The organism is Shewanella surugensis, from assembly GCF_023284005.1.
Taxonomy (GTDB): Bacteria; Pseudomonadota; Gammaproteobacteria; order Enterobacterales; family Shewanellaceae; genus Shewanella; species Shewanella surugensis.
Genome location: NZ_JAKIKS010000007.1, coordinates 1 through 57,671 on the forward strand (window position 1 = coordinate 1; position 57,671 = coordinate 57,671).

General features: G+C 42.1%; 40 protein-coding genes, 1 other RNA gene and 1 pseudogene (1 of these 42 running past the window's edge). 10 read left to right on the plus strand and 32 right to left on the minus strand.

The features are described 5' to 3' along the window. Positions 1–109: 109 nt before the first annotated feature. The 5 genes from L2764_RS03050 to L2764_RS28495 all read right to left on the minus strand — a co-directional run bounded on the left by L2764_RS03050 (position 110) and on the right by L2764_RS28495 (position 7,311). Positions 110–2,353, minus strand: coding sequence for an FUSC family protein (locus L2764_RS03050; protein ID WP_248938773.1), 2,244 nt, complete (start codon positions 2,351–2,353; stop codon positions 110–112). 204 nt (positions 2,354–2,557) lie between these two features. Then, on the minus strand, positions 2,558–4,528 hold the full coding sequence (locus L2764_RS03055) for a methyl-accepting chemotaxis protein (protein WP_248938774.1): 1,971 nt from the start codon (positions 4,526–4,528) through the stop codon (positions 2,558–2,560). A 373-nt stretch (positions 4,529–4,901) separates the two neighbouring features. Next, positions 4,902–5,048 (minus strand): hypothetical protein, encoded by a 147-nt coding sequence (locus tag L2764_RS03060; RefSeq protein ID WP_248938775.1) that lies wholly within the window; start codon positions 5,046–5,048, stop codon positions 4,902–4,904. Positions 5,049–5,696: 648 nt separating this feature from the next. Then, positions 5,697–6,041, minus strand: a complete 345-nt coding sequence (locus tag L2764_RS03065; protein WP_248938776.1) for a hypothetical protein — start codon at positions 6,039–6,041, stop codon at positions 5,697–5,699. Positions 6,042–6,210: 169 nt separating this feature from the next. Beyond that, complete coding sequence (locus tag L2764_RS28495; RefSeq protein WP_283106890.1) at positions 6,211–7,311, minus strand: methyl-accepting chemotaxis protein; 1,101 nt, start codon at positions 7,309–7,311, stop codon at positions 6,211–6,213. Positions 7,312–8,322: 1,011 nt separating this feature from the next. On the opposite strand from L2764_RS28495, the gene L2764_RS03080 reads away from it, so the two are divergent. From L2764_RS03080 to L2764_RS03105, 6 genes are all read left to right on the plus strand, one after another. Then, positions 8,323–9,204: a phage terminase small subunit-related protein gene (locus L2764_RS03080; RefSeq protein WP_248938777.1), complete on the plus strand. Its 882-nt coding sequence runs from the start codon at positions 8,323–8,325 to the stop codon at positions 9,202–9,204. Continuing rightward, positions 9,204–17,489, plus strand: coding sequence for a type I polyketide synthase (locus tag L2764_RS03085; RefSeq protein ID WP_248938778.1), 8,286 nt, complete (start codon positions 9,204–9,206; stop codon positions 17,487–17,489). The genes L2764_RS03080 and L2764_RS03085 overlap by 1 nt, the downstream gene beginning before the upstream one ends. Beyond that, positions 17,486–19,870 carry a PfaB family protein gene (locus L2764_RS03090; RefSeq protein ID WP_248938779.1) on the plus strand — a complete coding sequence of 795 codons (2,385 nt, stop codon included), beginning with the start codon at positions 17,486–17,488 and terminating at the stop codon, positions 19,868–19,870. Before L2764_RS03085 ends, L2764_RS03090 begins: the two co-directional genes overlap by 4 nt. Continuing rightward, on the plus strand, positions 19,857–25,832 hold the full coding sequence (locus tag L2764_RS03095) for a hotdog fold thioesterase (protein WP_283106891.1): 5,976 nt from the start codon (positions 19,857–19,859) through the stop codon (positions 25,830–25,832). Before L2764_RS03090 ends, L2764_RS03095 begins: the two co-directional genes overlap by 14 nt. A gap of 50 nt (positions 25,833–25,882) precedes the next feature. Then, entirely contained in the window at positions 25,883–27,550 is a 1,668-nt protein-coding gene (locus L2764_RS03100) for a PfaD family polyunsaturated fatty acid/polyketide biosynthesis protein (protein WP_248938781.1), read from the plus strand. Between the two features lie 589 nt (positions 27,551–28,139). Further along, on the plus strand, positions 28,140–28,487 hold the full coding sequence (locus tag L2764_RS03105; protein ID WP_248938782.1) for a hypothetical protein: 348 nt from the start codon (positions 28,140–28,142) through the stop codon (positions 28,485–28,487). Positions 28,488–28,491: 4 nt separating this feature from the next. On the opposite strand, the gene L2764_RS03110 is transcribed toward L2764_RS03105, so the two are convergent. From L2764_RS03110 to L2764_RS03135, 6 genes are all read right to left on the minus strand, one after another. Continuing rightward, positions 28,492–30,459: a CHASE3 domain-containing protein gene (locus L2764_RS03110; RefSeq protein WP_248938783.1), complete on the minus strand. Its 1,968-nt coding sequence runs from the start codon at positions 30,457–30,459 to the stop codon at positions 28,492–28,494. A gap of 363 nt (positions 30,460–30,822) precedes the next feature. Continuing rightward, complete coding sequence (locus L2764_RS03115; protein ID WP_248938784.1) at positions 30,823–31,503, minus strand: sulfotransferase; 681 nt, start codon at positions 31,501–31,503, stop codon at positions 30,823–30,825. 218 nt (positions 31,504–31,721) lie between these two features. Continuing rightward, complete coding sequence (locus L2764_RS03120; protein ID WP_248938785.1) at positions 31,722–32,207, minus strand: GyrI-like domain-containing protein; 486 nt, start codon at positions 32,205–32,207, stop codon at positions 31,722–31,724. A gap of 179 nt (positions 32,208–32,386) precedes the next feature. Further along, positions 32,387–32,662: a hypothetical protein gene (locus L2764_RS03125; RefSeq protein WP_248938786.1), complete on the minus strand. Its 276-nt coding sequence runs from the start codon at positions 32,660–32,662 to the stop codon at positions 32,387–32,389. A gap of 191 nt (positions 32,663–32,853) precedes the next feature. After that, the gene (locus L2764_RS03130; protein WP_376708370.1) at positions 32,854–33,114 is read right to left on the minus strand and encodes a hypothetical protein; all 261 of its coding nucleotides are present in this window, start codon (positions 33,112–33,114) and stop codon (positions 32,854–32,856) included. Beyond that, a complete protein-coding gene (locus L2764_RS03135; RefSeq protein ID WP_248938788.1) occupies positions 33,045–33,635 on the minus strand; it encodes a sporulation protein in 591 nt (196 codons plus the stop codon). The genes L2764_RS03130 and L2764_RS03135 overlap by 70 nt, the downstream gene beginning before the upstream one ends. A gap of 227 nt (positions 33,636–33,862) precedes the next feature. Here L2764_RS03135 and L2764_RS03140 point away from each other — a divergent pair, with 227 nt between their 5' ends. Next, positions 33,863–34,156, plus strand: coding sequence for a DUF2789 domain-containing protein (locus L2764_RS03140; protein WP_312018334.1), 294 nt, complete (start codon positions 33,863–33,865; stop codon positions 34,154–34,156). Here the strand turns inward: L2764_RS03140 and L2764_RS03145 are convergent. From L2764_RS03145 to L2764_RS03190, 10 genes and pseudogenes are all read right to left on the minus strand, one after another. Continuing rightward, a complete protein-coding gene (locus L2764_RS03145) occupies positions 34,132–34,626 on the minus strand; it encodes a penicillin acylase family protein (protein WP_248938789.1) in 495 nt (164 codons plus the stop codon). The two genes, L2764_RS03140 and L2764_RS03145, sit on opposite strands and share 25 nt — an antisense overlap. Positions 34,627–34,654: 28 nt before the next feature. Next, complete coding sequence (locus tag L2764_RS03150) at positions 34,655–34,813, minus strand: hypothetical protein (protein ID WP_248938790.1); 159 nt, start codon at positions 34,811–34,813, stop codon at positions 34,655–34,657. Next, positions 34,788–35,789: pseudogene (locus L2764_RS03155) on the minus strand (penicillin acylase family protein). The gene L2764_RS03150 and the pseudogene L2764_RS03155 overlap by 26 nt, the downstream one beginning before the upstream one ends. Positions 35,790–35,810: 21 nt before the next feature. Further along, complete coding sequence (locus L2764_RS03160; RefSeq protein WP_248938791.1) at positions 35,811–36,047, minus strand: hypothetical protein; 237 nt, start codon at positions 36,045–36,047, stop codon at positions 35,811–35,813. An 89-nt stretch (positions 36,048–36,136) separates the two neighbouring features. Beyond that, positions 36,137–37,483 (minus strand): M20 metallopeptidase family protein, encoded by a 1,347-nt coding sequence (locus L2764_RS03165; protein ID WP_248938792.1) that lies wholly within the window; start codon positions 37,481–37,483, stop codon positions 36,137–36,139. Between the two features lie 234 nt (positions 37,484–37,717). Beyond that, the gene (locus tag L2764_RS03170; RefSeq protein WP_248938793.1) at positions 37,718–39,631 is read right to left on the minus strand and encodes a GGDEF domain-containing protein; all 1,914 of its coding nucleotides are present in this window, start codon (positions 39,629–39,631) and stop codon (positions 37,718–37,720) included. 27 nt (positions 39,632–39,658) lie between these two features. Further along, positions 39,659–41,629, minus strand: a complete 1,971-nt coding sequence (locus tag L2764_RS03175) for a GGDEF domain-containing protein (protein ID WP_248938794.1) — start codon at positions 41,627–41,629, stop codon at positions 39,659–39,661. A gap of 106 nt (positions 41,630–41,735) precedes the next feature. Next, positions 41,736–43,607: a tetratricopeptide repeat-containing diguanylate cyclase gene (locus L2764_RS03180; RefSeq protein WP_248938795.1), complete on the minus strand. Its 1,872-nt coding sequence runs from the start codon at positions 43,605–43,607 to the stop codon at positions 41,736–41,738. Positions 43,608–43,671: 64 nt separating this feature from the next. Then, on the minus strand, positions 43,672–43,878 hold the full coding sequence (locus L2764_RS03185; RefSeq protein ID WP_248938796.1) for a hypothetical protein: 207 nt from the start codon (positions 43,876–43,878) through the stop codon (positions 43,672–43,674). 252 nt (positions 43,879–44,130) lie between these two features. Then, a complete protein-coding gene (locus L2764_RS03190) occupies positions 44,131–44,949 on the minus strand; it encodes an SAM-dependent methyltransferase (RefSeq protein ID WP_248938797.1) in 819 nt (272 codons plus the stop codon). Between the two features lie 1,155 nt (positions 44,950–46,104). On the opposite strand from L2764_RS03190, the gene L2764_RS03195 reads away from it, so the two are divergent. Next, a complete protein-coding gene (locus L2764_RS03195; RefSeq protein WP_248938798.1) occupies positions 46,105–46,593 on the plus strand; it encodes an outer membrane protein assembly factor BamE in 489 nt (162 codons plus the stop codon). Between the two features lie 179 nt (positions 46,594–46,772). Here L2764_RS03195 and L2764_RS03200 read toward each other — a convergent pair whose 3' ends face one another. Both L2764_RS03200 and L2764_RS03205 read right to left on the minus strand, forming a co-directional pair. Continuing rightward, positions 46,773–47,138, minus strand: a complete 366-nt coding sequence (locus tag L2764_RS03200; protein ID WP_248938799.1) for an RnfH family protein — start codon at positions 47,136–47,138, stop codon at positions 46,773–46,775. Next, positions 47,135–47,569 carry a type II toxin-antitoxin system RatA family toxin gene (locus L2764_RS03205; RefSeq protein WP_248938800.1) on the minus strand — a complete coding sequence of 145 codons (435 nt, stop codon included), beginning with the start codon at positions 47,567–47,569 and terminating at the stop codon, positions 47,135–47,137. The genes L2764_RS03200 and L2764_RS03205 overlap by 4 nt, the downstream gene beginning before the upstream one ends. A 198-nt stretch (positions 47,570–47,767) precedes the next feature. Between L2764_RS03205 and smpB the strand changes: the two genes are divergently transcribed. Both smpB and ssrA read left to right on the plus strand, forming a co-directional pair. Then, positions 47,768–48,253: an SsrA-binding protein SmpB gene (smpB, locus tag L2764_RS03210; protein ID WP_248938801.1), complete on the plus strand. Its 486-nt coding sequence runs from the start codon at positions 47,768–47,770 to the stop codon at positions 48,251–48,253. Positions 48,254–48,355: 102 nt separating this feature from the next. Beyond that, positions 48,356–48,714, plus strand: a transfer-messenger RNA (tmRNA) gene (gene ssrA / locus L2764_RS03215). A gap of 569 nt (positions 48,715–49,283) precedes the next feature. Here the strand turns inward: ssrA and L2764_RS03220 are convergent. The 9 genes in view from L2764_RS03220 to L2764_RS03260 are tightly spaced (at most 36 nt apart) and all read right to left on the minus strand, a layout consistent with a single transcriptional unit that may run on beyond the window. Next, a complete protein-coding gene (locus tag L2764_RS03220; protein ID WP_248938802.1) occupies positions 49,284–50,951 on the minus strand; it encodes a hypothetical protein in 1,668 nt (555 codons plus the stop codon). After that, complete coding sequence (locus L2764_RS03225) at positions 50,948–51,508, minus strand: baseplate complex protein (RefSeq protein WP_248938803.1); 561 nt, start codon at positions 51,506–51,508, stop codon at positions 50,948–50,950. The genes L2764_RS03220 and L2764_RS03225 overlap by 4 nt, the downstream gene beginning before the upstream one ends. Continuing rightward, positions 51,505–52,377 carry a hypothetical protein gene (locus L2764_RS03230; RefSeq protein ID WP_248938804.1) on the minus strand — a complete coding sequence of 291 codons (873 nt, stop codon included), beginning with the start codon at positions 52,375–52,377 and terminating at the stop codon, positions 51,505–51,507. The genes L2764_RS03225 and L2764_RS03230 overlap by 4 nt, the downstream gene beginning before the upstream one ends. Next, positions 52,377–52,541 (minus strand): hypothetical protein, encoded by a 165-nt coding sequence (locus tag L2764_RS03235; protein ID WP_248938805.1) that lies wholly within the window; start codon positions 52,539–52,541, stop codon positions 52,377–52,379. The genes L2764_RS03230 and L2764_RS03235 overlap by 1 nt, the downstream gene beginning before the upstream one ends. A 36-nt stretch (positions 52,542–52,577) precedes the next feature. Further along, positions 52,578–54,866 carry a phage tail-collar fiber domain-containing protein gene (locus L2764_RS03240; RefSeq protein WP_248938806.1) on the minus strand — a complete coding sequence of 763 codons (2,289 nt, stop codon included), beginning with the start codon at positions 54,864–54,866 and terminating at the stop codon, positions 52,578–52,580. Then, on the minus strand, positions 54,863–55,435 hold the full coding sequence (locus tag L2764_RS03245; RefSeq protein WP_248938807.1) for a phage tail protein: 573 nt from the start codon (positions 55,433–55,435) through the stop codon (positions 54,863–54,865). Before L2764_RS03245 ends, L2764_RS03240 begins: the two co-directional genes overlap by 4 nt. Next, complete coding sequence (locus tag L2764_RS03250) at positions 55,432–56,622, minus strand: baseplate J/gp47 family protein (RefSeq protein ID WP_248938808.1); 1,191 nt, start codon at positions 56,620–56,622, stop codon at positions 55,432–55,434. The genes L2764_RS03245 and L2764_RS03250 overlap by 4 nt, the downstream gene beginning before the upstream one ends. Further along, positions 56,622–56,960: a DUF2590 family protein gene (locus L2764_RS03255; protein WP_248938809.1), complete on the minus strand. Its 339-nt coding sequence runs from the start codon at positions 56,958–56,960 to the stop codon at positions 56,622–56,624. Before L2764_RS03255 ends, L2764_RS03250 begins: the two co-directional genes overlap by 1 nt. A 17-nt stretch (positions 56,961–56,977) precedes the next feature. Then, positions 56,978–57,671, minus strand: the 3' end of a protein-coding gene (locus L2764_RS03260; RefSeq protein ID WP_248938810.1) for a phage tail tape measure protein. It continues 1,457 nt past the right edge of the window; 694 of the gene's 2,151 nt are visible here — the last part of the coding sequence; the start codon falls outside the window, past its right edge; its stop codon occupies positions 56,978–56,980.

The window sequence follows — 57,671 nt, forward strand, 5'->3', positions numbered from 1 at the left end:
GGTGTATAACGATCGGCTAAAATAAAAAATATGACCATTAATAGAAACAATAATAACAATGCAGTTAACCAAGCATTGATAGAATAAAAAAGTAATCGAAACCGTTTCATCATTTGTCCTTTTTAAATTCAACATTCATACTCTTACTTTTATCGACAAGACCAGTAGATTGATCATAGCAAGCTGTTTTTAATATAAAATTGGAAATCGTTTGCAGTTCACTTATTACCCCCAGTAGTGCAAACTCAGCATAATAGGCCTTACTTTGTGAATATTCACCTTTAACATCAATCAGTGACGTAGATGACTCACCTTCTATTTTCGATAAAAAAGTACTTAACTTCAGTTGAAAGTCCAATATATTTTCTCTCACCCGCTTTTCAACATCAGATACCATTTCAGAGGCTTCCTCAATTAAGTTAAAAAGTACCTCTTCGTGCTCAACAAAAATTTGTACATAGCATATCTTTTCCTGAAGACTTTCAAGATTTTTAAAAACATCATAAACAGTGATAACTTGCAAAGATAATCGACTACAAGACAAGTTAACTTGATGCATGTATTCTTCAATCATTGCACTTTTATGAAAGGTATGACTGTAATCATTAATGATAATAAGGTTAGATCGCAGACTGAGACTCACTTGATAAAATTGCTTTTCTATTTCATCAACCCCTTCATAATTAAACTTTATCAGTGTTAATAAAAAACCTTTAGCTTCAATCAATATGTTAGCAGCAGAATCCCTAAATTGTTGACGCGGTTGTTGAGGCCAGATGAAGTGAGCCACTAAAAATGAGATTAAAAAGCCAATTAGCGCTCCAATCAATCTTTCGAAAGTTTCATCAGGAGGACTTAATGGCAAAGCTTGACTACCAAATGTCATCGTCATACCAATGCAAAACTGCACACCGCCGTAGGCTGTTTTAGCGGAACCCGCAGCCAAATAACTGCCAAATAAAAAACCTGCCGCCATCCACACTATGAGTAAAATTAAATGTTCTTGTGCACTGATAATGAATATACCTAAAATGCTGTAACTCATACCGGTAACGATCCCAAATATCCATAATGGTAATCTTAGGTGAATACCACCAAGATTAACTTGAGACAGCATAACAACGATACTAATCACGAGATAACTGCTTGCTGGTACATTCGGTAAAACAATGTGCATGAGAAGGGCTAGCGTTATTGCCAACATCATCTTAATCGCGCTTTTCAAACTATCAACGTGTAGCGTTTTAAAATCCATCTTAACATATTCTTTTATATCATTTTTACTCGTCATCAAATAGCGAGCATGATCACTTGCTTTATTGAGGCTATCCATTAATACCGTAATATTTTTATCCGCAGCATGTATATGCACATAAATACCACTCAATTTATATGGTATTTGTATTTCATTTTCTGCTCCACTTTCCACATTATCAAGAATAAATGCTTCCTGCGGTATTTTATTAAATAAAAAACATTGCATTAAAATATCTAAACGACGCACTAACGACATGATTTCAAATCCAACATGTCGGCGCGCATCAATATCTATCTCTTTATCATTGAGCCTGATTAATACTGTTTCTATTAATCGGATATTTACCATTAAATGTGATAAAGCATCGAGTTGAATGAGCAACACCTGAAAGTGAGGTGTTTCATTACTCAAATGATTCTTGCGTGTCTTAATTAATACTTCTATGTCATGAAGCGTATTCAAAGTGATAGCGACAGGAATACGCTCAATTTTTTCTTTTTGTATAAAGGCTTCTACATTTTGCTTTAACAAAAAAATATATTCTTCAATCAGTCCACTATACACTTTCAATACATCTAAGCTTCTTGGTAATGGCCAAACCAATTGAGTAATAAACCAGAGGATCACCAACCCTATCAGAAACTGTACCAACCATTGAGTAGCAAATCCTTCCGTCGTTTCAGAAGTTGAACTGGCAGTGAAGGCAATCGTTACAGTCACGATAATAGAAAAAATGGCTGTAATTTGATGTGGCCAGCGATTACGCATTGTTTCAGCGACCCAATACGCCTGAGCGAATGAAATAAGCAAAGAAAAAAAGAAAAACAAATAAGGTTGTTGTGACAAGAAATGAATACAAATACTCATTAATACAACGCTCAATAACACACCACAAACTAAAGAAGTCCCAGCCGTATAAGACTCATCTTTAGAATAGAACATAAGAAACAAGGCTGGATAAATAGCAAAGAGGGTCAGAGGAAGTTGGAAAAAAGTCGCAAATAAAATAATAAGCAAAAAAATTAATGTCGCCCTAAGGGCATTAAATAGCCTCATTTTTAACGTATAACGCTGTAGGCTACGAAATTGCTCCAATGTTCAATCCATGAAAACGATACCAATACATAAACAATAACATAAATTATTAATAATACATTTTAAGCTAGCATTATTCATGCACGAACCAATACGCTCACAGACAAGCCCCCCCCCTCAAAAGTCAGGGGAGAGTGGTTACCTGAAAATTCAATCTTAAAAATAGCAAATCACTTGATATACAATAAAATATACATTGAAGTGTTACTCTGTTCTGAAATTTGAGACCCGATCGATCAAGATCTCACCAAGCTTCGCCTGTTCTTTGGCGTTGATTTCGACCTCTTTTGATAATACTGACATCATAGAAGCCGCGTCACTAATAGAGACGATATTGCTACTGATATCTTCAGTCACTAAATGTTGTTCTTCTGCGGCACTGGCTATTTGTGTGGCCATATCACGAATTTTCTCTACCGAAATATCGATATTATCAAAAACGATACTGACTTGTTCAGATAATTCAAGCGCCTGATTTGATTTAGTTAAGTTGACATACATATTTTTTGACACTAACTTTGTTCGCTCTGTTAACATGCCAAGAATATGGTTAATTTCACCGGTGGAGTCTTGAGTGCGTTTTGCCAGATTCCTGACTTCATCGGCAACAACGGCAAAACCCCGCCCCTGTTCACCCGCACGGGCGGCTTCTATTGCAGCATTTAAAGCTAATAAATTGGTTTGCTCCGCTATCCCCTGAATCGTTAATAATATATTGTTAATATTTTCTGTCTCTTGCTCCAGTTCCTGAATAACCTGGTTAGATGCTTGAATACTCAGCCCTAACTCTTGTACGCTTTTTATACTGGTATTAATGACATCTTTACCATTTTTAGATGCCTTTAATCCTTCTTGAGACACATCTGCGGTATCGGCACAATTTTTTGCTACTTCATTGGCTGTCGCCGACATTTGGGATACAGCGGTCACCACTTGCTCAATCGCAATCAGTTGCTGATCAGATGAATCGGCAACCTGTATTGCGCTGTCACTAGCACGAGCAGAAACACTGTTAATTTTACCCGCGTTTCTTTTAATTTCTTGGATCATTCCCTGTGTGGTAGAAATAAACTGATTGAACCAGTTCGCCAACTCACTGGTTTCATCTTTACTCTTGATATTTAATCGAGTGGTCAGATCGCCTTCACCTTCTGCCAACGTTTTCAGCTCAGTTTTGACTTCATTGATCGGATCAACGATATGCCTAGCAAAAATAACACCTAAAAAGACAAATAACGCAATCAACAAATCGCTGACGATCACTGTTACCCAGATCAATTGACTCGCAGAGGAAAATATTTCATCACTTTGTTTAAAACCGATAATTTTCCAGCCTAATCCGGGTGAATTAACAATATTCGCCATATAACTGGTACCGTTAATATCCAATTCAACAGCGCCTGAATCAGTGGTCGCGATAGTGTTGAAATAAGGGGCATTAAGCGTACTCAAGGCTTTAAAATTATTATCGGGATTATTGGCATCGACCAGAATATTACCGTTGCCTTCGACGATCATCAAAAATCCCGTATCACCAAATTTAATTTTTTGTACCATTTCGGTCAATGCCTTCACCGAGACATCTATCGCAACCACGCCTTCAAATTCATTTTGCTCATTTTTAAATGCTTTTAACACTGAAACATAGACAGCATCATCCGGCTCCCAGTAATAGCCATCGATACGCTGAACTTGAAAATTACCTTTTTCCCCCAAACCAAACCAGGGTTCACTGCGGGGATCCCAGTTTTCATAGTCTGCTGTGCCGGGCCATTCCAGATACTGGCCATCTTTATTACCCATATAAACAAAGCCTAAGGTTGGGTTATTGTTACCTACCGCACTGAATAACTCAAAGAGCGCCCGTTCTCGGCCGCCATTAGCCATAGCCACTTCTGAAGGTTTACGGTTACCATTAAAATAAGTGCTAATATCCCCTTTATTGGTATCACGTAAGAGAGTGGTATCGGCCAAAAAAGACACATTGTAACTGAGTACATCAAAAAAATTACTAAATGACTGATCAACGATTGCAATATCAGCACTGCTGGTTTGAATGAAACTCGTTTTAGCCTGTTTGATTACATTCTGTGAAGTAATAAAAGCGACTATTAATACGGGTAATAGTGCAATGATTAAAAAAGCGGATATAAGTTTACTACGGATCGTTAGCATTCAGCTCTCCTGCAATAGCTACGTAAATGGCACACCAAACTTTAACACATCCTTATACAGTAACGCTCAATATTGCTAAAGTATTAAACAACTTAATCTTATGAAACGTAAAAAATAATGCCAAAATGATCAAGTGTATTTACTATATCGTCAAAATATTCCATAAACTGCAATTCTACCCACAATAAATAAAGCCCCAGCAAACTGGGGCTGATTAACAGCCGCTTTTTTCTCATCCTCATCAGCACGCTTGAGATCCCTCACACCAAGGCTCCCAAACCAGAGAAAAAGGAGTCCAAAAGCTAATTTTCTCCCTAAATAGCCAAAGTACCCAAAATACTCCCCTTGAGCGAACACATATACAAATTTACCCCTAGATCTCAGCAATAAGCGCCACACCGCTGATTATAACACCATAGGCTTCATAAAAATGTGGCCCATAAACCAACAGCATAATAACCCTAAAGGCTAAAATATAGCGTTTAGGTAAATAAAGTCTTGCAGGTGTGAGTTTTTTCATTGTTTGACTCTTCCTTGAATCCTTAACTTAACTAGGATAATCAGCGACGACTTGATCGACTCATCACTGATATTTTTGATTTATCCTTACCCTTGGGAGCTAAGATAAATCTGCTCAACATACGTTCAACCTCTTTGGCTTGCTGACGCTTGCATACAATCTTAACGCTTTCACCAGTTTGTATTGTAATACAAATGCACTTCCAAAATAATATTCGAGTGATTTTAACTGACTTAAAATCAGAATATTTTTTATGGTAGGATAATAGTATCACCCCAATATAAACGGCATCGCAACACAAACCAATTAAGTTATAAGAGCCAAATGAATAGATTATCCTTCCTTTAGCATTAAACACGAAACACCCCGCACATCGAAAAAAATACGCTACCTTGCTATTCGCCCTATTGCTTGTAAAAATAAATAATAGTATCCCAATATACAAAAAATCAATGATCAGTAATATTATCAAGAAAAGAATGACCATGATTACTCCTCAAACCATCATTCAAGTTGTTTCACTATATCGGCCAAAATAGTTGTTTTATAGACTGTAGACTTTGTTCTGGTTAGGCCAAATTCTGCTCCCAATAAATAAAGCCCCAGCGAACTGGGGCTGATTAACAGCGAGATGGTGACAAACGAAGCTTAGCCTTCTTTTTTGTTTTCTATCTTTTCTTTATTTGCATTATTACCATTATTTACAGCCGCTTTTTTCTCATCCTCATCAGCACGCTTGAGATCCCTCACACCAAGGCTCCCAAACCAGAGAAAAAGGAGTCCAAAAGCTAATTTTCTCCCTAAATAGCCAAAATACCCAAAGTACTCCCCTTGAGCGAACACATAAACAAATTTTCCCGTATCCGCCACACCACTGCTTATAACGCCATAGGCTTCATAAAAAAGTGGCCAATAAACCAACAGCATAATAACCCTAAAGGCTAAAATATAGCGTTTAGGTAAATAAAGTCTTGCAGGTGTAATTTTTTTCATTGTTTAACTCTTCCTTGAATCTGCATATTGATTGAGATGACTCCGTCAACCAACAATGTCCTCCTAATCTTACCCAGAAGTTGGAGTACAACACTCAATATAAGCAATAAAAAAAATGGCCAGCAAAACTGACCCATTTTATTAAAGCAATTTTTAGTGCCAGTCCAACCTACATCTCAATGTCCATCGCACCACCGAGTGCGGATAGATGGCTCAGTACATCGGCGCTGGCTTTTTCCATTAAGTCTAAATATTGTACTGCTTTGGCTTCATCACCTTGCGCTAAGGCATCAAGGGCGGAAATGCCATTTTGATGTACGGCAACATGAGGCTTCTCCAACGCTCTAAAATAAGGCAGCGAGGAATATTTATCCGCCCCTTCGCCTTGATAATACCATTGACCTAATCGGCACATCGTGTGGTCGGCAAAATCACTCATGGTTTTGTCTGACATGCCTAACATGACTTTATACACTTCAAGCTTCCAAACGATATGATCCATTTTTACCGTTTGGATAAAGCTTTTTGCCGTGGTATTGCTGATCACCGCATACATTTGTTGCGATACTGACACCACTTTTTGGGTGGTGTGTTGAATAGACTCAGAGTTTTCTCTGACGCTCAAACTATTGATGCCAACATGACCAATCCCTTCGACCACACTGTCCATACCTTGATTAATTTGGGTGATTAACGACGCAATTTCATTGGTTGCGTCGGCTGAGCGTTTCGCTAGCGCGCGAACTTCATCCGCCACTACAGCAAAACCTCTGCCTTGCTCACCCGCACGGGCCGCTTCAATCGCGGCATTCAGTGCCAGTAAATTGGTTTGCTCTGTGATCCCTTGAATTAAGGTAATAAAACCGTTAATCCCTTCCGTCACCGTTTTGAGATCCGCAATAGAACCAGACACTTTGTCGGTATCAGTGTTAATCACAGAAGTGGCATCGACAGTGGTATGTAACAACTCAATGATATTATCAAATAATGATATAGAGCCTTTAAAGTCGTCACGGTTAACCACCAAAGAATTAGCAGAATCCGCAATTTCCTCTCGAATGCCAATAATCATATCGGCGGAATTAAGCCAAAGTTCATTCAAACCTTGTTGATGGGTTAATGCTTGTTTACCTTCTGATATTTTTTGAACTAATGCCTCACGGTTATCCGCTTTACTCGCCAATTCTTGTTTTAATAGGGCAATTTCTTTGACTTTCTCTTTATTGATACGCTCAAGCTCAGCAATTTTTTTTGTACTTCTAAAAAACATTTCAATATTATCTCTGTAGGGTTAAAGCAACTCACTCATTCAAATCAAATTTTAACTGAATGTAATAGTGCTATAAGGTGAAAGCCATTTACACCACTCACGCTTTCCTTTTTTCGCTATTTACAACTAAAAACAGCTTAAAAATCAAATAGAAAATCACAGCCAGTGTGTTCATTACTCAATGTTTTTCATACCATATAATCCTTTAAATACACGAACGTCTATCCAGCAGTGAATGAATAAGATAAAAACCATCATTACAGTGCAATCGCTTTAAACCAGAAAATGAAGAATAGGCCCCAATATTAGCCAGCAAGTACGACCTAATGAGCTATAGACTTATAGGCGACCCAAAAAAACAAGAACTCGAACCAAAAAGTATCAAATGTAACAATTAAACCAGTAAAAATAATAATATTTAGCCGTTTTCACCTCTAGCTTATTATTATTCAAGATATTTTCCCAAAAAAATCAAATTGATCAAGATAAATATATCAATAATAAAACTAAAGCCACATCACTTCCCACTCAACTTTAGTCTTACTTCAACGACTCAAAAAATGTGCCTCAATAACCTCCAGTCTTAAATAACACAACGTCGCAAAGGTTAAAAAAATGCTGATATTGTCATTTTTTGCTACGTATTAATGATTATTCAACCTCTACTTCCCCGCCCACAGGGACAGAATAAAAGATTAAGTCCCAGATCATTGTATTGCTTCCTTTCCTATTGTACTCTCTGCAGCAGAAATTAAATGAATAATAAATGATTGATGTAACGGGGACTTAATGCCTTTTAAGCTCGTATGACTGAAAATAAACACATGCAGTCCCAAGAGATTGTTTACTGCATCAACTTTTATCTATCTCTATATAACAAGAAATGAAAATGGACTCTTTGAACATGACTCGCAATGAAAACATCGCTTTGCGCCAAAATCTAAGCCTATTTCGCTCCAGTCGATTGTCGTCAGCCTCCATTTCTTACACTTTCCAGACCCCGAAAACAATATGACTCAAGCACGCCCCCCCAAACACCCTAATGCCACAACAACACCTGAAATGAGAGCTTTCATTCAACACTCAACATTAAGTGTTAACGCGTTAGCAAAAGTACTGAATATCAGCGAGGCAACGGTGCGTAAGTGGCGTAAACGTGACTCAACTGATGACTGCTCTGCCACGCCTCATCACCTCAATACCACGTTAACACCACTGCAAGAGTATGTGGTGGTTGGGCTAAGATCGCAGTTAAAAATCCCTTTGGATAAATTATTAAAAGCCACTCAAACCTTTATTAATCCAAATGTTTCTCGATCAGGGCTGGCTCGCTGCCTTAAACGCCATGGCGTTTCCCAATTAAAAGAAGTCGCCTCGAACGAACTTCCTCAAGATCATTTTAGCCAGCTACCTATCCTGAGAGACAATCACTTAGTAGCTTATACGCTTAACTCTAAAACGTTGGCAGAAACATTAGCTTTACCCAGTGCCAGTGCTATTGATGTCGTCCAAATCGTCTCTATGACCATTCCTGCCCAGTTAGGCCATATTAAAAATACAACCTTAGCGTCACAAGCGTGTTTAGAGACTCAAATAGAGATAAATAGCAGTATTAATACTAACAAATCCAGTTGTGTCTTTGTCAGTGTCGATGTGCAAAGCGATTGGTTATATTTGGATATTTATCAAGGCTGTCATACTCAAGCCGCCAATCGTTACATTGCTTACGTACTCAAACAAGGGCCTTTTCACTTACGTCGTTTACTGGCACGCAATTACCGTATTTTTTTACAACAATTTCCAGATATGGCAAAACAGCGCCATAGCCAACTCATCCATTCTATTCATCATAAGACCGACTCAGAAATCTCTGCGGTCACTGGAGACTCATAATGAGCTCAAACAAAAATAATGTTCCCAATGAGGATCAGCTTGATCCGCGTTTCAATAAACGCTTAAAAGATAACCCTATTGCGATCATCGGTATGGCCAGTCTGTTTGCTCATTCACGTTATTTAGATCAGTTTTGGGATCTCATTAGTGACAAAATAGATGGCATCACCGATATCCCAGAAAGCCATTGGCAAGCACAGGATTACTTTGACCCCAACAAAAGCACGCCAGATAAAACCTATTGCAAACGTGGCGGATTCTTGCCTGAAGTGGACTTTAATCCCATGGAGTTTGGTCTACCACCCAATATTTTAGAACTCACCGACACCTCTCAGTTATTATCCTTGTTGGTGGCAAAAGATGTATTAGCCGATGCAAACCTCACCGACTGCGCCAATAAGGACAGAATTGGCATCACCTTAGGTGTAGGCGGCGGACAGAAAATAAGTCATAGCTTAGCGGCACGCTTACAATATCCTATGTTGAAAAAAGTATTTAAGCATAGTGGGATAAATGATAAAGACAGTGAGATGTTGATCAAGAAATTCCAAGATCAATATGTCCACTGGGAAGAAAACTCCTTCCCAGGTTCCTTAGGTAACGTCATTGCGGGTCGTATCGCCAATCGATTCGATTTAGGCGGCATGAACTGCGTCGTTGATGCCGCTTGTGCAGGATCCTTGGCCGCCATGCGCATGGCCATTAGTGAACTCGTCGATGGCCGCAGTGATGTGATGATAACGGGCGGTGTGTGTACCGATAACTCGCCTTATATGTACATGAGTTTTTCTAAAACGCCTGCTTTCACCACACAAGAAGTCATTCAACCTTTCGACATTGATTCAAAAGGTATGATGATCGGTGAAGGCATTGGCATGGTGGCCCTTAAACGATTAGATGATGCCAAGCGTGATGGTGATAAAATATACGCCGTCATCAAAGGGGTTGGCTCATCATCTGATGGTAAATTTAAAAGCATTTATGCGCCAAGGCCCGAAGGCCAAGCAAAAGCCCTCAAACGGGCTTATGATGATGCCGGTTTCGCGCCACAAACCTTAGGCTTAATTGAAGCCCATGGAACAGGCACAGCAGCTGGAGACATGGCTGAGTTTAATGGGTTAAAAAGTGTTTTCAGTGAACATTGTGATAAGAAACAACATATCGCATTAGGCTCAGTGAAATCGCAAATTGGTCATACTAAATCCACTGCAGGCACTGCTGGACTCATTAAAGCCGCGTTAGCACTGCATCATAAAGTGCTGCCTGCAACAATCAATGTCTCTCAGCCTAACCCGAAACTTAATATTGAAGATTCACCTTTTTATCTCAATACCCAGACTCGACCTTGGCTGCCTCGAGTCGACGGCACGCCCAGACGTGCGGGCATTAGCTCTTTTGGTTTTGGTGGCACCAATTTTCATTTCGTTTTAGAAGAATACCAAGCAGAACATGGTCGGCTAAAAGGCGCATCGACTGCAGCCTCTTCAGCAGCTGACACTGATCGAGTCACAAACGCTCAGGGCTATCGTCAACGCCAAGTGCCACAAACATTTTTATTGAGTCGGGTCAACAAAGCCGAATTACTGACCTTACTTAAGCAAACCTTGCAGGCCGCGAAACAAACCGATAGCAATATCAACTATCTCGCTCAACAGTCCCCTCTTAAAGCACTCGATGCCACGCATCCTCGCTTAGGCCTTGTGGCAAGCACCATTAATGAACTCACTGAAAAACTCAATCAAGCGATAACAGAGCTCGAGAACGGTGATGAAAAGCATTGGAAATTAGCCAGTGGTGTTACGTTTCGAGTCTCTGCCCTTATCGAAACAACCACACAAGCAAGCAAAAACAAGCCTAAAGTGGCCGCACTCTTTGCCGGACAAGGTGCCCAATATGTCAACATGGGCATTGAGCTAAGTTGCCACTTTCCTGAAATGCGTCAGCAGTTTGCCTTAGCCGATAAGGTATTTGCACAGCATGATCTCTCTCCGGTCTCACAGCATGTCTACCCCATTCCGCTCTTTGCTAAAAATGCTGCAAAAGCCCAAGCAGCACAGTTAACTCAGACCCTTTATGCTCAAAGTGCTATTGGGGCACTTTCGATGGGCCAATATCAGTTATTCACTGAGGCGGGGTTCGATGCCGATATGGTCGCAGGCCACAGCTTTGGCGAACTCAGTGCCTTATGCGCCGCAGGCGTGGTCAAACTTGAGGACTATTATCAGCTTGCTTTTGCACGTGGTCATGCCATGTCTCAAGTCCCCGAGGGCGTTGATGCGGGTAGCATGGCAGCAGTCATTACCAAACAGGCTGATGACCTCCCACAAATTAAAACCTGCCTTCTCGAAACCGAAGGCGTTAAAATCGCCAATTACAACTCGCCGACTCAATTTGTCATAGCCGGTCCAAGCGAAGCATTAGCGCAAGCAAGCAGTAAACTAAAAGACCAAGGTTTTAAAGTCATCGAACTGCCTGTCTCAGGCGCCTTTCATACTCCGCTTGTTGCCCATGCGCAAGCGCCCTTTGCTAAGGCAATCGATAACGTTAGCTTTACTAAACCTAAGCGCACGCTTTACAGCAATAGCACAGCGAAAACCTATGCTAATAATGCCAATAGTGTAAAAGCCAGCTTTAAACAGCATATGCTGCAATCCGTGCATTTTAGTCAGCAAATAGAAGCCATGTATCAAGCGGGCGCACGCGTTTTTGTTGAGTTTGGGCCCAAAAATATCTTACAAAAACTGGTATTGGATACTTTAGCCGATAAACACCATGAGTTATGTGTGGTCAGTATTAACCCCAATGTCAGTTTCAATGACAAGCAAAATAGCGAGCAACAATTACGTCAGGCCGCTATTGAGCTTGCTGTCACTGGTATACCTTTAAATAAGCTGGATCCTTACCAAGCACCTACTCGCATACCTGAAAAGGTGACCCCGATGACCGTCAAGTTATCGGCAACTAACCACATTAGCAAAGCGACGCAAACAAAGATGGCTCAATCTCTCACTTCTGGAACCCTCTCACCACAAATTCAAGTCCAAGAGAAGATCATTGAAAAAACAAAGGTTGTAGAAGTGATTGTAGAAGTCGAAAAAATCGTTGAGAAAATTGTCGAAGCGGAAAAGCCTGTGACTCCAGTAGATAACATCATCGACAAGCGCATAGAAAGCCCCACTCAGCCAACAATGCCTGCCAGCCCAGAGCAACACATTAATTCTTCAGCATCAGAGAGTTCATTAACAGTGCCTAACGACAATTCAGCATTAAGCCAATTTTTTGCCGCTCAGCAACAAACGGCTCAGTTACATCAGCAGTTTCTAACGATCCCTCAACAGTACAATGACACTGTGACCAATATGATGACTGAGCAAACTAAAATGGCCAATGCTGGAGTGAGTATTCCTACAGCGCTTGAGCAATCCATGGCACAATTTCATCAACATCAAGCGGACACCTTAAAAAATCACGCCCAATATTTAACATTACAAAGCCAAAGCAACACTGCGGTACTCAATCTTATTAGCCAAGCTAGCTCTCCATTCAGTAGCAATGCAACAGCGGCACAGACCACGCTAGAAACAATCGCTGAAACAATAGCGCCGCCACGAATGCAAGCGCCCATTGTCGATTATCCAGTAACAGAGCAAGCAACCACAAACGTCACGGTTTCTCAGGCTAGCAGCACACCTAGACAAAACAGCACTCAGCTCCAAAGCAGCGCGATCACGTCATTATCACCCACTAATGTTCAGCCAGCGTTATCAGTCCAGGATAAAAAGGCAGCTGACTCAGCGCAACAAACTCAAGCCACATTGAATGTTCAAACTTGTATGCTCGAAGTCGTGAGTGAGAAAACCGGTTACCCCACTGAAATGCTCAGTCTTGAAATGGACATGGAAGCCGATTTAGGCATCGATTCGATCAAGCGGGTGGAAATTCTAGGCTCAGTACAAGATAAATTACCCAACCTGCCTGAGCTAAACCCAGATGACTTAGCCGAATGCCGCACCTTAGGTGAAATCACCACCTATTTGGAAAGCCAAAGCCTTCAAATACCAGCAAGCCAAGGTTCAAGCGCCCATACCAGTGTCAGTGATGCCACCAGTGCAGACGTACAAGCTTGTATGCTCGCGGTGGTGAGTGAGAAAACCGGTTACCCCACTGAAATGCTCAGCCTCGAAATGGACATGGAAGCCGATTTAGGCATCGATTCGATTAAGCGGGTGGAAATTCTAGGCTCGGTGCAAGATAAATTACCCAACTTGTCTGAGCTAAACCCTGATGACTTAGCCGAATGCCGCACCTTAGGTGAAATAACCACCTATCTGGAAAGCCAAAGCCTAAACAACCAAAGCTCAGACAGCCAAAGTTTAGACAATCAGGGCCTTCAAATACCAGCAAGCCAAGGCTCAAGCGCCCATACCAGTGTCAGTGATGCCACCAGCGCAGACGTACAAGCTTGTATGCTGGCGGTGGTGAGTGAGAAAACCGGTTACCCCACTGAAATGCTCAGCCTTGAAATGGACATGGAAGCCGATTTAGGCATCGATTCGATTAAGCGGGTGGAAATTCTAGGCTCAGTACAAGATAAATTACCCAACTTGCCTGAGCTAAACCCAGATGACTTAGCCGAATGCCGCACCTTAGGTGAAATAACCACCTATCTGGAAAGCCAAAGCCTAAACAACCAAAGCTCAGACAGCCAAAGTTTAGACAATCAGAGCCTTCAAATACCAGCAAGCCAAGGCTCAAGCGCTGACACCAGTGCAGACGTACAAGCTTGTATGCTGGCGGTGGTGAGTGAGAAAACCGGTTACCCCACTGAAATGCTCAGCCTCGAAATGGACATGGAAGCCGATTTAGGCATCGATTCGATCAAGCGGGTGGAAATTCTAGGCTCAGTACAAGATAAATTACCCAACCTGCCTGAGCTGAACCCAGATGACTTAGCCGAATGCCGCACCTTAGGTGAAATCACCACCTATTTGGAAAGCCAAAGCCTTCAAATACCAGCAAGCCAAGACCCAAGCGCTCACGCCAATACGCCTGCTGCCAGTGATAACACCAACGCAGACATACAAGCTTGTATGCTGGACGTCGTAAGTGAGAAAACCGGTTACCCCACTGAAATGCTCAGCCTTGAAATGGACATGGAAGCCGATTTAGGCATCGATTCGATTAAGCGGGTGGAAATACTAGGCTCAGTACAAGATAAATTACCCAACTTGCCTGAGCTAAACCCAGATGACTTAGCCGAATGCCGCACTCTAGGTGAAATAACAGCTTACTTAACGAGTCAAAGTGCCAATACAGGCATTGATACAAGTACGAATGTTAGTGGTGCCACACTGGCTATTGATCAGCCTGAAACAAATACACCAAAGTTAAGCTTACCTCCCCATAACGAGATCAGTGTAAAAAAGTTACCTGCGGCAGCTAAGCCATCTTCGCTCAGCAATGCTGCCGCATACGGCGAAAAAAACCCCTGCATAATAGTCATTGATGATGGCCATAATGCTGGCGTATTAGCCGAAAAAATAAAACAAGCAGGATTAGACGTTGCCGTTATCACTTTACCCCAAGGTTATCCAACGTCCCCGTTAAATGCTGAAATTAACCGTTTTCAAGTTGAAGCATTAACCGAAGTGGGCATTAAGACCGTATTGAGCCAAATATTAGCTAAAGTCAGTGCCGTTGCAGGTTTTATCCATTTACAGCCACAGACACTCGATCATAATCGCCAAACCGATCGCCCAGTGCTGCTTGATGATGAGAGTCTATTACATGTTAAACATGCCTTCTTATGGGCTAAATTACTGCAGCCTCATCTCTTTATTGAAGCTAATGATGGTAATCCCCATGCCATTCATCTCCCCCGTCGTAGCTTCATAACCGTCAGCCGCATTGATGGTAGCTTCGGATATGCCAGCTCAGCTCAGATAAAGACCGCTGAATTAAATCAAGGCGCTTTAGCTGGACTGACTAAAACCTTAAGCCATGAATGGCCCAATACTTTCTGCCGAGCACTGGATATTGCACCACAATTAGACGCAAAAGCACTAAGCACTGCCATTATCAATGAGCTCTTTAATCCCGATAATCTTGCCATTGAAATTGGTATCGATCATCAAGGCCGATCTCAATTAGTGCCAACAACATCGGTATCCACACTGACACAAAAGAATGCACGCATCAGTCCACAGAACAAGATCAATAACACCGATAAAATATTAGTTACTGGCGGGGCAAAAGGCGTCACATTAGCATGTGCATTGTCCTTGGCTAAATCGACTCAGGCCCACTTTATCCTTGCGGGTCGCAGTGAGCACATAAGCCTAAGCAAACGTCCAGAATGGGCCCTCAATACAGGGACCAATGAACTAAAAGCCGCTGCGATTGCCCATATAATGTCACAAGGTGACAAACCGACACCTAAACAGATTGACGCCTTGATTTGGCCCATTCAAAGTAGTCTCATGATAGATGAGGCATTAGTCAATTTCAAAGCACTCGGCGCGAGTGCCGAATATCTCTGCATGGATGTGAGCGCTGAAAAATCAGTCGCGTTGAATTTAAACAATATCACCTCAGTCACTGATATCACCGGCATCATTCATGGTGCTGGCGTACTGGCCGATAAACATATTCAAGATAAAAACCTCGATGAATTTGATCGTGTTTACAGCACAAAAGTCGGTGGCTTGCAGTCTATTCTAAACACCCTTGATTTCAGCAAACTTAAACTACTGGCACTCTTTTCATCTGCAGCAGGTTTTTATGGTAACGCAGGGCAAAGTGACTATTCTATGTCGAATGAGATCTTAAATAAGGCAGCATTACAATTCAGTCAGCGCAATCCACACACTCACATCATGAGCTTTAATTGGGGCCCTTGGGATGGCGGCATGGTCAGCCCGGCCTTAAAGAAAATGTTTACCGACCGAGGAGTATATGTCATTCCCCTCGATGCTGGCGCAGCGCTTTTCTCTAAGATATTGCTTGATGAAGATGCGATAAGTGCCCACTCAGTCCAATTACTGGTGGGCTCTTCCATGCAAGGCACCTCAAAAGAAAACCAAGTCGTTAATCACTTGAGCGGTGGTGATGATGTTGAGAATCATGTGAATATTGGCAATATTAACAATATTAACAATGAAAAGAGCCTGCAAATAAAAAAGCCTAATGCGAGTGATGCGATCCTATCGCAGCACTCGCTTAGCGATATTGCTGTTATAAATAAAATACAGAGTAATAAGCAACACATTCAAACAGAATTGAGGACCATGCCGAAGCTAAACTCGGCAATCACACTCACCCAAGATTTAAGTGTGGCTAACATACCCTTTATTCAAGATCATCGCATTGCGGGTAACCCCGTATTGCCGACCGTTTGCGCCATTCAATGGATGAAGCAGGCCGCACTCGCGGTACTAACAGAAGAAAGTGATCACAAAGAAAATAAGTACACTACACCTCTAACAACTGCGCCGTTACACATTGTCGTCAAAGATTATAAGCTACTCAAAGGCGTTATTTTTGATACAGCTTACGCCAAAGAGCTTAGCCTTTGCTTAACACCAGTGATCCGTGATAATGACGATGAGCAAAATGAAATAATTGCAGTGATCAGCTGTGATGATCGCCCTCAATACAGCGCTCGGTTATTGCTGCATCGTATCAGCGATGGCGTGAGCGATTGTCTTGATAATAAAGGGATGATTGATAACGATCTTACTGATAAAGCGCTTGCTAATAACAATGATGATTTTATCAACACCGAGTCAAAAGCCTCTCATTTTGCTTCAATACCAGGCTATGTCTTATATCAAAATGGCAGTCTGTTTCACGGTCCCCGTTTGCAAGGTATTGAAAAAATCACACATTTTGACAGTGACGGCTTAAAAGCACTGTGCAAACTACCCGTAATTCAAAATAAAGAATGCGGCCCTTTCACACCCAGTAACAAACTCGGTGGCAGCCAGCCTTTCGCGGAAGACTGCTTACTGCAAGCCATGTTAGTGTGGGCGAGACTGAAATATGATGCCGCAAGCTTACCTTCTAGTATTGGAGAGTTCATCACTTATAGCCCTTTATTAGCTGAAGAGCGGGGTCATATCACGCTTGAAGTCATTAAAAGCACCAAACGATTACTCATTGCCAATGTCGTGCTTTATCATCAAGATGGACAAATAAGTGCCATGATGAAGGAGGCCAAAATCACTATCAGTAAAGGACTCAATGCCGCTTTCACAAACATTGAACATCAAAGAGTCGAATCGTGACGTCTCGGCTTAATCCAAATGTTGATATGACTGCGATGCCTTTGCGCATTGCAGTCTTCGCCTTGCCGCCGGCTTTAACACTCAAAGGTGCTTTAACCAAGATAAACCTGCCCTACCTTAGTCTTATTGATGCCAAGATCGACATCATTCACATCGAGCTGAATCAATTTGAAGATGACTTAAATTTGGCCATTACTTCACTTAATCAAGACCCTGTGACTCATGCATCACACAATCACGCTTTATTGAACCAAAACAAAGTGATCTACATCAATAATCAAGACCATGGTTTACTCTTATTGCCTGCATTAAAAGCCGCACAGCTAAAATGGCACTCCCATGGGCTATTATCGAGCTTTCAAGCCAGTTCATTAACAGGTGTTCAAACTCCATTACCCAATCCACAAAGACGCGCCATCGCTCAAGCTAAAATTGCGCACCGTGAAGAAGACATTAAAAGCCAAACTTTTCATGAGCTGAATAGTCATCAAAAATTCAACTCGCTGATTGCATTTATTCATCAGCTCACGACACGAACTTATCAGCGTGACAATCACAGTGCATTTTGGTTTTCAGCCCCGTTTAAAGGCAGACTCTGTCAGCTGAACTTTATTCAAGAAGCCGCCCATCATATTAATGACGCTTTACAACATTCCAGCGTCAATACCGTTAAACAGACAACAAATACACTCAAGAATAACAACGCCAGTACCAGTATTGTTTTAGCACAAGGCTCTTACATCGCCCCAGCAAAACCACTGCTGCATCATCAGCGGTTATTTTTCATCCTCACAGCAAAAAATAAGCTGCTATTACAGCAAGCACTGAATCGCTTACAGCATGCCGTTAAACAAAAAAACAGTCATATTGTCTCGCTCATGCAAAAAAATCTGCAAGCATATGAATTAACATTTACGCAGACGACATCAATCAAGCCTATCCCACCATTCAATAATAAGCCCAGCCTCACTCTGGTACTTCAAGCAAAATCAGTCGATGAACTCCAGCAAGAAATCACCGCAATGCTAACGACTTTGAATTATACAGATCAGACTCAAAGCCAATATAAAACCCCCGCTGGGAGTGTGTTTTCCCCTAAACCATTGGGCGAGAAAGGACTGACTTTTGTCTATCCTGGTGTGGGAACCGTTTATCCAAACATGTTTAATGATCTGCATACTTATTTTCCTGATTTTTTTGCGCAGCAAGAACAAGAAAGCGATTTAAGCGCCATGTTACAAGCTGAGAAAATTTACACCGCTCACCACCCAGTCTCAAACCAAATCACGACAACCTCAAAGCTTGGCAACATGTCATTGGCCGAACTAGCTATCGCAGGTGTTGGATCAAGTTATTTATTAACCCAATTACTCATGGATGTTTTTAAGATTAAGCCTAAACTTTCCTTAGGCTATTCTATGGGAGAGGCTGCAATGTGGGCCAGTTTAAAAATATGGAAAAATCCTCATACGCTGATCAATAAAACCTTAACAGATCCATTATTCACCTCGATGATCTCAGGTGAATTAACCACAGTCAAAAAGGCATGGCAACGAGAAGCCGACGCTGAGCAGCGGACACCCGCTCAAACAAATCATCAACCTATTCGCTGGAACAGCTTTTTGGTGAGAGCCCATGCTGATGAAATTAACCCCCTCTTACCGCAATACCCCCACGCTTATTTAGCCATTATTCAAGGCGACACTTGTATTATCTCAGGCTGTGAAACCCAGTGCTTAGCCTTACTAAAAAAATTAGGCAAACGTGGAATCCCTACCCATCGCGTCACAGCAATGCACACGGTCCCTGCCATGGATGTCCACAGCGATGTCGCCGCGTTTTACCATTTAGCGCTAAATGAACAGGCTCAAGGCTGTGCTGATTCTGCTATTCGCTTTATTTCAGCAGCTCAAACCTTGCCACTGACATGGGCGCCACAGGGTAAAGTCCACTCTTATGCACAAGCACAGGCTATCAGCAGTGAAAAAATAGCCCAAACACTTGCCGACACGTTCTGCCAACCAATGGATTTTCCTGCGTTAATCAACAAGGCCAAAAAGCATGGCGCGACTCTTTTTGTAGAAGTCGGCGCAGATAGGCAAAATACCACGCTCATCGATAAACTTATCCAAGCACCTAAACAAATAAATCGCCATCAAACAAGCGCTAATCCAGCTGATACTCATGAGGGTAGCCATGCTCTTGCCATTAATGGCAAGGGGGGCGATACCATCGGCGACTTGCTCAAAGCCTTAGCGCAACTAATCAGTCACAGAGTCCCTGTTTCTATTAGGCCTCTACTGATGAGTTTTCAACTTAATGCGCCTCAGCCTTCATCGGATCACATATTTAACAAAGGAGAAGCCAATGTCTTCTCGTAACGCCCCAAACGCATCGAAAAATAAAATCGCCATCGTCGGGCTTGCCGCCCTTTATCCTGATGCCAAAACACCTCAAACTTTTTGGCAAAATCTATTGAATAAAAAAGACAGCCGCAGCCCATTAACACCCAATAAACTCGGCGCCAATATTAAGGATTATCAAGGAGTTCAAGGGCAAGCTGATCGCTTTTATTGTGATAGAGGCGGTTATATTCAAGATTTTCAGTTTGATCCCAATGGTTATCACCTACCGCCAACCGATTTACTGAGTTTAGATAACAGTACTCAATGGGCGTTACATACCTGCCATCAAGCCTTAAATGATGCCAATATTGCTCGGGATGATAAGACATTGGCCAGAACGGGGATCGTAATGGGGACTTTGTCTTTCCCCACTCAAGCCTCTAACCACCAATTTTTGCCCTTGTACCACTCTGTCGTCGAAAAGGCCTTACAAACAACACTGAATACAGAAACATTCACTCTTAACCCATTTCAAACAAAAGCAGACAATCACTATGGCCGTTATCAAGATGGCAATATTGCCCACAATGCGTCTAAAGTACTTGCCGATGCCTTAGCACTAAGAGGACCACAATTGAGTTTAGATGCTGCTTGTGCCAGCTCAGTCTATTCCCTAAAGCTGGCCTGTGATTACTTGCATACTCATAAGGCTGATGTGATGCTAGCGGGAGCCGTCTCTGGTGCCGATCCCTTTTTTATCAATATGGGATTTTCTACTTTCCATGCCTACCCTGAACACGCATCGCCAAAAAATGAAATTTCGGCCCCTTTTGATACCAATAGTAAAGGCTTATTTGCCGGAGAAGGTACGGGTGTCTTAGTCCTAAAAAGGATCGATGATGCGATACGCGACGGCAATCATATTTATGCGGTGATTAACAGCATTGGATTATCCAATGACGGTAAAGGAAAATTTGTCTTAAGCCCCAATAGTCAAGGGCAAGTCAATGCCTTTGAGCGCGCTTATCGAGCCAGTAGCATTACCCCTTCTCAAGTTGAAGTCATTGAATGCCATGCCACTGGCACGCCTTTAGGCGATAAAGTTGAACTCACCTCAATGGAATCGTTTTTCATCGATAAACTCGATGGCACGCCCGCCCCTTTGATCGGCTCAGCCAAATCCAATTTAGGGCACTTGCTTACCGCAGCGGGTATGCCGGGGATCATGAAAATGATCTTTTCCATGAAAAGTGGTCAACTGCCCCCCAGTATTAATATCGAGTCGGCTATTCAATCACCTAAAGGCTTATTTGGTGAACACAATATGCCCACGCTAGTCACCCGTTGGCCTGATAAAGCACTGTCTATTTCAACAAACGAGGCTCACTTTTCACCAGCACTTAACGCTGCCCAAGCGCCCATACATCAGCGCCATGCTGGCGTATCAGTGTTTGGCTTTGGCGGCTGTAATGCCCACTTAGTCCTAAGTCAGGCCTTGGCCTCATCAACTCAAGAGCAAAGCGTTACCAACAGCCCTCCCTGCCAAGCTCCTCGATTTGCGATCACTGGCATTGCAGCCCATTTTGGCCCGCTAAGCTCAGTTGAGTTACTCAATGAAGCGATTGATAATGAACACGATGCCATCATTCCATTGCCAGAAAAACGCTGGAAAGGCATCAATAAGCATCCTGATATTTTACAGCAAGTTGGCTTATCTTCAGTGCCTAAAGGGGCCTATGTCAGCCAATTTGAATTAGACTTTTTACGCTTTAAATTACCCCCCAATGAAGATGACCGACTCATTCCGCAACAACTGTTATTAATGAAGGTCGCCGATAAAGCCATTCGCGATGCCAATCTAAAGCCAGGGCAAAATGTCGCCGTATTAGTGGCAATGGAAACCGAACTTGAATTACATCAATTTAGAGGACGGGTCAATCTACATAGCCAGTTACAACAGAGCCTAGCTCAACAAGGTGTCGAATTAAATAGTGATGAATATCAAGCATTAGAAGCCTTGACCATGGACAGTGTACTGGATGCCACCAAGCTCAATCAGTATACGAGTTTCATTGGCAACATCATGGCGTCACGCATTGCTTCTTTATGGGATTTTAATGGTCCTGCTTTTACGATTTCAGCGGCGGAGCAATCGGTTAATCGCTGTATCGATGTGGCCCAGAATCTCTTAGCGGTGAGTCAAATTGACGATCCTATGATGCAAGATCCACTACAGGCCGTCGTCATTGCCGCAGTGTCTCTTTCTGGTAGCATTGAGCAGGTGATGATAAAAAATCAACTGCAAGCAGTCGCATATCACCAAGATGAAGCATCACCCGAATCATCGAATAACACACCACTGTGGACAATTGGAGAAGGTGCGGGTGCCATCGTCCTGACTCCAGAGAGAGTCCCTACTTCTGACATGGATCTTACTCCTAACATTAGCAAGAGTGCTGACATTACTAAGCATTCTGACGAAATCTCAAATAAAACTGGCAGTTACGGCTACATTGAGGATGTACGCTTTAATACGCAAGCACACTCGTATCCATTGAACACATTTAGCCTTGTCGAAACCTGCATTGCCCCAAGCCGAAATGCCGAGGCATTAGCCCAAGCAAGCGATGACATCAAAGCGCTGACACCACAAGCGACTCACACACAAGCCAGTCATCGCATCGGGCATAATTTTGCCGCAGCGGGTATGGCAAGCTTGCTTCATGCCCTGTTAAGCGTAAATAAGTTAAACCTTAACAAACAAGGGCAACATAATGAAAGCACCTCGGTGACACCCACTAAAAAAGCACTGATCGCGACCTTTATCGATCAAACAAGCGCGCAGTTAACATTAAGCCAAAACAGCGTACAACAAGCATTATTGACACAACGACTGGCAAATAAGCTAAAGACAGCATCAGCGACGCCTCAAACAAAGCCTGCTATTCGCGTCATTAAACAAGTTGTCTTAGGTGGCCGTGATATTTTTCAACATATTACCCAAACAGAGCTACCTCAAAGAGACAGCATCAAAAACAAATTCATTCAGGCGTTCACACAACAAGCTCCCTCGGTGGACAATACCCCCCTCTCTCAGCTTACCCCAGTCAATAAAATGAATAAATCCTATATACAAAAGACACAAAATAGACAAACCAGTCAGGAAAACCACATGAACAAGGGCGATGGCAGCTCGAATTTATCTCAACTGCAAGCCAATCAAGCGTTGGCCCAACAGGCTCACGCCGCCTTTTTAGACAGCCGAAGTGCTGGACTCAAAGTCGCTGAAGCCTTATTAACACCTCAGTTTGATACACATGCTAGGCAGAAAAAAGTCTCTGAAGCCGTCACCGACCCAACTCCGACTGAAAGTACAAGCACGATACCATCAGATTCGATCTCAACAAGCTCTATACCCCCACGCTATGCTCCCCCGATCCCGGTCCATAAACCGTGTATTTGGGATTATCATGATTTAGTCGAGTACGCAGAAGGCGATATCGCCAAGGTTTTTGGGCCTGAATATGCCAGTATCGATCAATATTCTCGCCGTGTGCGCCTGCCCACCACCGATTACTTACTGGTATCTCGCGTCACAAAAATTGATGCAAAAATGAATCAATATCGTCCCTCGACGATGACGACCGAATATGATATCCCCCTCGATGCGCCTTATTTAGTCGATGGGCAAATTCCTTGGGCCGTCGCCGTAGAATCGGGCCAATGTGATTTAATGCTCATTAGCTATTTAGGCATCGATTTTGAGAACAAAGGCAAGCGAGTGTATCGTTTACTCGATTGCACCCTTACCTTTTTAGGCGATTTACCCCGTGGCGGTGACACCTTAAGATACGATATCAGCATTAATCACTTTGCCCGTAATGGCGATACTTTGCTGTTCTTTTTCTCTTACCGTTGCTATGTCAATGATAGCCTTATTTTGAAAATGGATAATGGCTGCGCGGGCTTCTTTACCGATGTTGAGCTTAGTGACGGCAAAGGGGTTATTCGTACCCAAGCCGAAATAGAAGCGAGATTCAGCGCCTTAAATGGGCCGAAACAACATTTTACGCCATTACTTCACTGCACCCACACTCAATTTGACAATCATGCCATTCGTCATTTATTGACAGCTGATTTAGCCGGCTGTTTTGGGCCCAGCCATATACAAACACCAAACGCTTTATCGATCACTCAACACGCACAGCAAGCCTCACTTTGCTTCGCCTCTGAAAAATTTTTGATGATAGAAGAAGTCGGCCTCGTAGAGCCTAAAGGCGGCGCGTGGGGATTAGGACTACTGGAAGGCCATAAGCAATTAGAGCCCAATCATTGGTATTTCCCTTGTCACTTTAAAGGTGATCCTGTGATGGCAGGCTCGTTAATGGCCGAAGGGTGTGGCCAATTACTGCAGTTCTACATGCTGTATCTGGGCATGCACACCCAAACCAAAAATGGCCGTTTTCAGCCGTTAGAAAATGCGTCTCAACAAGTTCGTTGCCGCGGCCAAGTATTGCCGCAATCGGCTAAATTGACCTATCGAATGGAAGTCACTGAAATGGGCTTGAGTCCTCGCCCATACGCCAAAGCCAATATCGATATTTTACTCGACGGTAAAGTGGTGGTGGACTTTCAAAATCTCGGCGTCATGATAAAAGAAGACAATGAGTGCACGCTTTATGGGGCATCCAGCACAACCCGCCATTCATCAAAGCAAAGTCTAGCGCCACAAATCAACCCCAATGCGCCTTTGATGCAAAAAAATCCGGATATGAATGCCAGCCTCAATAAAGGCGTGCGTCCATTGATACATTGCCCTGCGCCGATCATTAAAGACTACCCTAACAGGCAACCCGATAGCTTGCCTTTTACCCCGTATCATTTGTTTGAATTTGCCACTGGGGATATCGAGCAATGTTTCGGGCCTGATTTTGCGATTTATCGTGGCCTCATTCCACCAAGAACCCCTTGTGGCGACTTACAACTCACCACGCGCGTGATCGACATTAAAGGCACTCGAGGTAACTTGAGCCAACCCGCCTCCTGTATTGCCGAATATGATGTGCCTATCGAGGCGTGGTATTTTACCAAAAATAGTCATCAAGCCTGCATGCCTTATTCCATCTTGATGGAAATCGCCTTGCAGCCCAATGGTTTTATCTCAGGTTATATGGGGACCACCTTAGGCTTTCCGGGCCAAGAGCTGTTCTTCCGTAATCTAGACGGTAAAGGTGAACTGCTGCGAGAAGTTGATCTACGGGGTAAAACCATCGTCAATGATTCACGTTTACTGTCAACCGTCATCGCGGGGACGAACATTATTCAGAGTTTCACTTTCGAGCTCAGTTGTGACAATCAAGCCTTCTTCCGTGGTGAAGCGGTATTTGGGTATTTTAAAGCCGCAGCCCTTAAAGATCAGCTTGGACTCGATAAAGGAAAAGTCACTAACCCTTGGCATATCAGCCATGGAGTGCAGCCTGATCAGCAGATTAATTTACTCGACAGCGCTAGCAATAGTCGTTATTTTTCCGCGCCAGAGGGCAAACCGCATTACAAACTCGCCGGCGGTCAGCTGAATTTTATCGACAAGGTGGATATTGTTGAAACAGGCGGCAGCCATCATCTAGGTTATCTTTTTGCCGAGCGCACTATTGATCCCAGCGATTGGTTTTTCCAATTTCATTTTCATCAAGATCCTGTCATGCCCGGCTCCTTAGGGGTACAAGCCATCATCGAACTAATGCAAACCTATGCCATCAACCAAGATTTAGGTAAAGATTTCATTAATCCTCAATTTGAACAAATACAATCTGCAATAAAATGGAAATATCGCGGTCAAATTAATCCATTGAATAAACAAATGTCACTCGATGTGCATATTACCGACATTCAAAAAACGGCCAACAAGATCATCATCATAGGCAATGCTAACTTAAGCAAAGATGGCCTGCGTATTTATGAAGTGACTGACATTGCCATTGCCATCACCGAAGCCTAATGAAACTAAAATAACCAAGCAAAATTAAGAAACAAAAGGGTTAAACCTAAATGAAATCAATCATACAAAATAAGTCTTTAAGCCCTTGGCCATGGCAAGTGAATGCGTCAAAATTAGCCTTTGACTTAACGAGCCTAGCAAGCCAGCTTAAAGACTTTAGTCAATGCTGTTATCTGGTTGAGCACAATGAGAAAGGCCTTGGGATCAGCCATCATGCCGATCTAATCGATCCGGTATTATTGAAAAAAACTTTAGACAACACAACGAGTCACACCACTCACAGCCTAACGGCGTTACCCGTCAGCGCCTTTGCCCCCGCTTTAGGCACGCAAAGTTTAGGCGATAGCCATTTCAGACGTGTGCATGGCGTCAAATACGCTTATTATGCTGGCGCCATGGCCAATGGGATCGCCTCAGAAGAACTGGTCATCACGCTCGGAAAAGCCGGTATATTATGCTCCTTTGGCGCGGCCGGACTCATTCCTGCTCGCGTCGAAGCGGCCATTACCCGTATCCAAGCCGCTCTGCCCCAAGGCCCTTATGCTTTTAACTTAATTCACAGCCCCAGCGAGCCTGCACTAGAGCGCGGCAGCGTCGAATTATTTTTAAAGCATGGTGTGCGTACAGTCGAAGCTTCCGCCTTTTTAGGCTTAACGCCGCACATCGTCTATTACCGCGCCGCGGGTCTAAGCCGTGACGCCCAAGGACAAATCCACATCGGCAACAAAGTCATTGCTAAGGTGAGTCGCACCGAAGTGGCCAGCCACTTTATGCAACCCGCTCCCATTAAAATGTTACAAAAGCTTAAAGATGAAGGACTGATCACCACTGAGCAAATGAGTCTTGCTCAGCAAGTTCCCATGGCAGATGACATCACCGCCGAGGCCGACTCAGGCGGGCATACCGATAACCGCCCCTTAGTGACCTTACTGCCCACTTTATTGGCATTAAAAGACAGTATCCAAACCAAATATCAATACCCCACGCCCCTGCGCGTTGGCGCGGGGGGCGGCATTGGTACGCCCGATGCGGCGCTGGCCGCCTTTAATATGGGCGCGGCCTATATTGTCACTGGCTCGGTGAACCAAGCTTGCGTTGAAGCCGGTGCCAGCGAGCACACCCGAAAATTACTCTCAACGACCGAAATGGCCGATGTCACCATGGCACCCGCTGCTGATATGTTCGAAATGGGCGTGAAATTACAAGTGGTCAAACGTGGCACTTTATTCCCCATACGCGCCAATAAACTGTACGATATTTACTGCCGTTATGACTCAATAGAAGCCATCCCGAGTGATGAGCGAGAAAAGTTAGAAACCCAAGTCTTTCGCGCCAATCTCGATGCGATCTGGCAGGGCACTATCGCGCATTTTAATGAGCGCGATCCTAAGCAAATCGAGCGCGCACTCAATCACCCAAAACGTAAAATGGCGCTGATCTTCAGATGGTATTTGGGTCTTTCGAGCCGCTGGTCAAATACGGGTGAAGCAGGCCGTGAAATGGACTATCAAATTTGGGCTGGCCCTGCCCTTGGCGCCTTTAACCAATGGGCAAAGGGCAGCTATTTAGAACACTACCAACAAAGACGTGCCGTCGATATCGCCAAACATATACTCTATGGCGCAGCCTATTTAAATCGAATTAATTTTATCACTGCCCAAGGGGTAAAATTGCCCTCTGAGTTGCTACGATGGAAACCGAACCAAAAAATGAGTTAAATTTATGGCTTAAACTTAAATAAACTGTTCTGCTCCACATTGGGCTAACCTTGAGTCACCCACATTGATCAAGGTTAGTTCAATGCGTTAAATCAATTTGTCCTACCCTCTTTAGCCCACCGCAGGTGGAAAAACATATTGATCACTATATTTAACCTTAACTCGGGGTAATGAGTGTCAAAGAATCTCAATACTTCATTTAAAGTCAACAACTTAAAAAAACCGGTTATTCTTTATTTTCATATTTGGCTTAATGCCGAAACTTTTGTCGATATCAAGGCGGGATTTCGTATCTAATAGCGGGCTATTAGTCGAAAACACAACACAGATAGGGGCAAAAATAGCGGTATTAAGCGGCGCTGCTTATCCCGAGTTCAGGTTACTTAGATGAATCGCCACGATGAACAGCAAAGTCTGCAATCATCGCAACCGTTTCTAAAGCATATTATGAAAAAACGGATCCATATATTTTTTGACTTTTTGAGGATAGCGTCTTAACTTTTTATATCCCCTTTATACATCTCATGCTTGAACACTAATATTGAACATAAATCGTATTGAACATAAATTGCATTGAAAAGGAATGGCTATGACACACGTTAAGGTTATAGAAAAGCAGGGACTGTCTGTATTTGAACATCTACCCTTTTTGTGCTGGATTAAGAGAAATCAAATTTATGTCTATGGTAACCAAGCAATCAATGAATTCGCGGGTGAAAATGTTGTAGGTAAAAAAGACGCTGAATTAATTTGGGGTAGTAATGCGACTATGTTGCTTGAAGCTGGAACTCAAGCGATAGGAGCTGGTGAAGCACAATACTTGCATGAAACAGTCGATCACTCTAAACGTGGTAAGGTGACATTAAGTGTTTGTAAATTCCCGGTTGAGTTTGAAGGTGAAATTTGTGCCATGGGGATTTCTTTTATCATTGAATAGGTTGTCATTTAATAGTCTCAGCATATGTCTCTACGGCTTTGATGATAAAGTCAACATTGATGGGCTTACCAACAAAGTCTTGCATACCGGCATCAAAGCACTTCTGCCTATCTTCTGGTAATACATTTGCCGTCATAGCCACAATATAGGGATGATCCGTAGGGTGTTGCTCAATAATCATTTTTGTTGCGGTAACACCATCCATATTTGGCATTTGCATGTCCATGAAAATCATATCATACGTTTTGTCATTCACTGATTTTACCGCTTCTAGGCCATCGATAGCGAGACCAACCTCATAGCCTAATTTTTGAAAGACCTTTTTGGCAATAGCTTGGTTAATCTTATTATCTTCTGCTAGTAAAATTGTTAGTGGAAACTTAGCAGAAAGTTCACTGTATAGTGTATTACTGAGGGGCCGAGGTATGGCTATAACCTTTTCCGATCTCACCAGTGGCAAGTTAAATGTAATCACTGTGCCCTTACCAATTTCACTTTTTACCGAAATATCACCTTGCATTTGTTTTATCAGCTGTGCACAAATGATTAAACCTAATCCTGTACCACCATATTTTCTTGCGACCGAATTATCGACTTGAGAAAATGGCTGAAACAGTTTGCTCTGATCAGCTTGACTAATACCGATCCCCTGATCTGCAATAATAAAAGATAGTTGAAATTCATCACCCAAGTGCGATAGGACCTTTACGGTTAACGTTATGCTGCCCTTGTCTGTGAATTTTATTGCGTTATTAATAATATTAAGCAATATTTGTCGAATTCTTAGTTTATCCCCGATTAAGGTTTCAGGTATATCATCATCAATATCTGTGACTATATTTAAGCCTTTATTTGACGCATGCACATCTAATAAATAACAACATTCAGTAATCGCTGTTCTTAAATCAAAAGGAAGGGTTTCTAAGTGTAATTTTCCAGCGGCTAATTTTGATATATCCAATATGTCATTAATCACCACCAGTAATCCATCACCACAGACTTGAATGCTATTGATATATTCACGTTGTTCATCATCGAGTTTTGTATCTTCTAGTAATGCCAGCATGCCTAAGATACCATTCATTGGCGTGCGAATTTCATGAGACATATTGGCAAGAAAATTACTTTTTGACTGCATCGCAGCTTCCATTGAAGTGATAGATATCTTAAGGGATTGACTCATTTGATTAAATGCACAAGCTAATAAATAAAACTCATCCTCAGATTCTATCACTATGGTGTCATCAAAATTTCCGGCTTCAATTGCCTTTGCACCCTCCATTAAAACAATAAGGTTATTGATAATGTTTTTAGATAAATAAAATGCAAATAGACTTGCAAAAAATATTGCCAAAAGTGTTCCTATGACGACAATATAAACAGTTCGTTGACTTGCTTCAACTTGTAACTGCTGCCTGGTTAACAATAACGCTCTTTCAACCTCAATGAACTGAATATTAATCACGCGGATCTTGTCTATAATATTTTTACCGGTTCCCTGTTCAATTAATAATCGTACCTGTTCAATTGTCGCGTTACTTTCTTTTCCAACCCGCTTTCTTGCCGCTATTTCTACCTCTGCAGCCTGCTGCAGCCATTGTTCCTTCAACCTCCTAATCTCACTCAACAGTTTGATTTGACTATGATTATCAGATACCAACCCCATTAAATCGATTAATTTTTGATCCCAAATCTTTTGTGCGTCATTAAAGGGTTGTAAAAAAGTTGACTTGCCTGTGATCAAAAAACCCCGCTCTCCCGTTTCCATATCAACTAAGAGTTTGGTTAATAGATGAACCTCAGCAATCACTTCATGAGTATGCACCACCCATGCATTTGTTTCACTTTGACGTTGAATACTAAAAAAAATTACGGTAGAGATCATAAGCAGTAATACTATGGGCAGTGCCGCACCAAAAGCAATTTTTTGTTTGAAGGAGACATTTTTTATCGACACTATAATCGCTCTCATCCTGTTCACTCATTAGACTATAGCCAAACATTTCAATTTTACCATTGTCTCATCAGGATGTAAGCGTGTGGTCAAGCTCCTCTTTTATGCACGATAAAGAGTTTGAAAATCTGTTCTATATCCAATTTCATTGACGATTCAGAATTCAGCTGGCATTGCAGGTGCGCCACTGCCGCTAAACGACCACCCGTTTTAAATTTACCCATGGTCAAATGTCTGCAACCAGCTTGTGTCAGCGACTCCCCTATTCAACTCGACTACATAGCAACCCATTCATACGCAAGCTGAGCGCCCAACAACAAGCTTGTACTTAAAAAAATCACCCGATTTTGCTTTCATTCCTATCACCATTTAGCGCAAGCATTAATAATCAAAAAATTGCCTGCGATCTTTACCGGCGCTATTTGGATTGACTTTGTTCGGATGCTTATATTCTCGCCAATCGGCCACATGTTTTCCCTTATTTAAATGGGGAAAGCTTAAAGGTGGATAATTTAACTGCGTAAAGTCTGCATCGGTGTTTTTCGAGCGAGTTGAAATTAACGTTGGCGTCTGTTCAATGAAGCTAAGGAGTGCCCCTAAACTCCCTTGATGGCTTAAATTAATCATGAGTAAATCATCACGAGCCGAAAAATAGTCCATGACGTCTCTTTTATGGGCCAGATAACAAGCTTGTAAATAGTCTGCATTAAAGGGATCGGCTGCGGTCGATAAGGCAAAAATGGCATTAAAACTGCGTTTCATCACAGGGTTAAACACCCCTGTTTTTAAATCGAGATTAAGCTGCATTTTCTTTAACAGCATCTGAATCGACGGGAGCCACCCTGCCAAATCTCTCTCTAAATAGACAAACTTCGATCCAGGAAACAGCTTATCTAATTGCTGATAATCACTAAAACAGGGAGAATCTGAAATGACATCGGCCACTTCAAATGCACGTTTAGTATAAGCCGTATGCGCCACCTTAAAGCCATAATCTAACAAGGCAACACTGATACTCGTGGTGCCCGTTCGAGGTAAACCAATGATAAAAATTTTGTTCATAGGAGATGAGTCATGCTGCTTTTAATGCCATAACTTAACACATTAAACAGTACTATTGATAAAACGACTAAGATAGAAACTATCACTAGTCTATTATGATAAGCTATTGACCATCCGACTATCTAATGATCAGAACATTCGTGCACTTTCAATGAGCTTGGGGATAGGAAGTGCCTTATTGAATTCATCTCAACTTGATAGCATTTAATGGATTGATTTTACTCAATCCCAATGGCGATTTCGACTTCATTGTCGCTTTTATAATATTCAAAATCAGTATTAAAGTTGCGAATATGACCGCAATCATAAGCATTAAAATAACGCCAAACCTCACCCCATAATTGGATCACGGTTTGTGGCATTTTCCCCTTTGCAGAAAAAACCAGATATTTCCCCGACTCAACACTGACTGTCAACGCCGTAGCACTCACATCAGGATCAAGCACACTTTGATCATTAGATAATTGCGCTATTGTTAATGTGTCTGCACACGCAATAATATCAAACTCACCACTGACATCGGACTCATAATGGGTATACACCCCATAGACGTTGGCATCTTCTGATAAAAGCGAGCCACAACGAATATTAAACAGCTCCCATAACGAGGATATTTTGGCTGTTGAAGGCGCAAGTTCAAGGGCATTTTTCGTTCTAACAGCAAGGCCCGCCACACTAAAAGTCTCAATATGCTCAATTCTCATTATCAGCTCCTGGTCTTTTTTGTATCAACCCGATCAATACCGCATCTCTATACCCCATTCTAAACGAGAGACTCAATACCCATCAAGCGCAAAAAAGCACTAAATAGCTTGAACCATTTAAACAATAAATCAGGCGATCATCACCATCGCTTTCACACGCATTGTCCGTGCCTGATTGATCATCTTGCCAAAACCCCTAATACATCTATTTCAAGAGAGCGTAAACCTTGATTAAGCCAGTCAGCTAACGCCTCTCCGCCTTCGCGAGGTGCGTAACTATTATGCGGCTGTAAATAATAAACGTCATCCACACGAGACTGTACACTTAATTGCTGTGACTGCGAATAAATAGGGTTGTATTCTAATGCTGCCGCACTTTGGGTGATATTAATTCCGATAACACTTATTCCAACAGCACGATAAAAAGCCCCCCCTTTTAATATTGTTTTTATCATTATTATTTGACTCTCAGTCACCAATAATGATTGACAACCTTATCGATTAATATCAAGCAGCCACTGTAAAATACTAACGAAACCTTAACAACAAAAAAAGAATAAACTGATATGCCATCTAAAACAAAAGAGCGCCTTGATTGGCGCTCTTTTGTTACCCGAATTCAACATCTTACTATTCGCTTAATAGCTTAACAATGCTGTTCAAGTAATTGATGAAGCTGATAATGTAATGTAGGAAGATCACCTTGAGTAATATTCAATGCGACTTGAGCTTTATGTTGACGAATATATTGATTCACTAACTCAGTGAGTCCACGATTTTTGTAATCTAGATCTAACTGTAATTGAAGACTTTTATCATCTTGATACATGATCAAGTCTAACTCATCAAATTGTTCACTAAAATAACCACTTTGTGCTTTACACTCAAATTCTTGAATAAAAGGCATCGGTGATAAAGGCGATGAGCACGCTTCACCTTATTCATCACAAAACCTAAAGCCGTTAATGCATTGAATACACTATTTTGCAATGAATTAGGCTCAATGGTTAAATAACCTTCATCGGATTTATCTAATGAATAGTCAATATCCAAACGAGGACTGATCCAAATTTTACTGCGGCCAAGACTCAAAGGCGTTGATAAAGGCAAAGGGAAACAAAAAGGAATATTGTTGATAACACCTGGCTGAGTGGTGAAATCGGCGACCAGTTCATAGCGGGTTAACTCATGATGTTTTTCTATCTCACGAAGACACACTTGCTGTCCGCAATCATATTCTTCTTCAGCAATATAATTACTCCATATCAATAACTCAATTTTATTCACTTTTTGAGAAAATTGCCCCCCCGTGACTTTAATAATGCCTGATACATCTTGTCCCGGTTGTAAGGTTCCATTCTCAAGGATCGCCTCCACTCTTGCAGCTCCAATCCCCAGCCTTGCAAGCGCTTTACTAAAAAATGACATAGAACTCCTTTCTGTTTGTCATTAAATGAGGCCAGAGAGTAGCATGGTGATTTTAGTTTTACCATTCAAGGTATTATAATATTTAAAAATAAACTAGAATTTATTTTTCTGCTATATATTCGTAATAACAACCCTACTAAGTCAGTGATGAATGCAGAGCGACTCTAGTGAGACTCATTTTAAGTGGTATAATAAACACTCTATGTAATAGACATTGGGGGAAAGCCATGGATACTACACCAGCAATACTCACCCACCTCTTCGATCAACTCGGGTTGATGAGTAGCACTAAAGAAATAGAACGTTTTATTGATTCCCATACCTTAGAAGACAATATCCGCTTATATCAAGCTGATTTTTGGAGTTTATCCCAAAAAAACTTTTTAAAAGAATCCTTAGAAGAGGATGCACAATGGTCTGGTGCCACAGATTGTTTGGATACGCTGCTGCGTAAAAAAACATCCCTGAACTGTCAATGTGGATCCTCAGCACCGCCCTATTCAGGAGATAAAATCAGTTGATACTCAGATGGTTGAGGTAATAAGGGCGTATTCGCATTATAAATATAGTCCTCATACCCAGAACGATAAAAAATCGATAAAGGATGAGCAGATTGCCCGCCGGGCAATGTTAAAATAGCCTGTTCTTCCCTTCCTGGCTGCACAATAAAACGCTCTGATGCACCAAAATGGGCTACTTGTACCGCAGGCATAAAGTTATCACCAAAACCCACTGTGCTTGGCATATCCAAAACAGGACCCAAAACCGGAAAAATACGACTAAATGGATGCTGGATCTGTAAACGATTAACCTTTCCACAAGATAAATCCGCCAGTTTATTATTGTCACTGTATTGTTCGAGTAAAGCAGCTTTGGAATCATTATAAGCCGACAAAATAACCCCATTCCAACTTTCGCCCTTGAACAGCCATGTCTCGGGCCGCTGCTTTATTAATTGCCAAAGCCCAGGTTCTAAATAACGTTTAATCACACTTAAGCTCAGTCCATAAGGCTTAAGTTTATCTTCTATCGGTGAAAGATAATCGAGCCAATATAGCCTCTCTAAATCCTTTCACTAAGGTGTAACCCACAGAGTCTTCACATGCACAGGCTTGCCATCCCTCGATAAACTCAATATCTTCTTTAAAAGTGTCATCTTGGGATGAAAGCAGGCTCATCAAATAATTCTACAGAGATTAATTTATCGTATATTTGCACATTTCTCGCCCCTAATGCGTAACCTCCATCACCTAAACGAGCAAAATCGTTAACGGATACCGCTCTGGCATTCGCTGTCCATAAACGCGCATGCTTAGGATTAATCACTCGAGGTAAGTATTCTGCATCTTGTTGCCATAAATCGGCTTGGTAGTCACTCGAAGACATCGCCGTATTACTCGGATTCAATCGAGCAAGAAAAGCCCCTGTCGGCTGCCAAGCAAGATTGCCTTCAGTATCAACAACCAGCATATTTTGAATAGGGACCTCAACATCTGAAGCCAATGTCATCACCTCTTCAACACTGGTAAGAGTGTCTAAATTCAACACCTTAAAATTCACGGCATAATCTTGATAGCCAACCCATGAAAGGGCATATTTTTTATTATTAATCGAGTCACTATCTTAAAAAGCATGTTGCAAAGGGCTATTTTTTGAAGGCATATTGAGCGAAGCATGATTTATCGTAGAAACAGGTTGAGCAATGGCATTTTTACTCAATAAATCAATTAAATTAACCACCGGCCCAAATTGAGATATTTCAAATTCAAAATCAATCGCACTGCCATCGGCTAATTGAATACGCTCGGTCTCTATGGTTAAAGGCTCACTATCGGTTAATTCAACCCAATCGGCGGTATCCAAATACGCATTCGTAAAACCCCAGGCAATATGACCATTACTGCCAACAATCACCCCTGGAGTACCAGGTAAAGAGACCCCTGTTATCTGCACAACTTGCTTTGTGGTCTCATGAGTATAATTTAACTGAGTCCGATACCAAATAATGGGTACGCCTAACGATAAATGCATGTCATTTGACAACATGCCTTGGCCTGCTTCAGTTAAACTCCCCGCTACAGCCCAATTATTACTGCCCTTTTGAATGGACTCTTTGATTTCATGAACGGTGTTAACTCTCGTGGATAGTTGCACATCTTGCGATAATATTGGGCTTTAAGGAGGCATTAAAGGAATACGGCTTAAATCAAGCGCCGCTTGAAATTGACTCGGTTGAATGAAAAAATTCACCATACTCTGACCAAAGTGCTGTTTAATCAACGTTAAGACTAAATCTCTTTCAATGGTTTTCGCCTGTAAATCAATATACATACTAAAAATAACCAGTAAACTATCAGTCATTACCCAAGGTTTTGGCGATTTCCTCAGCAATAAATACTCAAAACTATGCACCCGTTGCTCCTCAACGCTGCATTCACCCCCTTGGTATATTGCAATAATATCGCTTTTTCATCACCTTTCCTTATAAAAAGGGTAAAGAACTATTGATTAAAAAGCCCAATCGCACTGGCGGTCATTGCCCTAACACCAGTATGAATAGTAATGGGATAATCGGGCGCAAATTGACTGGAATGCAGTGAAGGTAAGGGCTCCCCACTACTCACACTATTGGCATATTTGCCTTTATTCACTGCGCCAAGCCAGAACAGCGAAATCGGTCTACGCTCTTTGGTTTGCCCATAAAGACCAAAATCTTCTCCCGCCATCACGGCAGGTACCTTCAATACATTATTCGAACCTAACTCTGCAGCAATACTACGGCTGACTTGAGCGGTTAATGCAGGATCATTATACGTCGATGGAATACGTTCTTCTTCATGCACAAATACCACAGGCGCTAAATCATTTGGCACTCCAGCGCTCATTGCAATACCTTTAACCATACGCTTTAACGAAGCGATTTGTTGTAAGCGTACTTCAGGATTATAAGATCTTAAGGTGAGAGCAAGTTTGACCTCATTAGGAATAATATTATGCTTTGTGCCTCCTTGAATCGAACCGACTGTCATCACATTAGGCTCTAAAGGTGAAATTTCTCGACTCGCAATCGTTTGCAAAGCAAGTACCATTCGGGACGCAAGCACAATGGGGTCAATGGTCAATTGAGGATAAGCCCCATGTCCGCCAACCCCTTTTACCCTAATATCAACCGAGTCTACATTGGCCAAAGCATATCCTGATGTGATGCCGACTTGCCCAGCGGCCATGTCCGCACTCACGTGTAAAGCAAGAATATAGTCAGGTATAGGGTAATCAGAAAAAATACCAGCTTCTAACATGGCTTTAGCACCACCGCCCACCTCTTCTGCCGGCTGAGCCAACAAGACTAAAGTGCCTTGCCAATCTTGCTTACGATGAATGAGCTGCTCAGCGGTGCCGATTAAACTCACCATATGAATATCATGCCCACAGGCATGCATCACCCCCACCTCATTGCTGTCTTTATCTAATTGAGTCACTTTGGAAGCATAAGGTTTTTGTGTTTGCTCTGTCACCGGTAACGCATCTAGATCGGTACGAATTAATAGTGTCGGACCATCACCATTTTCATACACACCCACGACACCATACCCTCCAACATTTGACGTCACGTCGACACCCAGCTCTGATAATGTTTCAGCCATGATTTTTGCCGTTTGTTGCTCTTGATAAGAGAGTTCAGGGTGTTGATGAAAATGTAAATACAACTTCTCTAGTCTCGGCATCGCTTTATCAACCGATAAGCTCAAACGCGTCTCACCGAATTCATTATTGGAGACTTGCTGAGCATATAAGTTGACGCTAAAAACAAGAAAAGGGACATAAAATGCAGTAAAAAGACCTTTCATAAGAGCGAGGTTTCCGACACAAAATCAACATTAATTTAACCTATCACATTCAATCTGTTTGATAAATCCTCTAACTGTATAAAATTCAATCTTAAATGAAATAATTAATCATTATTCTGCGTTACTCCAGCCGAATTACTCGATTGCATGTATGGCTATCCCCCGAAAAGAGTCGGCCATTTTACACTTGATATCCAAATTCAATATCTAAGACGTATGAACAATTCTAATCGCTTAAGAGTAGACACAAGTGAAGTCATCATCACTCTTTATGACTTTCATTTGTGAAAAATAAATCGCTTCATCGGCACGCTCTACCAAAGTATCTAATTGATGATCGGGAGCAATGGCTTGAGTCACGCCAAAACTGGCCGTTACAGAAAATTGATGTCCTGAGTACTGAGTATTCATCGACGCTAATGCTAAGCGGCATGCAGCAGCCTTTTCCCAAGCAGCAGCTTCATTAATATCGGGCAATAAAATCATAAATTCTTCCCCCCCCATACGGACAAAAATATCATTGAGCCCTAACAGCGGATTTATTTCAGCAACAATTTTTTTCAGTACCCAATCACCCGTTCCATGGCCAAAACGGTCGTTAATATTTTTAAAATCATCAATATCAAAACTCACTAAGCTAAACTGCCGCTGCTCTTTGCGCGCTTGCCGATAAAGGATTTTACCCACGTACTCACCCGCACTGCGATTATAAATCCCCGTTAAGGGATCGCTTTGCGCTAAGACTTGATAGCGCCCCTTTTGTCTCACACTAATAAAGACCCAAATAATAAGAAAACAGATACAGCCAATCAACAAGGTCATCCATAAATGCATTTGTGTCTGCGTGCGATCGGTCATTTTTTTCATCGCAAGATAAAGCGCTTTTTCACGCTCTAATAAATCCAATTGCCTCTCTCTGTCTAATAGCTGTAATTTAGCACTTTCAAAAACCGTTAATTGGCCTTTAATATCTTGCATTCTGGTTAAACTAGCGGCTTCATAAGCTTTACGATAAAACAACGCCAGCGTTGTGTTATCTAACGCCTCATAAGTATCAGATAACATGAGTGACGCATCGATCAGTAAAATACTCGTCCCCAGCTCAGTGGCTATTTCGAATGATTGTAAGGCGTATTTTTCTGCTTTAATCAGTTTTCCTTCTCGCTTAGCAATATCAGCCAAATGCACATAAATAAATCCCAGCTCACTGGTATTATTATCTGCCAATGCCATTTGATAAGCCTCATCAATGCTCTTTTTAGCGCTGATTAATCGGTTATCCAATAGATAAATGTGCGTGAGTGAACGTAAATTTATCGACTTAGTACCATTGTCATTTGCCAATTCGCACTCATGATAAGCATCAGTAAACAATCGAACTAAGTGATCTCGCTGGTTGATATCATGCTCAATCAAATTCGTAACAGCATTGGCATGAATGGTCGAAATATAACAGCGCCTAATCGGTTTAATGACTTTATTAAGAGTGGCATATAATTTACCCGTATATTGCTGAGCAGCCTGATCACGTGTCATGCGAGAAAGCATTTCTACCATCAACATATACACATAAGCTTCATTATTGACATCATCAACACGCTCTAAATACGGCACGATTTGATTGAGTACCTGCAGTGTATTGACCACTTCATCTAAATCGGAATAAACCCCGGCCAACAACACCAATAAATTCACATATTCAGCGATTAAGCTTTCAGGTGGCGTTTTATCTAAGTAGGTTTGCAGCAGCTTTTGAGCCGATTTCATCTCACCATTCATGGCCCAAGACTGCGCCTTGAGTAACACAAAACGATATTGTAAGACTAATGGCATTTGATGAAGTAAAGGCAAGAGCTTATCGGTTTCAACGGCAACCTGCTCCAAATCCATCAGACGAATAGATTCAAGCTGACTTACCCAAGCCTCTATTTGAGCCATATTAACATGAGTGATACCAACAGGGGCATCGACAACCATTCCACTTAAATTTGACTCAGATGCCATTGAACCCGACTGATGCAATGATCCATGATTACCTATCGCTGTCGCCGATGTAAAAATCAACAATGAGGGGCTAACAAAACCCAAAAAAAGGACATTAAAAATAAAAATAGACACTTTAGCCCGTAATCGATTCTTGGCTAACATAAAGGTTATCGCTCTTATTATTTGAAATCAGATTGACACTGATCCATAGGAAAAATCTCGATGACGCTTGCCAATAAAATCGCTCCCTTTATGTTGCGTAAAAGCAATTACATCACTGGCACGCTTCAACAAAGAATCTAATTTAACATCAGGGAGAATCGCTTGCGTGACCCCAAAACTCACCGAAACGACAAAATCATGCCCTGAATATTGCGTATTAATGGCCGACAGCGTTGCAGCATAATCTTCAGCCAATGCCCAAGCGGCCTCTTCGTTAACATTAGGCAATAAAATCATAAATTCTTCCCCACCCATGCGCGCAAAAATGGCATCATCAGGAATAAAAGGAGCAATCACTGCTACGATTTTTTTTAATACCCAATCACCCGTGGCATGACCAAAACAATCATTAATATTTTTAAAATCATCGATATCAAAACTAATGAGACTGAATTGGCGTTGTTCTTGCCTTGATTGTTGATAAAGTGCCATTCCCAACTCTTCGCCTGCGCTACGATTATAGATCCCCGTCAGCGGATCATTTTGCGCCAGCGCTTTATAGCGGCGTTTTTGCATCACACTAATAATCGTCCACAGCAGGAGGAAAAAAAGCCCCCCCACTAACAATGTCATGCCTAATCGCATCTGAGTTTGCTTACGTTCATTGATTTGCTTCGCCGCAAAAAATAAGGCCTGCTGACGATCTAAACTTTGCACTTGCCTATCTTTTTCCAATAATTGTAATTTCGCACTTTCAAAAGTGGTCAGCTCACCTTGAATATCTTGCATTTTAATAGCGTTATACTCACCATATTGCTTACGATACATGAGCGCCTTATCAAGCTGCTGTGTTTTCTCATACAGCTCAGATAAGCCCAATGTGGTATCGACTAATAATCGATTGATATCCAAATTTTTTGCACTCTCCAATGCCTGTAAATAATGCTTCTCCGCCAATGTAAACTGCTCTGCCCTTATAGCCATCTCAGCTAATGCGGCATAAATGAAGCCTAATTCAAGGGTACTATCATTATCAAGCGATAATCGATAGGCTTTGTCGAGCGTCGCTTGCGCCCGCTCCTCTTGATCCTTTAATAAATAAAGCTCACTCATCGAACGTAGCTGGCTCGATACCATTTCCATTTCACCCGCAGTATCGCATTCTTTTTTAGCATCAATAAGCAAGTCCATTAATCGACGCCGTTGAGCAGGATCCTCTTTTAAAGCATTCATCAAGCTATTAGCATGGATCCCTGATATATAGCAGCGCCTCATGGCATTCGTCACCTTATCTAAAGTGGCATATAAGGCATCGGTATATTGCAAGGCGGCATCAAAACGTGTCATACGAGACAGCATATCGACCATCATCATATACACATAAGCTTCATTATCGATATCATCGACTGAGCCTAAAAAAGGCACTATTTGATTTAAGATCTGCAGGGTCTGAGTGACATCATCAAGATCTGCGTAAATGGCCGCAAGCAATGCCAATATTTTTACATACTCCGCTTTAAGCATCTCAGGAGGAGGGCTTGCCATTTCAGCCTTAATAAAAGCCGTGGCTTTATCAGACTCACCCTTTAAGGCAAAAGAATGCCCTTTTAAAAAAACAAATCGATATTGTAAGGCCAAAGGCATGGATTTAAATATGGGCAATAACAGCTCGGTTTGCGTCGCCACATAATCCATATCAGTTCCCCTTAACGGGGTCAGTTCATCTAATTTTTGCTTAAAAAGCTGCTGAGGATCGATAGTCTCTTGATTCGATTCATTGATTGCATCTGCTGCATTGATGACACTAACGGCTGGTGTTTCCAACACGCCATCTTTTAACATATCATCTTCAGCCGCCATTAACGGCATACTGACGCACAAACTTAACATCAATGGTAAGCGAGTGAATCCTTGGATCACCCGTCGAATAACGACGGGTCTGTTATCATCAATGCTCTTCCATAAGCCCCGCACAACAAAAATCAATAAATTAGCCAAATCAATGCATCCTTAGCATAAAGTTTCCGTCCAAATTCATATCAAAGTGTTAAAAATACCCTTCTGCTTCCTTGCAGCTTCATCTTTATTTTTAAGTTTTTGCTCTTTAAGAGTTTGCCTTTTGAGAGCGTGCCCTTTGCGTCAGCGATCTTGGCTTAAATACTTTATTCATGCTTTTATCGGCCATCACCACCTTGTTACCGCCTTGGGCCTTACCCGCATAAACCGCGTTATCCGCCCGTTGTAACATGGGATCCAAACTTAAGTCTGACTCGGTATTTTGGGTTACACCAAAGCTGGCCGATAAGGTAAAGTCATGCCCACTGTGATGGCTATCAATGTTCCCTAGCGCTTTGCGGCATTTTTCGGCTAAATCAATCGCCTTGGTCTCATCAGTGAAGGGCAGTAAAATAACAAATTCCTCGCCGCCCATGCGGGCAAAAATATCCCCATCCCGCAAAATGGACTTCACCACCTTAACCACTTTTTTAAGCGCCCAATCTCCCGTTGCGTGGCCAAAATTATCATTAATGCTTTTAAATAAATCCAAATCAAAGGCGATCACGCTAAAATCGGCTTGCCGCGCGCACACTTGCACAAAGGTATTTTCGCCTAAATTTTGCCCCGCGCCGCGATTATAAATCCCTGTGAGTGCATCAGTTTGCGCCAAACGCTTATAAGTGCGTTTTTGTTTCACACTCACCGCCGCCAAAATCACTAAAAAGCACACCCCGCCGACCAATAAAGTAACAAACAGCAGCATATTAGTGCGCTCACGCTCGGCAATTTGCTTATTGGCTAAATACAAGTCGCGCTCACGGTTTAAAAAGCTCAATTGGCGCTCTTTTTCTAAAAAATCTAATTTTGAGGTTTCAAAGGCAATGATCAAACTTTGGGTCTCCCCCAGCACCGCGAAATAGTTATCTTGATATTGCTTACGATACTGAAGTGCTTCAGGCGTTTCGCCAAGCTTTTCACTCAATGTAGACAAAGGTAAATAAATCTTGGCTAACAACTCCTTATCACCCAGCTCATTAGCAACACTTAACGCCTTGAGTAATCTTGCTTTAGCGGTAATTAATTGCTGCTCTTGCTTGTCGACTTCGGCCAATAAAACCAATGCTGAGGCGACATCGTATTCATAGGACACCGCCAGTGATAGTGCTAAGGCTCGCTCTAATTTACTGCGCGCCACAACAAGCTCATTTTGCTCCATCAATAACGATGCTTGCCCTCTTAGCGCCACAGCCATCATCATGGTTTCATCAGCTTCCTGACACTCATATAAGGCATCGGTATACAACTTAAACAAGCTTGGCCATTCTTGTTTATTTACCCGATAGACATTATCCATACTCTCGGCATACACAGAGGTGGTAAAACAGCGAAAGCGCGGAGCTTGAATATTATCTAATTTAGCATACAAAATATGCGCGTATTTTAGCGCCTCAGCGTGCATTTTCATCAAGCCAAACAATTCGATTGCTTGACGATAACCCAATACCTCTATATCTATATTATTCACCTGTGATAATAAAGGTAAAAATTGATGTAAAGCCTGCAAAGCGTCTGAATATTGATTATTATAAGTATGAATATTAGCTAATAAGACTAGAGCACGAGTATGATATTCAACTAAATGGCTATCAGTTTTAGTCGTTAATTTTTGCTGTAATAAATCAACAGCCTTATCTATCTGCCCACTCAAAGTTAAAGATTGTGCTTTTAGCAGAACAAAACGATATTGAAGCACTGGCGACACTTTGTTTAACAAAGGGCTTAACTCTATTAACTCTTTTGAGATCCTAGCAGGAAACCTTGAACGTAAAGGTTCTAACTCCGTTAATTTAGCTTCAAATTGAACGATCAAATCTTGACGCTCATCAGCAACTGATAATTTAGGGAAGAAACAAGCAATAAATACAAAACATGGGAAAATAAACAATAATCGAGAGTGAATTACTCTTGAATTAAACATTAAGAATCCCATGAATACTTCCTTAAAAATTAATAATAAAAACAAATATATCAATAACTATATATTAATCTAACGAGACCACATTCTTCCCATACACTTGATTATCCCCACTGATATCAGATAATTTATCCACATCACCATCGAGCATGGCGGCTTTTTCATCATCGGTTAAATTTTCTGCATCCATTATCGACTCAGGATCGGCGATAAATTGATCTTTTAATTCGGCATCCGTGCTTAACTTGGCTAATAGGCCGTCTAAATTTGACATAAGTCAATCTCCTTATTGTTTGAAAAAAGTAAAAAAATATTATTGTTGTTATTACTTGCTACTTGCTACTTGCTACTTGCTACTTGCTACTTGCTACTTGCTACTTGCTACTTGCTACTTGCTACTTGCTACTTGCTACTTGCTACTTGCAGTAAGAGCTACTCTCCACAGGAGAACAACACTTCCTCTGCATTAAAACACCACTCATTTACGACAAAAAATAATCACGGAAAACACTAATGGCCTCAAATACTAACCAAAATCATCGGCGCTAATGCCTAATTGGGTCAGCGCTTGATGATTAAGCGTTAATTTTTCACTGGGTGGAATGCATAAAGTGCTAATATCGGTCAACCTAGCATTAGGCAAGTCCTTTAACCTCAACGTTTCAATTCGCGGCGATTGGATAGGCAAGGTCGCCGCCTCATAGATAATGATTTCATGCTCCAGTGGATACCATTGTTGCAGCAACTCCACCAAGACTTGTAATTTATCACTCGTAGTATGGAACTTTGTCAGGGTATGCTCGCCCGCTAGACCAATTTGCCACAGCACCAGATAAGCCGCCGCAGAGACTGCATGCTGGTAGTACATAAATTGGCTCGCTTCGAAGCTTTGATGGCCAGAGCTGGCAGGATCGACCCCTAAATCGGCCCAAAGACAGGCTTCAGCCGATACCCCAGGCTCCATTTGGGCCCGATAGCCTTCGCGCTGTAATTGCTCTACAGCCATGTGACCCACACAGGCGAAGACACCGGGATGGCCGTATAAAGCGCAAACCACTTTTTTGCCTAAGTACACTTGGGTAACAATCGCTGCAACCATTTGGGCATACGTCTCACGGCGATTTTTAACCTCCCCCTTTTGCGCGTAAAAAGGCTGCAAACTGCGGACATCTTTATTTAAACGACCTACCCAACGCTCAGCAAAGCCATCGGGCATTAAGGTAAAGACGACCTCTGCATGCTCAATATAACTTTGACTTAATACGGTAATTTGCCCTGCGAGATTTAATCCTGTGCCGACGCACACGAGACTGCCTTGTTGTTTACTATCCATACTGTCTATCATCAACTCTATCCATCAGCCTTATCGACTCATCCAATTTTCAACGCATTGTTTACAACGCTATCATTGAGAAACTAGAAAAATCGGTTGGTAAACCTTGCTTATAAACCGTAAGCGATCTCATTCGTATTATTTTTGTTTTTAGTTTTAGTTTTAGTTTAATCGTTACGTTTGGTTTTACGTCCTTGTTTCATGATGTTTTTAAACACTTGAAATAATTTAACTTATTTGAAATCATTAACAGCTCAATTTAACGATATTAATAATACATTGATTTTAAACGGCTTATGCTTAACAGTATGATTTTTTAATGGTCTCGTTTTTCTGAACACTGATAATCTTACCGCTGATCTTTAAATTTTAATAACATGGGCAGATAACAATAGCTGCAGAAAGGTCTCATTCTATAGCTTAAAAATAGACACCTAAAAACCAAGTGATGTCCCATAGCTCATCTTTTTTGTTTCTTGCAAGCAATCTACATGAAATACGGTTATTTTCCAACATTTTTATCACATAAGTAACTATAAAAGCCGAGACTCTTTTACTTTATTCATACTGGCCTTTTGGTTGACAACACAGTCTAAAATACGCGGGTAGTATAAAATGACAATAAAACTAAAAACACAACATATTCAACCAGTAAAATTTAATGTTCGCATTTCATTTTATCAATTTTCTGTCGAGCCACTATAAAGCAGTAGCATAATTTATTGCTATACTTCATTGGATAATCACGACAAGCTGTCAAAATTAGGCTTATTCGACGTTATTGCTCTCCAGTATCCTAATAATAACCCTTTTGACCTTATTCGATTTAGACATTTAATTAAAATGTTTAGCACTGCTCATTCTATTACTGTTGTCACAACAGCGACCCTTTATATCAACGATGACATAACGCTCCCTCGCTAGCTCCATGTAGGCCAATCAACAACACCTCCAACGCAACAGACTCAGCAAGAAATGAAAAATAATACCAAATCACTAAATTTAATTGAACTATTGCCAAAGTGGTGACTCAATATAAAATCAATGTTATAAACTTGTATGCCTAACAAGTTTACAGGGCCAAGCCACGAGCAGTAAGATAACCCTTGTCAGCAAGGGGAGTGCTTGGGTATTATGATCTCAGATTTTTATGAAGTAGCGCATTCAATGACAATTAAAAAACAAAGTCTTATTTTATTGGGCGCCGCTGCGCTCTCTTTATCACTTAGTGCATGTAGTGTATTTGATTGGTTAATCTATAAACCCGATGTTGCTCAAGGCAACTACATGGAAAAACAGCAAGTTGAAAAACTTCGCATGGAAATGACCAAAGAGCAAGTGCAATATATTTTGGGAAGACCCGTATTGCATGACAGCTTTGCTGACAATACTTGGTACTATGTTTACCAATTTAAAAGTGGACGTGATGCCAGCATCATTCATAAAGAACTGATTATCCGTTTTAGTGATGATAAATTAATTCAAGCTGAAGGCGATTATGATTTGAGTCCCGACTTTAACACGCCTCTAGATGAAAGCCGTTTACCTGACATCAACAGTCCAGTAGCTGATGATGTTAATAGCAGCATTAATGATAATATGGGGATCCCGCAAACAGGTATGCCCCCAATGGGCAAGCAAAACCCAGCCCAATAGCCCGCTTATCAATGATATGTTTATAGAAGCTATGTTGATAACACCAACTACGCGCTAAAAGATCTGACAACAATAAATGCCCAAGTGAATGATTATTCGCTTGGGCATTTTGTTTGAAGGAAGATAGTGCTCGTGTTGAGGTTTATACCCATCAAACTAAACAGGATTAGTACTAAAGACTAGGCTCGGCCACCGGTTTTTTTATTGGCTCTGCCCTCTTCTTTGGCTTTTTCGGCACGTTTACGGCGAACATCTTTAGGATCCGCAATTAATGCACGATACACTTCAATTCTTTGGCCTTTTTGAATAAGCTCATCATGCTTAACGAGACGACTAAAAATGCCTAATTTGACCTGTTCAAGATCAATCTCCGGAAAAAACTGACCGATATCACTCTGCTTGACCACATCAATACAGCTTGTCCCTGGCAAGACCTTAACTTGTACTCTTTTTTGCTGATGAGGTAATGCGTAGATCACTTCAACATTAAAGGCTAACGGTTCACTAAGGGCTTCTTTACTGCTAAAAGCTTTTTGTTCACTCATGACTTATACACGACCTTAGCTCTACCGGTAAATGCGGTCACCATTGATGACATCAATTCTTTAAATACCTTGCCGAAGGCTTTTTCAACCAAGAAATTGGAAAATTCAAAATTAAGCTCGAAATCAATTTGACACGCATCCTCGGCCAACTCAGTAAAACGCCACTCCCCTTGCAAATGTTTAAAGGGGCCGTTTTCTAATACCAATACAATACGCTTACCTGGCTCAACTTGATTGCGGGTGGTAAAACTTTTACTCATCCCCGCTTTAGCCACATCAACCGAAGCCAACATGGTTTCACCATCGAAGGTCAATACTTTACCGCCCACACAACCGGGTAAGAACTCTTGATAAGAATCTACATCGTTGACGAGATCATACATCTGCATAGCACTAAACCGTACCAACATGCTGCGAGAAATCTGTGTCATTTCGCTTATTACACTCGATAACTGAATTCAATAAACCGATTTTAACATGAACTGTATAAAACGTATATTTTCTATCGCTCGCTTCAATCAAAGTTTTTTGTATAAAAAAAGAACAATTCGCACCTATCGCAAAAATATTTACTAAAAAGTGGCCTTGGGCAATTCCAAATTGTTTGACTCTGAGTATAATAGCCTGCTATGGCTAAGAAAAAATCAAAAACCCCAAGCGCTTCAATCGCACGTAATAAACGTGCCACCTTCGATTACAAATTCGAAGAAAAATTAGAAGCAGGTTTGTCCCTCATGGGGTGGGAAGTTAAATCAATTCGTATGGGCAAGGTCAACTTGTCTGAAAGCTATGTATTCCTAAGAGATGGCGAAGCCTATTTATTTGGTTGTACTATAGCCCCACTCAATACCGCATCGACCCATGTTGTGTGCGACCCTCTGCGCTCAAGAAAACTCCTATTGAAGCGCAAAGAATTAGATAAGTTACAAGGGCTGGTTGATCGTAAAGGCTATTCCATTGTGCCCATTTCCATGTATTGGCAAAAAGGCGCATGGGTCAAAATTGAAATCGGTTTAGGTAAAGGTAAAAAAGAACACGATAAACGTGATGACACCAAAGATCGCGAATGGCAGATAGAAAAAGCCCGTACCATTAAGAACTCTGTCCGCCAATAAGTCATTTCTGTTTAAGATAGAACATTTAACCAGCAAACGGTTGTTAATTTGTATAAACTGCTTGGTGATATGCTACTAAGCAGTTATTATTAATCTGTACTTGGGGGCGATTCTGGATTCGACAAGATTCTCGAAACCCTGGGAGCATGCCGAGGGGCGGTTGGCCTCGTAAAAAGCCGCACCGTTATAGTTGCAAACGACTCTAACTACACTCCAGTAAGCCTAGCGGCTTAACTGGCCATCTTGCTCACGTTTCTCAAATGGACAGAGCGTATAGATGGTCATCTTACATTTGATAGCGAGGGAACCATGTTCAGGGGTGAACCGCGAAACAGTACTGAACTCGCCAATTGCAATCCTGTCTTTCGGAGTGTACTTGGTTAACCAAAAGAGAGACTAAGCATGTAGTGCCTTGGATGTAGGCTTTTTGGACGCGGGTTCGAGCCCCGCCGCCTCCACCAATTACAACAAAGGGTTAGCCGAAAGGCTAACCCTTTGTCACATCTGAATGGCGACAAAGTGGCGACAGATGATTAAGAGTGGCGGCAATTGGCGACATGTTTTTTGAATATCCAATTAATCTCTAAATTTATTTTAATCTATTTATTTTTTTCATTTCAAAATAAAACCAAGTCTATGTTTTTATTTGTTTTTTACATATCCTATTTTTATCGTCTATTTTAAAACACCCCACGTAAAACAGAGCAAACCCAGTAAACATCAGGCTTTCAGGTTAAAAAGTGATTCAAAGCCACTCTAAGAAACTGTAAAACACTGCAAAAAACCGCGATCTTTTCAGATCGCGATCGTTTACAAGCCCCCAGAGATGGCGCGGGTTAGCCCTATGAACTGTATTAATAGAAAACTGTAAAAAAAATACCACAAAGAGCGCGCAGGAGGGGGAGGAAGAGTGCGGATTACGTGGCGGGAAGATTACGTGGGAAGAATTACGTGATGAAATACTCAGGCACAAAGAAGCCTCACATATGTGAGGCTTCTTGTTTAGGTTTGAAGCGGTTTGGTATGTTCGCTATGTATCTGCACTGGCAAGCAGTGGGTTGAGTTGATTGTGTAGTTCATTGGCTTGGCTCTTGCGCTCACTCATATTGGTAGCCAAGTTCGGTGCCTTGCTTTGAGTGGTACCATCTTTATGCAATGGCTTATCATATTCATGGGTGTGACCGGCACAGTGATCCGCTAACTGCTCGACGCACTGCATCAAGTTATCCAGTAATGCATAAATATTAATGGTGTCTGTGCCTGCCCAATGTGTGGGCGCTTCCATCTTTTGCATTTGTGATGCCACTGAGCGGCGCAATTTCCCCACCACTTCGACTAACTCACCTGTCGTGGTGAAATGCATATTACCCAATGAGGCTAAATTGATATTATCACCGGCTAGCAATTCTATTGCGCCTAATGCTTCGATTGTTTTTTTTGCGCCAACTTCTTCAATCGAGTGTTGAGCCACTTTGGTGTGTGAGCTTCCCGCGTTTAATTGATATTCATCAGAGGTGATCTGCTTTCGATAACTAATATCGATTTGCTTTTGATCCGTACTGCAGATTTGATTACCTGCACTATCGGTGCGCTGATACACCTCGGCGCGCTGTTGAATGAGTTGTTCACCTGGCGTAATGTTGGGTAAAGCCCAATCGCACCCCAGCACAGTTCTAATAAAAGCTTTATCGGGTCGACCATAAGCAAAACCGATTTCAACCAACGTACCAGGAGAGGGGTATTGCAATAATCCTTGCTCGTTACCACCAAACATCATCGGTAAGGGTACCGCGCGATAAATCGGCACGGTGAGATCAGGTTGATTGTTCTCATCAAGTAACTGCACATCTACCGCATAGCGAGGACGAAAGGCATTATTAAGATCACCCGCTTTACTGGTATCACTAATGCTCATCACCTTCGCGAACCGTGGCAAGTGATAGCCTCCGGCTAACTCTGGAAATATATTGGTGATCTTTCTCTCTTCGGCTAAATCATCCGCTTTGGTTGCGGTCCAGGTTAATGTCATGGTGTCATCATTAAATTCCACTTGCTTAACTCTGTGGCCATTCACTAAAACGCCTGGTCTCATACTCGGCATGGCCAATAACTGCCAACTATTACTATTTTGCTGCTGACTGAAACGGCTTGGTATATCAACAGGTCGATTGGCCCAACGGCTATCTTGATAACCGCCCACAAATATTTGCCCGTTTTGCTGCTGGTACCAAACAAATTCAGGCACATTAAACGCCCGCGCCACATTTTTTAATAACTGATAGCCGGTGCCTTGAGAAGTAAAGTTAGCAATGGGTTTATCAACATAATCGGCCGACTCGAGGATCACAAAACTTAAGCCTGAAAGGGTCGATAATTGAGTGATCACTTGCCTAAACGTGGCGTGTAAAATACTCATTGGCATACGTTCTGCCAATATGCCCGACAGTTCTCGCACACTAAAACGAGTTGAACCATTGGCACTTTGCGTCACTTTACTGATATAACCGCTAAAATAACGCTGCAATTGATTGTTATAACCAATATCTAACGACACTATTTGCCCATGTTTGAGAGCACCTAGCTTACTGGTAACCGTTTCAAATATCCCTCGCCCACCTGCTGATAGCTCAAGCACAAGACGGTAATCACTTAATGGGTAAATCGTTGAGCCAATCGTTAAACGTTTCGTTAACTTCATGCGGTTTCGGTCTCCGCTAAAGAATCATCCAATGTATGTAAAAATGACTCAAGTGAAGACACCTCAACATTGGGCGGTGCATTTTCGGTTAACGCTTTACTTGATGACACACTCGCGGTTTGCTCCGTGGTTTGTTCTGCATTTGCCTCGGTCTGCTCCGTTCGCTGCTCGGCCACTTCAGGCACGCTTAAATATTCACGTAAACGAAACGACACTTGCCACGCCATTAAGCTGCCATGTTCGGGCGCCGATATTTGGCCACAAAATTTCATCTGCCGAATTTTAGCCGCCCGGGTTAACGTTGAACTCACGCGATTAATTTGCCTATTGCCCGCTTCATCACGGGCACTAGCTAATTCAAAGATACGAGTTAATTGGGCTGTATCGGTAAAAGGGATCAAACCATCGACTTTAATCTCTTTGCTTTTATCGCCCTGCTCTACATCTGCGGTGCTCGATGATTGCCCCGATACATCTTTACTCACTAAGTCTTGTGTTAGGCTCAATTTGCACGACTTCATGCGCACAAGCTCACCGTTTAATAAAATTTGGGTCATGGCAATAACTCCTTAAAAAAGGTTAATGGTGTATCACTCACCATTAACACCGCTACGCTAAAAGCTTGATTAATGGGCGGGGTTAATCCTGCTAGTTGATTGGCCATTTGCGCCCTATCGCCAGTTAAGTGACAGCGCCATACCTCGCCCGATACCTGCTGAAGCGCATTGATGTCATTCGTTAATTGAGCCTGAGTATTAGCCCGTTTTATCGCTAATTGCTGCAATCGTGCAATGGGCGACTCACCGCCACTGGCCAATGATTCCAATTGTGCTAACTGCGCCCCTTGTAACTGCATGGCCTCCCTTAATGGGGCTAAATGAATCGCGGTTTTACTCGACCAATGCGGCAATGCAGGCGTGGGATTTTGCTGCATTTTTTCGCTATCAAGTTGAGTAAATGACGTCAATTTACGCAAGTAAGCATTCAGCTCGGGCAAGGCTAATAGGGCGCAGATAGGGGATAATTGATTAATCAGCTCATTGATGGAGCCCGCCGAAAACAATAGCGCAAGCCCATCCGTGGTACTCGGTAAATAAACATCATTATAATCAATTAATTTCACACTGAGTTTATCGACGGCGCTTTGTGCAGATAGACGCATCATCGCGCTATCACTATTATTGATATCGGCATCTGCCGTCACAGTTAACACCGTGCCATAGACTAACAGCGCATTTAACTCTGTACGTAACGATAATAACGCCTGCGCGGCGGCGCTTAATACATGCTGTTGATATTTCGCGCGGCTCTCAAGTGCAAGAGTGGATCCTAACTCTCCTTGCCATTGGGTTAATACATCAGTACTTTGAGCTGATCTATTTGCGGCATGGCTTGGCCATGCTGCATTGGTTTTAGACCAACTCATCACGCAGGCGCTATCGCTAGCACGCTCTCTTTAAAATTCTTTTTAGCGAGCAATACTAATGCATCACCGCTTAACTGTAGTTCGGTACTGGTATTACTGTTACGCCCAACATAACTCACTGTCATGATTGCTGCTGCATGGGTTAATCCGTGTATAAATGCCATTAATCTATCCTTCTAAGTGAAATTGTTTTTCGAAAATTAAGGTTTTGCTGTATCTGAATTGTGAGCCAAGATCCATTCACCGCTTAAATTGACGAAATAATTATCTAACTCCTCAACATCAAGATTAACCGTGTTTATTCTTTCTTCTACATATTCAAGCGATTCAACGAGGACGGGATCATTATCAAGTGAGTAAATTTTATCGCCCACTTTTATATTTGATATTGCTATCCATCGCCAATCATTAAATGCCTGACTCAACACTAAAAAAGGGTGCTCATACGTCACTTTTACGTCATCATTTAAAATATAGTGAGCCGGATCGGAACCGAGTATTAAACTTCTAACCGTGGCGCTTTTTATTTCAACTTCTTCAACATCATCACTTTTGACGGTCGCCCACTCTGTATCGTCACCAGTGGCTAAAATTGGGTGATAAATAGATTTAACCTTGTCGCCCACCCTCAACATTTCAATAGCAACTGAAGCGCCATTTTCAAGCAAAACTTGTGTACCCACTTCAAAGCAAACATCGGGAGGATTTGTCCCACCTGTTCCACCACTTGAACTTGAAACGTGAGTGAGTAATTGTTCGAAAAGCTCGGCAACGTAAATCCTTTGAACTACATTTGAATTTTGAGCGCAAAATAAAACGTAACCAGCCTCAATAGTACCGCCCGCTTTTGATTCAGGTGATCTTGATAAAGACATGTTTGCGCAATTAACTTGATTAACCGCTAAACCACCGTAAGCGTCACGAATTACTACTTTGTTAGATATTGCCTCCTTTGAACATGATGATATTTGCAAGTATTTTGACGCTAATGAGTTACCGTTCTCATGAAAAGCCTTTGCTTGTAGACTTCCGTTTGAATCTCTTGCCGCTATCGTGGTAGCTACTGCTCCGTAATTAGGTTTAAGCCCTTGAAGTAATTCAGCGTTAGCGGATTTACCGTCAACCGTTAGATATATCTCTCTTAATTGTTTGCCATGCTCATAAACATAGCCTTGAGTCCATAAATCCTTACCCATTGCACTTGTTGGCTTTCCATTTTGGCACCAGACAGCTTGATGACCTCCGCCCATTAATCCCGAGTTTGTTCCGTCGCCGTCATTTATCTTGTTACCATAAGCTCTAGCTAAGCCGTACAAATTGCCAAAATCTTTACCTGTTAGCCCCAATTGATAAGCAGCACCCATAGAGAATATTAAGCTAACCGATTCTATGGAGTAATCCCCATAAACTCCGGCTTTCGCTGTAGGAGAGCTTGCAATTAACTTTCCCGTAAAAGTTTGATCTGTCGTTTCATTATTTAAGAATACCGATCTTATATTTTTTCCGCTTTCATAAAAGTTTTTTGCTTTAACTGTCCCGCTTGCATTGCGAGCAACAATGGTTATTGCATCTTCTTCATAGCTGGGAAGCATACCGTGCAACTCTTGAGAATCCGCAGCCTTTCCATCTACAGGAAGCGCCCCTACTTCTTCGGAGCTTGGTGGGTTTGATGTGTCGTATTGACGTACCCAACCGCTCCACGCTCCACTGTAATAACCGCAAGTATGAGTAGCACCTGTATCATATTCTTTATATGTGTATGTCAGTCCCGATCCAGTAGCTTTTTCAGCTGTTAATGCACCTGCTCGTGTTCTGGGATAACCGCGCTCAAATATCGCTCTCGCTGACGATGGCTGGTAATAATGACCGGGTAAAAGGGGCTGATTTTGTATGTCTACTTCACCTAAATCAATCGGATTGGTTATCGTGCCTTGCATGATGCTGGGCACTTCGGTGTGCTGTACATATTGCGAATGCGGATTGGCATGACTTAAATGCGCGGCAAAGTCTTCACTGCGTAAAAACTCAGAGTCACTGGTTTGCCAGGGAAGTGTCGACAAAGTGATACCGAGTTCACCTGCCACGCTAGCCCCTCGCCAGACGATACTTTTTACACTGTAATTACCGGTAACCGCGCCGACTGTTTTGGTCTTGGTTTGCTCGCTGGTATGTACAATAGCAATTAACACCTCATCGCCATTGGCTTTGATGGCTATTACGCCATAAGAGTTGTAGGTAAAATCACCGATACTGTAATCCTGCACCGTGCTCATGAGCACTGCATTACCACTGAGTTTTGATACACGTTCAATCGGGTGGGATGCCACTATATGACTGTTATCAATTGTACTGTCAGGATCAATCGGTAAATCGGGATTTAACGCTGGAATATAGGCAAACACAAAATGAGTAATGTTTTGCACTTCATCGCCTGCAAATACTGCGTTTTTATAATCAATACCTGCATTTGTTATTGTTAATTGGCTCATCCAATGACCTCTTTTTCAAATTCGATTAATGCAAAACGCTCGTCTGTATTGGCGGCGGCCACTGCGCTTAAAAAGTAACGCCGACAGGTACGGCCATAGCTTTTGATAATGGCGTTGATTAATTCCTCGCGCTCAGCAAATTGGCTCTCTAACATCAGTATTTCGATTTGATCCCAATCAAAACCCTCGACTCGCTCGTTAATATCAATAATATCGAAGCCTAAGCGCCCAAAAATGGCTTTCATTCCTGCTGTGCTGCCCGCATCTTTTGCATTAGCAAATGCATGGAATACTCGCAAGCGATACAAATCGATAGGCTCATTGTTTAGGCGTGGAATGCTGCGCTCCCATGCCAATAGATTTAATAAAGTGGGATCACACTCACTGGCATCCATTTGTTCAAGTGGCCATGTTAACCAGGTGCGAATACGATTAAAGAACGCCTGTAAACCCGACATCATCATCACCGGTTCAATCGGTTCATCGGTTAAGGTTTTGCCATCCATCCAAAAGGGCAATGTAATCGCTGGGAGTTCAGGCGTTAATTTGGCAAGCTGGGACTCATTCATGTCGCCGCCCCGACATTATTGAGGGTTAACGTCTTAATTCTGGGCAAAGATAAACCACTATTGATGTCAGCATGGCTGTATTTTATAGAGGCCAGGTTGCCCAGTTCGTTATGCAACTGGCTCGATAACAGCGAAAAGCTAAAGGTTTTTTGCGGCAAGACTCGGGTGATGGTGTCGAAATTATCACTTTCACGAAAAGCAGCGCGAATGCGCGACTCAAGTTCACTTAATAACGTTTGTTGTTCGACATCATTTAAAAAAGCCCCATGCCAAATATCAAAGGTTAAATCATATTCGGTATAACCAATGGGCATGACTAACATATCATCGCCATGTCCGTGATGACCTTCGTCGCGCACATGCTGATTAATACTGTTGATTAATGACTGCGGCGGCTCGCCAACATCCATCATCACATGACAATTGGCGGTGCCAGGTCCGCGCGGCGCATTATGCTCAAAAAACAGAAAGTCGGAACGAACGCCTGCAAAGGAGGCAATAGCCCCACGGTAAACCGCATCAATATGATATTGGCCTACCGATAAGAACTGATCACGAATACGTAAAGCCAGCGCATCGTCTTCTTCATCATCGGCCCCCGTTTGCGTGATCCAATCCCCCACATTAGAGACCGACGCAATCCCAGAGGGCATTTCATCCATCACATAAAAATAGCCGGCCCCAATATTATGCGAAGCGCCCGCTTCATCGGCGATACATTCAACGGCTAATGACGCAATGCCCGAGGGAATAAAGCTATCGTCCATCACGCTAACCGAGTAAATTCCCCCTAAGCGGCTATCAGTTTTAATCACGCTACCTTTAGGGACCGCAATATCACTATTCACATCTTGCTTAGTAAAGGTAATATAGCCTTGAGTGTTTACCGCTTCTTTTCGGCTTAGGCCCACTTCCCATGCTTTTAAATCTAAAAACAACTTAGTGGCCGTGGCCGTAAACATGGCAGGTAATACATGCTGCACCAGCAACACATTAATCAGCCATAAAACAGGAGTAATAACCGCTTTTAAAATCAATTTCCAGAACGGGCTCATGCGACTGTCATTACTAATAGTGCTATTGGCACTGTCCATGTCTTTGAGTAATAAAGTGGTCACCTCAGCACTGGTTAACGGCACGCCTTTTTCTGCAAGTACTTTGTCAAAATTCACTTTTGGTCGTGACATTAAGAGCCCCCTGCATTCATGCTATTCACTTGAGTCGATACCCCACCGAACTCATAAGTATCAGCCGTAATTAAAATGAAATCGGCCATCGATTCTATCTTGATAGTCCCTGGCACTAAGCGGGTGTCGGTTTCGACTAGTAATTCCATTTCGGTGTACACATCAAGCCGCATGGCATTACTGCGCTGAGCGAGTAACTTACTGACAAGCCCTGATTCCATCAGCATGTGTTTGATGTCTTGGGCGATACTGGCGCGAGTATGCGTGAGCGCTGGCTCGCCGCCCACATCAAGTGACAAGCCGCCATTTTTAATAAGTAAGTCGCTGTATTTATCCATTGCAGATCCTGTATTAGTTATCCCGTCTGAAGCTCTTGTTGTTCTGCTATTTCGGCAAGGCTGAAGTTTTTCGGCGGGTTTGTAATGATCACATCACCAAAGCTCAATTGTTTATTGCCCACCTCACCCGCTTGGCGCGCAACTTGCGCACGCTTAGCGCTCACCACATCCAGCTTGGGCATCACCATGCGACTTATCGCGTCGTTATTCATTGGTTTAGGTAACGTCATCGACTCCATGACATCATGAGGGGCAAAGCCCGTTAATTGATTAGCGGCTTCGTATTCAGGCATAGGCGTTGGTTCAGAGTAAAAGAGTGGTAACTTATTGACTGAATCCAAAGCGGCATCTTGAACAGGCAGGGGCATGTTGGTTGTTGGTGTTAATTCTGGCGCTAGCTCAGGTAAAAAGACATAATCTGCCATTGGTATGACATTTGACGTTATTTGCGCATCATTGGCGGCTGGCGGTAAAAAGGCAGGTAATGCCGCTTGATTATGGGCGGCGTTCGTCTCATTGAAAATGGCAGGTAAAACTTGTTGCTCAACTGCTTGGCCTTGCAGTTGTTCTTGTACACTCGTTAAACTTTTAACATCGGGTAAAAACTCAATGTCGACACCAGGGATCAGGTTTAATTTGTCGATAATCCAGTTCATTGATTCAGTAAATAAGGTTTTAATGCCCGTCCAAGCACTATTGAACGCACCGAAC

Coding starts and splice junctions, on each gene's coding strand:
- L2764_RS03055 (WP_248938774.1), bottom strand. CDS start 4,528: ATGCTAACGATCCGTAGTAAACTTATATCCGCTTTTTTAATCATTGCA.
- L2764_RS03205 (WP_248938800.1), bottom strand. CDS start 47,569: ATGACACAGATTTCTCGCAGCATGTTGGTACGGTTTAGTGCTATGCAG.
- L2764_RS03200 (WP_248938799.1), bottom strand. CDS start 47,138: ATGAGTGAACAAAAAGCTTTTAGCAGTAAAGAAGCCCTTAGTGAACCG.
- L2764_RS03120 (WP_248938785.1), bottom strand. CDS start 32,207: ATGAGAATTGAGCATATTGAGACTTTTAGTGTGGCGGGCCTTGCTGTT.
- L2764_RS03225 (WP_248938803.1), bottom strand. CDS start 51,508: ATGACCCAAATTTTATTAAACGGTGAGCTTGTGCGCATGAAGTCGTGC.
- L2764_RS03085 (WP_248938778.1), top strand. CDS start 9,204: ATGAGCTCAAACAAAAATAATGTTCCCAATGAGGATCAGCTTGATCCG.
- L2764_RS03180 (WP_248938795.1), bottom strand. CDS start 43,607: ATGTTTAATTCAAGAGTAATTCACTCTCGATTATTGTTTATTTTCCCA.
- L2764_RS03095 (WP_283106891.1), top strand. CDS start 19,857: ATGTCTTCTCGTAACGCCCCAAACGCATCGAAAAATAAAATCGCCATC.
- L2764_RS03230 (WP_248938804.1), bottom strand. CDS start 52,377: ATGAGTTGGTCTAAAACCAATGCAGCATGGCCAAGCCATGCCGCAAAT.
- L2764_RS03235 (WP_248938805.1), bottom strand. CDS start 52,541: ATGGCATTTATACACGGATTAACCCATGCAGCAGCAATCATGACAGTG.
- L2764_RS03220 (WP_248938802.1), bottom strand. CDS start 50,951: ATGAAGTTAACGAAACGTTTAACGATTGGCTCAACGATTTACCCATTA.
- L2764_RS03140 (WP_312018334.1), top strand. CDS start 33,863: ATGGATACTACACCAGCAATACTCACCCACCTCTTCGATCAACTCGGG.
- L2764_RS03150 (WP_248938790.1), bottom strand. CDS start 34,813: ATGAGCCTGCTTTCATCCCAAGATGACACTTTTAAAGAAGATATTGAG.
- L2764_RS03250 (WP_248938808.1), bottom strand. CDS start 56,622: ATGTCACGACCAAAAGTGAATTTTGACAAAGTACTTGCAGAAAAAGGC.
- L2764_RS03125 (WP_248938786.1), bottom strand. CDS start 32,662: ATGATAAAAACAATATTAAAAGGGGGGGCTTTTTATCGTGCTGTTGGA.
- L2764_RS03195 (WP_248938798.1), top strand. CDS start 46,105: ATGACAATTAAAAAACAAAGTCTTATTTTATTGGGCGCCGCTGCGCTC.
- L2764_RS03065 (WP_248938776.1), bottom strand. CDS start 6,041: ATGAAAAAAATTACACCTGCAAGACTTTATTTACCTAAACGCTATATT.
- L2764_RS03170 (WP_248938793.1), bottom strand. CDS start 39,631: ATGTTAGCCAAGAATCGATTACGGGCTAAAGTGTCTATTTTTATTTTT.
- L2764_RS03110 (WP_248938783.1), bottom strand. CDS start 30,459: ATGAGAGCGATTATAGTGTCGATAAAAAATGTCTCCTTCAAACAAAAA.
- L2764_RS03240 (WP_248938806.1), bottom strand. CDS start 54,866: ATGAGCCAATTAACAATAACAAATGCAGGTATTGATTATAAAAACGCA.
- L2764_RS03185 (WP_248938796.1), bottom strand. CDS start 43,878: ATGTCAAATTTAGACGGCCTATTAGCCAAGTTAAGCACGGATGCCGAA.
- L2764_RS03190 (WP_248938797.1), bottom strand. CDS start 44,949: ATGATAGACAGTATGGATAGTAAACAACAAGGCAGTCTCGTGTGCGTC.
- L2764_RS03135 (WP_248938788.1), bottom strand. CDS start 33,635: ATGTCATTTTTTAGTAAAGCGCTTGCAAGGCTGGGGATTGGAGCTGCA.
- L2764_RS03060 (WP_248938775.1), bottom strand. CDS start 5,048: ATGAAAAAACTCACACCTGCAAGACTTTATTTACCTAAACGCTATATT.
- L2764_RS03165 (WP_248938792.1), bottom strand. CDS start 37,483: ATGAAAGGTCTTTTTACTGCATTTTATGTCCCTTTTCTTGTTTTTAGC.
- L2764_RS03245 (WP_248938807.1), bottom strand. CDS start 55,435: ATGAATGAGTCCCAGCTTGCCAAATTAACGCCTGAACTCCCAGCGATT.
- smpB (WP_248938801.1), top strand. CDS start 47,768: ATGGCTAAGAAAAAATCAAAAACCCCAAGCGCTTCAATCGCACGTAAT.
- L2764_RS03105 (WP_248938782.1), top strand. CDS start 28,140: ATGACACACGTTAAGGTTATAGAAAAGCAGGGACTGTCTGTATTTGAA.
- L2764_RS03130 (WP_376708370.1), bottom strand. CDS start 33,114: ATGCCTTTTATTCAAGAATTTGAGTGTAAAGCACAAAGTGGTTATTTT.
- L2764_RS28495 (WP_283106890.1), bottom strand. CDS start 7,311: ATGTTTTTTAGAAGTACAAAAAAAATTGCTGAGCTTGAGCGTATCAAT.
- L2764_RS03115 (WP_248938784.1), bottom strand. CDS start 31,503: ATGAACAAAATTTTTATCATTGGTTTACCTCGAACGGGCACCACGAGT.
- L2764_RS03100 (WP_248938781.1), top strand. CDS start 25,883: ATGAAATCAATCATACAAAATAAGTCTTTAAGCCCTTGGCCATGGCAA.
- L2764_RS03255 (WP_248938809.1), bottom strand. CDS start 56,960: ATGGATAAATACAGCGACTTACTTATTAAAAATGGCGGCTTGTCACTT.
- L2764_RS03080 (WP_248938777.1), top strand. CDS start 8,323: ATGACTCAAGCACGCCCCCCCAAACACCCTAATGCCACAACAACACCT.